The organism is Streptomyces sp. NPDC037410 (assembly GCF_055602235.1).
Genome location: NZ_JBVJWR010000018.1, coordinates 120,822 through 175,965 on the forward strand (window position 1 = coordinate 120,822; position 55,144 = coordinate 175,965).

Genomic DNA, 55,144 nt, shown 5'->3' on the forward strand with positions numbered 1-55,144 from the left:
AAAGAAAGGCGGGCCGGCTCCGCGTGCTGCGGAGCCGGCCCACCACGACGGGGGTACGGAGCGGTCAGCCCAGCGCCAGCCAGGCGGCGACCGCGAGGACGGCGATCACCGCGACGACGCCCACGATCAGGCCGACCCGGGGGCCGCCCGACGCGGCCACGGGCTGCGGCTGCTGCCGCTGCGGGGTGCCCTCGTCGACGAAGGCGCGGAACATCTGCGTGCTGCCGGCGGGGTCGTAACCCTCGGGGCCCTGCGAGGGCTGGCCCTGGCCGTACGGTGCTTGGGGGTTGTGTGCCATGGGCCAGGACCCTAGCGAAGTCGGGGTGAGGGGCCCAAGCCCCGGCTCCGGCGACCCGGCTTTGCCGATTCTTTAGCGCCGTTTGACCGATTTAGTTTGCCTGAAGCAACCATCCATCTCTATGGTTGCCCTAAGCAACAACATCGATGGGGTGCCCGATGGACAGAGGCAATCGGTACGAGAACCTCGCCCGCCAGGTGAGCGCCGTCGGAGCGGTGAAGCGCGGACTCGCGCGGACCCTGCCCGCCGACTGCCCCGGCGGATCCGCGGTCGTCCTCGCCCTGCTCAACCATCACGGTGACGTACGGATGAGCAAGGTGGCGGAACTGATGGCCGTCGACCTCTCGGTCGGCAGCCGTCACGTGGCCCACACCGTGGACCGCGGCTGGGTCGAGCGCCTGCCCGACCCGTCCGACAAGCGCTCCCGCATCCTCCGGCTGACCCCGGCGGGCGCGGACATGCTCGCCACGCTCGACCGACGACTGACCGCCACGCTCGCCCACACGCTCGCGGACTGGTCCGACGAAGACGTCGAACAGCTCACCGCCCTGCTCGCCCGCCTCCGCGAATCCTTCGGGGACTGCCGGGCCCACCACGCTTGAGAACGAAGGAAGTTGATGGCTACGACCACACCCGAGACCGGTGTGCGCGGCGGGAGCGCCAAGGAGGGGGACACCTCCGGCGGCGCGCCCATGACCCACCGGCAGATCATGGAGGCGCTGTCCGGGCTGCTGCTCGGCATGTTCGTCGCCATCCTGTCCTCGACGATCGTCTCCAACGCCCTCCCCCAGATCATCACCGACCTGGACGGCGGCCAGTCCGCCTACACCTGGGTGGTCACCGCCTCCCTCCTGGCGATGACCGCGACCACCCCGCTCTGGGGCAAGCTCGCCGACCTCTTCTCCAAGAAGCTGCTCGTCCAGATAGCCCTGATCGTCTACGTCATGGGCTCGGTCGTCGCCGGTCTGTCGGAGAGCACCGGCATGCTCATCGCCTGCCGTGTCGTCCAGGGCATCGGCGTCGGCGGTCTGACCGCCCTCTCCCAGATCATCCTGGCCGCGATGATCGCCCCGCGTGAGCGCGGCCGCTACAGCGGCTACCTCGGCGCGACCTTCGCCGTCGCCACCGTCGGCGGCCCGCTGCTCGGCGGCGTCATCACCGACACCGAGTGGCTCGGCTGGCGCTGGTGCTTCTACGTCGGCGTGCCCTTCGCGGTCATCGCCCTGATCGTCCTGCAGAAGACCCTGAAGCTCCCCGTCGTGAAGCGGCAGGTCAAGGTCGACTGGGCCGGCGCCTTCTTCATCAGCGCCGCCGTCTCCCTGCTGCTCATCTGGGTCACCTTCGCGGGCGACAAGTACGACTGGATGTCCTGGCAGACGGCCGTCATGGTCCTCGGCGCGGTCGCCCTCGGCGGGATCTTCGTGCTCGTCGAGTCGAAGGCGAGCGAGCCGATCATCCCGCTCCGCCTGTTCCGCAACCGCACGATCACCCTCGCCTCGCTCGCCTCGCTCTTCGTGGGCGTCGCGATGTTCGCCGGCACGGTCTTCTTCAGCCAGTACTTCCAGCTGGCGCGGAACGAGTCGCCGACGATGTCCGGCGTCCTGACCATCCCGATGATCGGCGGCCTGTTCATCTCGTCCACCGTCTCCGGCCTCGTCATCACCAAGACCGGACGCTGGAAGGCCTGGCTGGTCAGCGGCGGCGCCCTGGCGGCCGGCGGCCTCGGCCTGCTCGGCACGATCCGCTACGACACGGCGTACTGGCACATCGCGCTGTTCATGGCGGTCCTCGGCCTCGGCCTCGGCATGATGATGCAGAACCTGGTGCTCTGCACCCAGAACCAGGTGGCCCCCGCCGACCTCGGCGCCACCTCCTCCGTCGTCACCTTCTTCCGCTCCCTGGGCGGTGCGGTCGGTGTCTCGGCGCTCGGCGCGGTCATGGCCCACCGGGTCACGGACTACGTCAAGGAGGGCCTGGCGGAGCTCGGCCCGAAGGCCGCGGCCGCCATGGGCAAGGGCGGCTCGGGCGGTGGCATCCCGGACATGGACAAGCTGCCGGCCCCGATCCGCACGGTCATGGAGGACGCGTACGGGCACGGCGTCGGCGACGTCTTCCTCTACTCGGCGCCGTTCGCGCTGCTCGCCTTCGTGGTGACGCTGTTCATCAAGGAGGTCGCGCTGAAGAGCAACGCGGCGTCCGACAAGGCGGCGGCCAAGGCCGACGAGAAGGCCGAGGCTACGGCCGAGGCGGCAGCGGAGGCCAAGGCCTAGGAAAAGCTCCCGGGCGCGCTTCGAGCGGAGGCGCGGCCGGGTCCGGTACGGAGCGGCGGGCAGGGGACGGCCCGCCGCTCCGTCATTTCTGCTGTCAGGCGCCTTCGGCCTGGCGCGCGACCATGACCTCGATGCCGGCGATCAGGACGTCCAGGGCGTGGTCGAAGTCGCGGTCCCAGATGGCGCTGACGCTGCCGTGCGAGGCGCGTTCGTCGAGGAGCTCCCTCATGCCCTCGATCCGGGGCTCGAACTCCGGGTCGTCCCGGAAGGCCTTCACCGAGTCCACGTAGAACTCGTCCTGCGACATGCCGGCCTCCGCCGCGCGCCGGCCGAACTGGGACTCGATCGTCCCGTAGCCGTACACGAACTGGAAGACGGCCGACATCGCGCCCGGCCGGCGGTCCAGCGAGAGGCCGGTGTCGGCGATCGCCTGCTGGATCTCGTACGCGACGGCGAGCGCGTTCGGGCCGATGTTCAGGTACTGACCGGCGCTCGGCGACATCCACGCGTGGCGGACCAGCATCGTCCGGTACTCCCCGGCGAGGACGCGGATCCGGTCCCGCCAGTCCCCGGCGGCGCCGATCGCCGCCAGGTCGAACTCGCCGTAGACGCTGTCCATGGCGAACTCGATGATGTCGTCCTTGGTGTCCACGTACCAGTAGAGGGACATCGCCGTGACGCCGAGCTCGGTCGCGAGCTTGCGCATCGACAGCTTGGCGAGGCCCTCCTCGTCGAGCATCCGGATCGAGGCGGCGACGATCCGGTCCCGGTCGAGACCGGCCGGGCCGCCGCCGCTGCGGGTGGCCCTCTTCTCCAACCAGACGCTGGACCGCGCCGGGTTCTTGGCCCGATCGGCTGCCTTGACCATCGCGTTCCTCCGTCTGTCAGCGGTCCGTCACCATGCTAGGCAGCGATCGGCTGCTCGGCGGCCAGTGCCTTCTCCGCGCGCTCGGCCCGCTTGAGCAGGGCCGCCGCGAGGAGGCCGCCGGCGAAGACGGCGATCGCGCCGACCAGCTGACTGGTCTGGAGGCCGGTGGCGAAGGCGTCGGAGATCTGCCGCCGCTCGGCCTCGCCGCCCGCGGCGGCCAGCGCGGCCGGGAGCGAGCTCGCGGTCACGGCGACGAGCGCGGCGAAGCGGGCGTTGAGGACGGCGCCGAGGACGGCGACGCCCAGACCGTTGCCGAACTCGGCCAGGGTGCCGTTGACGCCGGCGCCCACGCCCGCCTTCTCCGGCGGGATCGCGCTCATGATCGCGTTGGCCATGGCGGGGTTGGCCACGGCGAGGCCGATGCCCATCAGGACCAGGCCGAGGAGCATGCCCCAGTAGGTGCCGTCCGTGCCGCCGCCGAGCAGGGCGATCGAGGCGAGCCCGGCCGCCACCAGGGTCATGCCGACCGCCACCGTGGGCGAGGTGCCGAGCTTCACCACGATCCGCGGGCCGACACCGGTGAGGTTGAGCGCGACGACGGTCAGCGCGAGCGGCGCCATCCGCAGACCGGCTTCGAGCGGCTCGTAACCGAGGACGAACTGCAGGTGCTGGGTGAGCAGGAAGAGCGAGCCGCCCATGCCGAACATGACCAGGATCGCGCCGGCGACCGCGCCCACGAACTTCTCGTTGCGGAAGAAGTGCATGTCGAGCATCGGGTACGGGGTGTGCAGCTCCCACAGCGCGAAGGCGGCGAGGACGACGGCGCCGATCCCGGCCGGAACGAGCACCTCGGCCGAGGTCCAGCCGTGCGCGGGGCCCGTGATGATCGCGTACACGGCGGAGGTCATGCCGATGGTGGAGAGCAGTGCGCCGAGCAGGTCGGGGCGCTCGCCTTGGGCGTTTTTGGACTCGGGGACGAGCTTGAGGACGGCGACGAGCGCCACGGCCGCGACCGGGAGGTTGACCAGGAAGATCATTCCCCACCAGTAGTGGTTCAGGATCACGCCGCCGATCAGCGGGCCGCAGGCGAAGCCGAGGGAGGCGACGGTGGCCCAGATCGCGATGGCCTTGACCCGCTCCTCGTCGCCGAAGATCTGCATCACGACGGCGAGCGTGGTGGTCATCAGGAGCGCGCCGCCGACGCCCATGCCGGCGCGGGCGGCGATCAGCTGCGCGGTGGAGCCGGCCAGGCCGGCGGCGAGCGAGCCGAGGCCGAAGAGCGCGAGACCGGCGGCGAGCATCTTCTTGCGGCCGTAGCGGTCGGCGGCGTTCCCGGCGGTGAGCAGCAGGCCGGACTGGACGAGCGAGTACGCGTTGATCATCCACTGGATGTCGGTGGTGGACGCGTGGAGCTCGGAGGTCAGCGAGGGGATGGCGACGCTGAGGACGGTGTTGTCGAGCAGGACGGTGAGCTGGGCGAGGCAGATGACGCCGAGGATCAGCCAGCGCTGGGGATGGCTGCCGGTGGTGGTGGTTGTGGTGGTGGTTGCTGCTGTCATGCGCGACTCCTTATACAGCGTACGAGGCCAAGTCTCGTACACCGTACAAGGGCTCTCGTACGCTGTATAGGGATTATGTGGCCTGCGTCAGGTCGTAGAAGGTGGAGCTGCCGACGGTGACCTTCTCGAAGGTTTCCGAGACCCAGGTGGAGATCCCGGAGTTACCACCGCCGGGGCCGCCTTCACCGCCGGCGATGAAGTAGTGGATCTTCCCCTCGGCGACGTACCGCTTGAACTGGTCGAGCGTCGGGGACGGGTCGCTGCCGTTGAAGCCGCCGATCGCCATGACGGGCTTCTCGGTGGCGAGCTGGTAGCTGGCGGCGTTCTGCGCGCCGACGGCCGCCGCGACCCAGGTGTAGTCATCGGCGTCCTTGAGCAGGGCCTCCTTGGCCTGCGTACCGACGCTCGCACCGTTGAGCAGACCGCCGGGGCCGCCGCCGGCGTAGACACCGGCCTGCCTGCCGCCGGGACCGCCACCGACGGGCTGACCGACACCGGGGGGCTGGCCCTGACCGTTGATCGGAGCCTGGCCGTTGCCGGGATTCCGGCCGCCACCCGGATTCTGGCCGCCGCCCGGCATCGGGCCGAAGGTCACCCGGCCGTTCATCGGCCCCCGGCCACCGCCCATCGTGCCGCCCGGGCCCGCCGTCACGATCGAGCCCTGGTGCCCGGCGTTCACCGTCGCCACCGTGTACGCCAGCGGCCCCGCGAGCCCGGCCGCCAGGCCCAGGCCCGCCACCGCGAGCCCGAGCCGCCGGTCGATCCGGCCCGCGAAGAGCAGCCCCAGCGCCGCCACCGCCCCGGCCACCAGGACCGTCCAGCGCAGCCACGGCAGCCAGTCCGGCGTACGGCCGAGCAGCGTCCAGGCCCACCGGGCCGTCACCGCCACCGCCGCCGCGAGCGCCGCCGGGGCGGGCCACCGTGTCCGCTCCTCCCACAGCACCGCCGCGCCCATGCCGATCAGCGCCGCGAGGTAGGGGGCCAGGGCCACCGTGTAGTACTCGTGGAAGATGCCGGCCATGAAGCTGAACACGGCCAGCGTCGTGAGCAGCGAACCGCCCCACACCAGGAACGCGGACCGCGCCGTGTCCGTCCGGGGCGCCCGCCAGGTGACGACGAGTCCGGCGAGCAGCAGGAGCAGCGCGGCCGGCAGCAGCCAGGAGATCTGACCGCCCACCGCCTCGTTGAACATCCGGCCGATCCCGGTCTCGCCCCAGCCACCGCCACCACCGCCGCCGGGGCGACCGGGCAGTTCCAGGCCGGCCGGCAGGTTCTCGGCCATCCCTCCGGGACCGCCGGCACCGCCCCGGCCCCCGCCGCCGACACTGCCGACCTCGTCGCCGTTGATGCGGCCGAGGCCGTTGTAGCCGAAGGTCAGCTCCAGGAAGCTGTTGTGCTGTGAGCCTCCGACGTACGGACGGGAGGACGCCGGCCACAGCTCGACCAGGGCCACCCACCAGCCCGCCGAGACCAGCATCGCGAGCCCGCCGAGGGCGAGCCGGCCGAGCCGCCGCACGAAGCCGCCCGGCGCGCACACCCCGTACACGAGGGCGAGCGGCGGCAGGATCAGGAACGCCTGGAGGGTCTTCGCGAGGAACGCGAAGCCGAGGGCGATCCCCGCCCACACCAGCCACTTCGCACTGCCCGGCTCCCGCTCCAGGGCGCGCAGCACGCAGTACACCGCGACCGTCATGAGCAGCGCGAGCAACGCGTCCGGGTTGTTGAAGCGGAACATCAGCGCGGCGACCGGCGTCAGCGCGAGCACCGCGCCCGCGATCAGACCGGCGCCCGCGCCGAACCGCCGCCGGACGGCCGCGTAGAGCACGGCGACCGTGCCCACGCCCATGAGCACCTCGGGCACGAGGATCTGCCAGGAGCCGAGCCCGAAGAGGCGGACGGAGAGGGCCATCGGCCAGAGCGCGGCCGGCGGCTTGTCGACGGTGATGGCGTTGGCCGCGTCGAGGGATCCGAAGAAGAAGGCCTTCCAGCTCTCGGAGCCCGCCTGGACGGCGGCGGAGTAGAAGGAGTTGGCGTAGCCGGAGGCGCTCAGGTTCCACAGGTAGAGCAGCGCGGTCGCGGCGAGCAGGGCGAGGAAGGCGGGCCGGACCCAGGGGGCGTCCTCGGCGCGTCCGCGCCACAGCCGGGCGGGCCGGCCGGTGCGGGGCGCCGCGTGGACGGCGGTGGGCACAGGGGTCATCGTTCGTTCCTTGCTGAAGCGCGGTCAGGGAAGACCCAGAGCCGGAAGAGGAGGAAGCGCAGGACGGTCGCGGCGAGGTTGGCGACGATCAGGACGGCGAGCTCGGTGGAGTGCGCCGGATCGCCGGTCGCCGCGCCGAGGGCGGCGAGCGAACCGCTGGTCAGGGCGAGGCCGATGGCGAACACCACGAGCCCCTGCGCCTGGTGGCGGACGGCCCGGTCCCGGCCCCGCACGCCGAAGGTGAGGCGCCGGTTGGCGGCCGTGTTGGCGACGGCGGAGACGAGGAGGGCGGCGGCGTTGGCGAGCTGCGGGCCGAGGCCGAGCCGGAAGGCCGAGTACAGCGCGAGGTAGAAGAGCGTCGACAGGACCCCGACGACGCAGAAGCCGACGAGCTGTCGGGTCAGGCCGCCGGGCACCCCGTTCAGGTCGCGGTCCCTGGGGTCGTCGCCGAACGGCCGGGCAAGCCGGTCGAGGGGCAGCGAACCCGTCGCGAGGGCCCGCCCCACCCGCCACACGCCTTTCAGGTCGTCGGTCGCCGTCCGCACGATGTGGACGGTCGAGTCGGGGTCGTCGACCCAGTCGACCGGCACCTCGTGGATGCGCAGACCGGCCCGCTCGGCGAGGACCAGCATCTCGGTGTCGAAGAACCAGCCGGTGTCCTCGACCATCGGCAGGAGCCGCTCGGCGACCTCCCGCCGTATCGCCTTGAAGCCGCACTGCGCGTCGGAGAACCGGGCGGCCAGCGAGGAGCGCAGGATCAGGTTGTAGGCGCGCGAGATGAACTCCCGCTTCGGCCCGCGCACCACCCGCGAGGAGCGGGCGAGCCGGGAGCCGATCGCCAGGTCCGAGTGGCCGGAGATGAGCGGCGCGACCAGCGGGAGCAGGGCGTTGAGGTCGGTGGACAGGTCCACGTCCATATAGGCGAGGACGGGCGCGTCCGAGGCCGACCACACGGTCCGCAGCGCCCGGCCGCGGCCCTTCTGTTCGAGCCGTGCGGAGCGCACCTCGGGCAGCTCGGCCGCGAGGGCGGCGGCGACGGCGGGCGTGGTGTCGGTGGAGGCGTTGTCGGCGACGGTGATGCGGAAGCCGTACGGGAAGGTCCACAGAAGGTGCGCGTGGAGCCGGCGGACGCACGGCTCCAGGTCCTTCTCCTCGTTGTAGACGGGGATCACCACGTCCAGGACGGGCCGTCCGGTGTCGCTCACCGGCAGGTGCTCCCGGGCGGGGAGGGCTTCCCCGAGGGTTTGGGTTGGCATGCTCCGACACTCGCCGGGGCGGCTGTCACGGCTGTGTGATGAGCCTGTGGCCTGCCTGTGAGTCCTGTACGGCGTCCTGATCAGCGGGTAGTCGCACGGTGAAGACGGTCCTGCCGGGGGCGCTCTCGACGCCCACCTCGCCGCCGTGCGCGAGCACGACCGCGCGGACGATGGCGAGACCGAGGCCGGTGGATCCGGCCTGCCGGGAGCGGGAGGCGTCGCCGCGCGCGAAGCGCTCGAAGACGGCGGGGAGCAGCTCGGGCGGGATGCCGGGGCCGTCGTCCTCGATCTCGACGAGGACGGCCGGGACGTCCGTCGTACGGGCCTCTGCGCGGACCTCCGTGCGGACATCCGTGCGGACCCGGGCGGTGACCTTCGTGCCGGGCGGGGTGTGGGTGCGGGCGTTGGCGAGGAGGTTGACCAGGACCTGCTGGAGCCGGGCGCCGTCGGCCCGTACGGCCGCGCCGTCCGTGGGCAGTTCGAGGCGCCAGTGGTGGTCGGGTCCGGCCGCGCGGGCGTCGCTGACGGCGTCCACCACGAGCGGGACGAGGTCGGTGGTCTCGTACGACAGGGGGCGGCCGGCGTCGAGCCGGGCGAGCAGCAGGAGGTCCTCGACCAGGCCCGTCATGCGGGTCGCCTCGGACTCGATCCGCCCGAGGGCGTGCCGGGTGTCGGGGCCGCACTCCTCGCGGCCGCGCCGGGTGAGCTCGGCGTATCCCCGGATGGAGGCGAGCGGGGTGCGCAGTTCGTGACTGGCGTCCGCGACGAACTGCCTGACCCGGGTCTCGCTCCGCTGGCGGGCGTCGAGGGCCGAGTGGACGTGGTCGAGCATCCGGTTGAGGGCCGCGCCGACCTGGCCGACCTCGGTGCGCGGATCGGCCTCCGTCTCCGGGACCCGCTGATGGAGCGCCACCTCCCCGCTGTGCAGCGGGAGCCGGGCGACCTGACGGGCGGTGCCGGCGACCCTCCGCAGCGGGCGCAGGGCGATCCGGACGAGCACCGTCCCGGCGAGCGAGGCCGCGACGAGCCCGGCGCCGGTGACGCTCAGCTCGACGAGGACGAGGGTGGAGAGGGCGTCCTCGACCTCGGCCAGCGAGATGCCGGTGAGGAACTCGCCGTGGAGCCCGGCGGCGTACTCGACCCGGTACGAGCCGAGCCCGCCGGGCAGTTCGACGGTGTGCGGGCGGCCGTCGCGGGGGACGGCGGCGAGCGCGGCCCGCTGGGCCGTGTCGAGTTCGGTGACCCGTATGTTCCGCTCGTACGGCCCGCTGCCCCCGGCCTCCTTCGAGTACCCGGCCGAGGTCACCTCGCCGTCCTCGATGACCGCGCCGAGGGTGCCGAGGGGGGCGCCGGGCCCCGCTACGAACGCGAGGGGCTTCTTCTCCGCGACCGAGTCGAGCGGACCGGGCACGGGGGCCATGGCGACGGGCGGGCCGGCCGCCCGGTCCGCGACGGCGTGGACCTGCTCGTCGGCCTGGTCGTACAGGTACGAGCGGAAGGCGATGGTCGTCACCGTCCCGATCACGGTCGCGACGACCGCGATCAGCGCGACCGCCGAGACGACGAGCCGCGTCCGCAGCGACCAGGGCCGTCCCCTCCGTACGTGCACGGACGCTACTCCCCGGGCTTGATCAGATAGCCCGCCCCGCGCCGGGTGTGGATCATCGGCGAGCGCCCGGCGTCGATCTTGCGGCGCAGGTAGGAGATGTAGAGCTCGACGACGTTGGCCTGGCCGCCGAAGTCGTACGACCAGACCCGGTCGAGGATCTGCGCCTTGCTGAGCACGCGGCGCGGATTGCGCATGAGGTAGCGCAGCAGCTCGAACTCGGTCGCGGTGAGGTGGATGGAGTCGCCGCCCCGGGTGACCTCGTGGCTGTCCTCGTCGAGGGTCAGGTCCCCCACGGCGAGGAGCGACCCGCTGCGCGTCTGCGCGGCCCCGGACCTGCGGATGAGGCCGCGCAGCCGGGCCACGACCTCCTCCAGGCTGAAGGGCTTGGTGACGTAGTCGTCGCCGCCGGCGGTGAGCCCGGCGATGCGGTCCTCGACGGCGTCCTTCGCCGTCAGGAACAGCACGGGCACGTCGGGCAGTTCCCGCCGGATCGAGCCGAGCAGGCTCAGCCCGTCGGCGTCCGGGAGCATGATGTCGAGGATGACGGCATCGGGCCGGAACTCGCGCGCGGAGCGGAGGGCGGCGGCCCCGTCCCCGGCACTGCGGACCTGCCAGCCCTCGTAGCGCAGGGCCATGGACAGCAGCTCGGCGAGCGAGGCCTCGTCGTCGACGACGAGGACACGGACGGCGGTGCCGTCGGCGCGGAGCATGTCGGCGTGGGTGCCGGTGCGGGCGCTGGTGCTTCGGGCGGTCACGGTCATGGCACTCACGGTGGCGGCCGCCGCTGAGAGGTCTCTTTCCCTTTCCTGTGAATTCCCTGAGAAAGGGCCTCGGGCTGGTGAGCGTCTCAGCGCTTCACCGTTTCACGTGAAACATCGCGGCTCCGTTCTCGTACAGGACCCGCCGGAGCCAGTCGTCGCCGAGCCCGAGGCGTTCGAGGGCGTCGAGCTGGTGGACGTACGGATACGGGATGTTCGGGAAGTCCGAGCCGAGGAGGATCCGGTCGCCGAGGTCGAGGAGCCGCTTGCGCTCGGCCTCGGGGAAGGGCGCGAGCCGCTCGCTGAAGTCGGTGAAGGCCATGGTGGTGTCCAGGTGGACGCCCTCGTACCGCTCGGCCAGGTCGAGGAAGTCGCCGTACTCCGGCATCCCCATGTGCGCGACGATCACCCGAAGGCGGGGGTGCCGGGCGAGCAGCCGCCCCATGGGCCCGGGGCCGGTGAAGTTCCCCGGGCTCGGGCCGGAGCCACAGTGCACGACGACGGGGGTGCCGCTGTCGGCCAGGGCGCCCCAGGCGCCGTCGAGCGCGGTGTCGGCCGGGTCGAAGCCGCCGACCTGGAGGTGCACCTTGAAGACCCGGGCGTCGGCGTCGAGCGCCTGGTGGACGTACGCGTCGACGTCCGGCTCGGGGAAGAAGGTCGCCGTGTGGAGGCAGTCGGGGGTGCGGGCCGCGAAGTCGGCGGCCCAGGAGTTCAGCCAGGCGGCCATGCCGGGCTTGTGCGGGTAGAGCATCGCGGTGAAGGCGACCGCGCCGAACCCGCGCAGGAGGGCGAGCCGGCGCTCCTCCTCCTCGCGGTAGGTGATGGGCCACTCGACGCCGGTCAGGGGCCCGACGGCGTCGAAGTAGGCCCAGACCTTGTCGAGGACGTTCTGCGGCATGAAGTGCGTGTGCACGTCGACGAGCCCGGGGATCCCGAGCCGCTCGATCAGCGCGCGGCTCTCGCTGATCTCGCTAGTCACGCGCGTACCCGTAGCTGCGCTCGACCTTCCCGATGTGCACGCTGTAGCTCTCGTACCAGTGCTCACGGCCGTACTCCTTGGCCGCCCGGTGCTCGGGGTGACGCGCCCAGCTCTCCAGCGACTCCAGGTCCCGGAAGTACCCGACGGTGATGCCGATGCCGCCGGGGGTGCGGGCGGACTCGTAGCCGAGGAAGCCGGGGATCTCCCGGACGAGCTCCTGCATGCGGACGGAGGTCTCGGCGTACCCCTCGGGGGACTCGGGACGGACGGACGTGAAGACAGCGGTGTAGTAAGGCGGTTCGATGCCCGCCACGAGCTTCTGGGTCATGTGATCACCCTCGCGGGGCGGGCCGGGGGATGTCCACGGCCCCCGGCCAAAGGGATCCAAGACTTTACGAAGCCCACCACACGGCCTCAGAACAGCCCTTCCTGCGGCGCGGCCGCGTCGGCCACCGTCCGGGGGACGACCGGCACGGTGAAGGCGCTCTCCTCCCCGGCCGGCTCCAGGACCCAGCCGCCCATGAGCCGGGTGTCGAGGGCCAGGCAGCGCCCGTCGGGGGCGAGGAGGTGCAGGTCGGGCCCGGCGGCGGCGAGCAGCCGCCCGGTGACGACGCCGCCGTCGACGAGCTCGGCGACCGTGCCGTCGAGGCGCGGCAGCCCGTCGAGACCGAAGACCTCCGCGTGGTCGCGCGCGGCGAACTCCAGGGGTTCCAGGGTCTCCGTCCAGCCGCCGACCGCCCGCGCGCGCCGGTACAGCTCCTCGACCTCGTGGGCCCGGTCGCCTGCGGGCGGCAGGGCGTGCCGGGCGGCCCGCTTCCGCTCGTACGCGACCCGGTCGGGCACGCCGAGGGCCTGTCGCAGCACCTCCTCGGTGCGCCGGGCGGCCATGAGCGGGCCCCGGCCGAGCCAGCTGAACGTGACGGCGCCCTGCTCCAGGAGCCGGGCCTCGCCGCGGGCCTCGGCGGTGATCCCCACCTTCGTCATCCCGGGCCCGAACCAGGCCAGGTAGACGCGGTACGGCTGCGGGTCGTCGGCGATCGTGTCGGCCGCGACGGAGTGGGCCCGGTCGAGCCGCGCGCACTCGGGGCACCGCCCGCCGGTGGCCCGGCCGGGCACGACGGCCTGCAGGGGGCAGGGGTTCCCGCGGGCCCCCGGGCACCGCCGGACGCCGACGGCCCGAAAGGCGAGCCGCTGCCCGTACGTGAGCGCGCTGACCCGCCCACCCCGCCACCGCAGCCCGGGCACGCCACCAGCCCATCCGATCCCCCGAACCCGCCACTCCACGCCGCCGCGCCTCCCTCAGCTCCCCGGACACCGTCCAGTCTCCGCCACCTCCGCTTCCGTACCCGACGAGGCGGCGGCCCCTCAGGGCAGCACGTAGATGCGGGTGCCGTCCGGGGCCGGGGTGCCGACCTCGCGCATGCAGCCGCGTTCGAGGAGGAGGCGGACGCAGTCGCGGACGCGTTCGCAGGAGAGGCCGGTGCGGCGGGTGACGTCCTGGGGCCGGCAGCGCACCCCGCCCCGTACGAGCGCGGGAGCCAGGCAGGAGGCGACCGTCCGCATGTCCCCGGTGATGGCCCAGGAGTCCACGAGGGCCTGCGGGGTGAGCGTGATCGCACCGCCGGTGCGTTGGCGGGGCACGGCGAGCCGCTCCAGGGATTCGGCGACCCTGGAGAGGCTCCGCCGGGTCTCGCGGAGCAGCTCCGCGTGCCCGGTGTGCCCGGCGTACGCGACGGCCTGCTCGTCGAACCGCCCTTCCAGCCGTACGAGGACGTCGACGAGCTCCGGCGGCAGCAGGAATCCGGCGTGCACCGGCGAGGGTTCGAGCCCGTACCCGCCATATCGCTGGACCGCCGCCACCACCCCGGCCGTCCACGCCCGGAACGGCCCCGCCTCCGGTCTCCGGCACGCCCCGACGAGCTGGACGAGCCCCTCCAGGCTCACCATCCGGGCCGAGGCCCGGATGCCGGAAGCCCGGATCCCGTCCCCGTCCCCGCTCAGGTCCCGCGCCGCCGCCAGGCACTCCTCGGGGAGCGTCACCGTCCGCAGCGCCTCCCGTGTCCCCGCGTACCCCAGCCGTTTCGCCACGTCCACCACCGGGAACCAGTGGGTCCCGTCCGGCGCGGTCAGCCGCCGGAGCCGTGTTCCGGTGGCCGCGTGCACCAGGTCATCGATGTCGATCGCGTCCATCGATCATCACCTCCGCCTCGCAAGCTAGGCCGAGGGCATATTCAACTGACATGCAAATCAGACAGGTTCACCCAAAAGGGGAGGGACCCCCAGGTCGGCCGCCGGTCGCCCACGCGCACCCCGCCCGCACTAAAATCCGGAGCATGGTGCTGACCATGGACGATGTGGACCTGTTCGAGGCTTCCAGGCCCCGCCTGGAGGCGATCGCGTACCGCCTGCTCGGCTCGGCGAGCGAGGCCGAGGACGCCGTGCAGGACACGTTCCTGCGCTGGCAGGCCGCCGACGTCGACCTCATCGAGGTCCCCGAGGCCTGGCTGACCAAGGTCCTCACCAACCTGTGCCTCAACCAGCTCACCTCGGCCCGCGCCCGCCGCGAGACCTACGTGGGCGAGTGGCTGCCCGAGCCGCTGCTCGTCGGCGACCCGATGCTCGGCCCCGCCGACACCGCCGAGCAGCGCGAATCCGTCTCGTACGCCGTCCTCGCCGTCATGGAGCGCCTCTCTCCCAACGAGCGCGCGGTGTACGTGCTGCGGGAGGCCTTCGACTACCCGCACCGCGAGATCGCCGAGATCCTCGACATCACCGAGACCTCAAGCCAGCAGATCTTCCACCGCGCCAAGAAGCACGTCGCCGCCGGCAAGGCCCGCACCGAGATCGACGAGGCCGAGGCCCAGCGGATCGTCGAGGAGTTCCTCGCGGCCGCCACCAGCGGCCGCACCGAGCCGCTCGTACGGCTGCTCACGGGCGACGCCATCGCGATCGGCGACGGCGGCGGCAAGGTCCCGGCGCGCGCCCGCGCGTTCGAGGGCGCGGTGGCGGTCGCGACGTTCATGCGGGGCATGTTCAAGCCCGGCATCGCCAAGCGGAAGGTGATCGGCGGTTCGCCCGACGTCTACGCGACGACCGCCAACGGCGTCCCCGCGCTCGTGGCGGTCCTCGACGGCCGGGTCGTCGGCGTCATGTGCCTGGAGGTCACGGCCGAGGGCATCACGGCCTTCCGCAACCAGGTGAACCCCGACAAGCTCGAACGCGCGACGAGGCACTGGGCGGCGACGGACCACGGCGCCCCGCTGCTGGAAGCAGCCTTCTGAGAAACACGTGACCCAGGTCACACCGCACACCTGTCAGGAATCACGGGGGCTGCCCGGTTCAAGGGGCGAAACCACGCGAGACAGGAGCAGGCGCATGCAGCTGCAGCACCGGATCATCGTCCTCGGGGCCGGCTACACCGGGGCCATCGTCGCCGGACGTCTCGCCAGGCAGCTCCACCGCGAGGACGTCGCCATCACCCTGGTCAACCCCGAGCCCGACTTCGTCGAGCGGGTCAGGCTGCACCAGCTGGCGGTCGGCCAGGAGCTCGCGCACCGGCCCTTCCGCGAGATGTTCGCGGGCACGGGCGTCGAACTGAAGCCGGCGACGGTGACGGCGGTCGACGCCGACCACAGGACGGTCTCCGTCACGACCGGGAACGACACCGAAGACCTGACGTACGACACCCTCGTGTACGCCCTCGGCAGCGGCTGGAACACCCAGGGCGTCCCCGGCACCGCCGAGCACGCCCACGAGATCTCCAGCCGCCCCGGAGCGTTCCGGCTGCGCGAGCGCCTGGCGGCCCTGGAGGCCGGACAGAGCGTGGTCGTCGTCGGCGGCGGCCTCACCGGCCTGGAGGCCGCGACCGAGACCGCCGAAGCCCGCCCGGACCTGGCCGTCACGCTCGCCGCCCGCGGCGAACTCGGCGACTGGCTCTCGGAGAAGGGCCGGCAGCACGTACGGAAGGTCTTCGCGGACCTCGGCATCACCGCACTCGTGAACACCTCGGTCACGACCGTAGAAGCGGACAAGGTCACCACCACTGCGGGCTCCATCCCCTCCGCGGCCACCATCTGGACGACCGGCTTCGCGGTCCACCCGATCGCCCGCGCCACCACCCTCGACGTCACCGAGACCGGCCAGATCATCGTCGACGGCACCATGCGCTCGGTCTCCCACCCCGACGTGTACGCCGTGGGCGACGCGGCCCAGGCCATGGGCCCGGGAGACAAGCCGCTGCGGATGTCGTGCGCCACGGGCACCCCCATGGCCTGGCAGGCGGCCGACGCCATCGCGGCCCGCCTGACCGGCGGAAAGCTCCCGAAGACAGCGCTGCGCTACTTCAACCAGTGCATCTCGCTGGGCCGCAGGGACGGCCTGATCCAGTACGTCACCGCCGACGACCGCTCGGTCAGCGCGGCCCTGACGGGCCGGCTCGCCGCGCGCTACAAGGAACTCATCTGCAAGGGCGCGGCCTGGAGCGTGGCCAACCCGAAGATGGGCCTCCCCACCCGCCGCCGCCACGTCCTCACCCCCCGGCCCACCCCCGCCAAGGCCACAGCCTGACCCCACCCGCGGCCCGGACGCTCCCCCGAGAGCGCCCACCGCGGCGGCCGCCCCAACTCCCACCGCACAACGCAAGAGGCCCGGACTCTCGTCCGGGCCTCTCATCCATGTGCACTCGGCAGGATTCGAACCTGCAACCTTCTGATCCGTAGTCAGATGCTCTATCCGTTAAGCTACGAGTGCTTGTTTTTAGTTCTTGTCTCCGTTTCCCGGCCCTTTCGGCCCGCTGTCCCGGCGACAGGAAGAACATTACATGAGTCCCGCCGTCATGTGAAATCCATTGACCGCACCCCTTCTGACCTGCGGAAACGTCATGTTCGGGCGAGGCGGACGAGTGGGCTCCGGGGCCGAGGGGGAGCGCTTCGCGTGTCGGAAACGAGCGGGAAGAGACCGGGGTCACATCGGGGGCGCGTGGGGTGTGGGTATGCCGAAACGATCGAAGCCCCGGCCGTGGGGCCGGGGCTTCGATCGTGTTGCGGAGGCGGAGGGATTTGAACCCTCGATGGGCTTTAAGACCCAAACCGCATTAGCAGTGCGGCGCCATAGACCGGACTAGGCGACGCCTCCTCGCACCTCGCGCATACGCGGGTGGTGCGTGCAGATGATGACACAGGCGAACCGGCTGTCACCAATCGATTCTCACCGTACCGGTCGTTCGGGGTCCAGGGCAAAGCCCCGCCCCCGCCCGGCGCACCCCGGTTGCGCAACGCCAGGGCGGGCGGAGCGTTAGAGAGGGCGGGCGCGTGTCATGTGTGCGCGCCCGTCTTCCTTCCGCGCTCCTGGAGATCCGCATGCTGCGCAGTCTCGTCCTCGCGTCCCTCGCCTCCGCCGCCGTGGGGGCCGCCGGTCTCGGCCCCCTGCCGCCACTGCCCTCCCTGTTCGCCCCGGCCGACAGCCTGACCGTGACCGTGGAGAAGAGCGGGCACCGCGGCGCCGACGGCACCTGGCGGGTGACCTGTGGCGACCCCGTCGAGGGCGACCACCCGGCCGCCGAGGACGCCTGCAGGCGGCTGGGGCAGTTGGGGAGAGACGGTGGAGATCCGTTTGCGGCCGTTCCCGAGGGACAGATGTGCACCCAGGTGTACGGCGGGCCCGCGCTCGCCCACGTCACCGGCACCTGGCAGGGCCGCCGGGTCGACGCCCGGTTCTCCCGGGCGAACGGGTGCGAAATCGACCGTTGGGAAAATCTGGAGCCTCTCCTTCCGATCGTTCGGGGGTGACGCCCGACGGCTCCCTTAGACTCCCCTCAGTGACAGGCTGCGGCCCGAGGGGCAAGATGGGGCCGGCCGGCCGATAGGGCGAGCACGTGCAGTGCGTCTGGGAGGAAGCGTCGTCGTGAGCAGCAGGCCATCCCGGGGCGCTGCTCGCCTCGCAGCCATACTCGACGCCCTCCCCGACGGCCTCGTGCTCGTCAACTGCAACGGCACGGTCGTCAACGCCAACACGATCGCCCTCGGCATGTTCGAGACGCCCGGCACCGCGCTCGTCGGGCGTGGCCTGCTGGATCTCCTGCCCGAGTTCGACTCGCGCCTCATCCCCGGCTCCATGCGCCGCCCCGACGGCGCCGACGAGCGGGGCCGCACCAAGCCGACCCGGATGATCGCCCGCCGCACGGACGGCTCCGAGTTCCCCGTCGAGGTGTCCAACGCCAGCCTGGAGGACGGCCGCGAGGCCTACGACTCGTACGGCGGCTACACCGGCGACGAGCTGCTCATGCTCGTCGTCCGCGACCTCACCGGCACCCTCGACACCGAGGCCGAACTCGCCCGCTCGCAGCGGCAGACCGAGATGATCCTGCGCGCCGCGGCCGAGGGCGTCGTCGGCACCGACACGGACGGCCGGGTCGTCCTCGTGAACCCCGCCGCCGCGCAGATCCTCGGCTACCGCGCCGGAGAGCTCGGCGGCCAGGAGCTGCACCCGCTGATCCTCGCCAAGCGCGCCGACGGCGAGCCCTTCCCGTACGAGGAGTCGCCGCTCGCCGACACCCTCAAGTCCGGGCGCAAGCACCGGGTCCGCGGGCAGGTCCTGTGGGCGAAGAAGGGCGACCGGGTGCCGGTCGACCTGACGACCGCTCCGGTACGGGACGGGGACCAGCTCGTCGGCGCGGTCATGACCTTCACCGACCGCAGGCCGTACGAGCAGCTCGTCGAGGAGCACGCCACCGAGCTCGCCGACCGCGCCGAGCGGCACGCGGCGGAGCGCGAGGCCCAGGCGGAGCGGTACGCCGCCCTCGCCGCCCGCCACGAGCAGCTGACCGCCGTCCTCGCCGAGTCGCTGCGCGGGCCCCTTGAGGAGCTGCGCACCCAGCTGGGCACCCTCGCCGCCGACGACGCCGGGCAGCTGTGGCCCGAGGCCAACCAGGTCCTGCACCACCTCGCCGCCGGGTACGCCCGGATGACCGCACTCGTCGACAACGTCCTCGGCTTCCAGCGGCTCGACGCCGGTGCCGAGAAGCTCGCCAAGGACGTGGTGCTGCTCGACGGGATCGTGACCGGCGGCATCGACGCCGCCGTCGAGCTGATCGGGCCCGGCCGCGCCCAGTTCGCCGTGCACGCGCCGCCCATCGAGGCCGAGGTGGACGCGGCCCGGCTCACGACCGCCCTCGCGCACCTCGTCGCGGACGTCGCCGGCGTCGACGCGACCGGCAAGAGCAAGGCCGAGCGGACCCCCAGCGACTCCACGATCGTCGTCGCGGCCGCACAGCGCGGTGACGTCGTACGGATCGAGGTCCGCGGCCCGTACGCGGGCGGCGACCCGGTCCACGGGCCCGTCGTCCGCGGGATCGTGGCGGCGCACGGCGGTGTCGTGCAGACCCACGAGGTGCCGGGGACGAGCGGCGGCGCGTACGTGGTCGAGGTGCCGCTCGGGGCCGGTCGGGGCACGGTCCCCGCGCCCGCGCCGGAGCCGGGCGACGCGCCCGCCGGCGCGCGCGGGGCCCTCGCGCTCCCGGCGCAGGCGTCCGGCGCCCCGGTCGCCGAGACGCCGTCCGTCGCGGCTCCCGGCGGGCTCCCCGGCGCCGGCACGACGACCCCGGGCAGGGCGCCCGTCGGGACCCCCGCCGGCATGACGGTCGCGGGATCCGGTGCCCCGGGCGGGACGCCTGACGGGACCCTCGCCGGTGCCCCGGGCGGGACGCCCGGCGGGACTCTCGTCGGCGCCACGGTCGCGGGTCCCGGTGCCCCGGGCGGCACGCTCGGCGGGACCTCGGCCGGTGCCCCCGGCGGGACGCCCGACGGGACCCTCGCCGGCGCCACGGTCGCGGGTTCCGGGGCCCACCCGGTTCCGGCCGCCGACCCCGGCGCCGAGACCTCCGGTGGCGGGCGGCGGCGGGCCCGGCGTGCTTCGACGGACGCCTTCCTGGAGAGCGCCGTCGCGCCCGAGGGCGAGCGCGGTGCCGAGCCGAGCGGGCGCCGCCGTGCCCGTACGGGAGAGCCCGCCGAGCTGATCCCCGCCCAGCTGAACACGGCCGTGGAGTCCCCGGTGCCCTCCGGCGCCCCCGTGGAGCCCACCGGGCGCCGTCGGGGCCGGCCCGCCGAGGGTTCCGTGGTGACCGCCGCCGAGGGCGCGCAGGGGCGTCCCGCGCTCGGTGCGGCCGTGCCGCCGCAGGGCGTCGCGGTCGAGCCGACGGGGGCTCCCGCCCTGGCCCTCGCCCTGCCCGCCGTCGCCTCCGCCCCGGCCTCCGCCCCCGAGGAAGTCCGGCCGAGCGGTCGCCGCCGGCGTGCGCTCGCCGCCGCGCAGGAGCGGGCCGCCGCGGCCGAGGCCGGGCCCCGTACCCCGTTCGCGCTCGGGCCCGCCGAGGCCGACCGTGAGGCCGCTCCCGAGGCCGGGCCGCTGCCGGTCTCCGACGAGGGTCAGCACGAGGCCGTACGGGGTGTCCCGGGTGCCGGCCACACGCCGCCGCAGCCCCACCCGCACGTCCAGCCGCAGGCCGAGGCGCCCGCGGCGGTCGAGCCGACCGGGCGGCGGCGCGCCGTGGCGCTTCCACGGCCGGAGGCCGTGACGGAGCCCGCGACGGAGGCCGCCGTACCGGAGCCCGCGCAGGCCTTGCAGCCCGCACAGCCCGTGCCGAGCAACGGCAACAGCACCGGGACCGGCACCGGCTCCGTACCGCTGCCTCCCGAGCTGCCGATGCCGATGTCCGTGTCGAAGGACTCGACCCAGGGGCGGGCGTTCAGCGTCCGCACCCTCGGGCAGGGCGTCCCCTTCGTCCCGCCCGCCCCGGCGGCCGCTCCCGCCGCACCGTCCAACGGCTCCGGGCGGCGGCGCAGGCTCGCCACCCCGCCCGAGGTCGACCCGCCGGTCCCGGCCGCGCTGCCCGCGCCCGCCGGGGCCAGGCCGCAGCCGACCGCGCCGGCGCCTTCCCCGCACGACACCCCGGCCGAGGGCCGCTCGTACGCCATAGGGGCGCCCGCCGAGGGTTCCGCCGAGGGGCCCGAGCCGCTCGACGGCCCCGGGGGCGCGGTCGAGGTCGCCAACCGGCCCGCCCCGCAGCCCATCGACGACGAGCTGCCCCCGGAGCCCCTGGACAACCCGCGCCGGCTGCTCGTCTGGCCCGCGCCCGACGTCTCCACGCAGCAGGCGCTGAGCGACCGCGGCTACCGGCCGGTGATCGTGCACTCCCGCGAGGAGGTCGACGCGCAGATCGCCGCCTTCCCGGCCGCGCTCTTCGTCGACCCGCTGACCGGGCCCATCACCCGGACGGCACTCCAGTCGCTGCGTCAGGCCGCCGTCGCCGCCGAGGTGCCGGTGCTGCTCGCGGCCGGGCTCGGCCAGGCGACCCGGGAGGCCGCGTACGGCGCGGATCCCGCCGTACTCCTCAAGGCGCTCGCGCCGCGCGACAGCGAGCAGCACCCGTCGCGGGTCCTGCTGATCGAGGAGAACGAGTCCATCGCGGAGGCGCTCGCGACGACCCTGGAGCGGCGCGGGATGCAGGTCGCGCAGGCGGAGACGGACACCGAGGCGGTCATGCTGGCCGCCCAGACCCGGCCGAACCTGGTGGTGATGGACCTGATGCAGGTGCGCCGCCGCCGGGCCGGGATCATCGACTGGCTGCGCGCGAACGGGCAGTTGAACCGCACTCCGCTCGTCGTCTACACCTCGTCCGACCTCGTCGAGGAGGAGCTGCCGAAGCTGGACTCCGGCGAGACGGTCCTGTTCCTCGCCGAGCGGTCGAACAGCGCCGAGGTCCAGGCGCGGATCGTCGACCTGCTCGCGAAGATCGGCACCAACTAGGAAGGGGGAGGGCCGTGGCCCTCCCCCTTCCCAGCGGTTCCCTACAGCTGGGTCACGTCCAGCTCGCCCTCCGCGTACTGCCTGCGGATGACCTTCTTGTCGAACTTGCCGACGCTCGTCTTCGGCACCGCCGCCACGATCGCCCAGCGCTCCGGCAGCTGCCACTTCGCGATGCCGCCCTCGTCGGCGAGGAAGGTCCGCAGCGTCTCGTAGTCGGCCGTCTCGCCCTCCTTGAGGACGACGGTGGCGAGCGGGCGCTCGCCCCACTTCTCGTCCGGCACCGCGACGACGGCGGCCTCGGCGACCGCCGGGTGCGCCATCAGGGCGTTCTCCAGATCGACGCTGGAGATCCACTCGCCGCCCGACTTGATGACGTCCTTGGCGCGGTCGGTGAGGGTGAGGTAGCCGTCCGGGCTGATCACGCCCACGTCGCCGGTCTTGAGCCAGCCGTCCTCGCTGAACTTGTCGGCGGGGCGGATCTCCTCGGCGTCGACGCCGCCGAAGTACGCGCCGGCGATCCAGGTGCCGCGCACCTCCAGCTCGCCCGCCGACTCGCCGTCCCAGGGGAGGTGCTCGCCGCCGGGGCCGACCAGGCGCGCCTCGACACCGGCGGGGAAACGTCCCTGAGTGACGCGGTACGGCCACTCCTCCTCGGCCGTGAGGCCGTGCGGCGGGTGGGCCATCGTGCCCAGCGGGGAGGTCTCCGTCATGCCCCAGGCGTGGCAGAGCCGGACGCCGAGCCGGTCGTACGCCTCCATGAGGGAGGGCGGACAGGCGGCGCCGCCGATGGTGACCTGGGTCATCGAGGAGAGGTCGCGGGGGTGCGCGGTGACCTCGGCGAGCAGGCCCTGCCAGATGGTGGGGACGGCGGCCGCGTGGGTCGGCTTCTCGCGCTCGATCATCTCGGCGAGCGGCGCAGGCTGGAGGAAGCGGTCCGGCATGAGCATGTTGATGCCGGTCATGAAGGTGGCGTGCGGCAGGCCCCAGGCGTTGACGTGGAACTGCGGGACGACGACGAGGCTCGTGTCCTTGGCGGTGAGCCCCATCGACTCGGACATGTTCACCTGCATGGAGTGCAGGTAGATGGAGCGGTGGGAGTAGACGACGCCCTTCGGGTCCCCGGTGGTGCCGGAGGTGTAGCACATCGCGGCGGCCGTGCGCTCGTCCAGCTCCGGCCAGTCGTACGCGGTCGGGCGGCCGGCGATCAGCTCCTCGTAGTCGTGCACGCGCGGGGCCGCGCCGTCCAGGACGGAGCGGTCGCCCGGGCCGGCGACGACGACGTGCTCGACCGTCGGCAGGTGCGGGAGCAGCGGGGCGAGGAGGGGCAGCAGGGAGCCGTTGACGAGGACGACCCGGTCGGCGGCGTGGTTGACGATCCACACCAGCTGCTCGGCGGGCAGCCGGAGGTTGAGGGTGTGGAGCACCGCGCCCATGGAGGGGATCGCGAAGTACGCCTCGACGTGCTCGGCGTTGTTCCACATGAGGGTCGCCACGCGCTGGTCGCCGGTGACGCCGAGTTCGTCGCGCAGGGCGTGGGCCAGCTGGTGCGCGCGCGTTCCGGCCTCCGCGAACGTGCGGCGCTGCGGCTCGGGCTCGCCCGTCCAGGTGGTGATGGTGGACTTCCCGTGGATCGTCATCCCGTGCTGGAGGATGCGGCTCACGGTCAGTTGTACGTCCTGCATGGTGCTGTACACGGGGCGTCCTCCCGGTGGGCGCTACGTGGGCAGAGGGGGTGTGCAGATTCTGCGCACGTACCGCGCGGTATGTCACTACCCGAGAGTACGTAAATTGCCAGTGTTCACTGGCGCGAGCCGCCGAGCGGTGTGTCCTGCCCGTGTCCTGCCGTAGGGCGAGGAGCAGGTCGCCGACCGGCGTGTCCTACCGTACGGGCGTCAGCTCCGGGTCCTCGCGGAGCTTCCCGAGCGCCCGGGACACCGCGCTCTTCACCGTCCCGACCGACACCCCGAGCACCTCGGCCGTCTGGGCCTCGCTGAGGTCCTCGTAGTACCGCAGCACCACCATCTGGCGCTGCCGCTCCGGCAGCTTCAGGACCGCACGCCACATCGCGTCGTGCAGCACCTGCCGCTCAGCCGGGTCCGGCTCCGGGAGACCGGGCGGCTCCGGCAGCTCCTCGCAGACGAACTCGTCGACCTTGCGCTTGCGCCACTGGGACGTGCGGGTGTTGAGCAGCGCGCGGCGGACGTAGCCGTCCAGGGCGCGGTGGTCCTCGATGCGCTCCCAGGCCATGAAGGTCTTGGCCAGCGCGGTCTGGAGGAGGTCCTCCGCGTCCGAGGGGTTGGCGGTCAGGGAGCGCGCGGTGCGCAGGAGCACGGGTCCACGCGCCCGTACGTACGAGGTGAAGGTCGGGAACGACGCGTACTGCGAGGCACCGGCGCAGACGGGGCCAGAGGGTGGCGGAGTCATGACTCCACGCTAGGAGCGGCCCGGCCCCGGCGGATCGGCCCCAGGTCCCGAACCGCCGTCCGCCTCAGGTTGTAGGGGTGGGGACGACTGCACCTCCTCTGGGTGGAGACCCGGGTCACCCGCGTCAGGGTCGGCCCCCCGTCAGCGGCGCTGGGAGTCCACGAACGACAGGGGTACGGGGACGCGGGCCGCGAACGCGGCGGGGGTGGTGACCCGGGCCACGGGCGCGTCCATCGCGTTGCGGTCGATGGCGAGGGTGCGCCCGCCGTACGTCTCCGTCACGTTCCCCACGTACTGGTGGATCCGGGCGTGCGGCGTCCAGGCCTCGGGGTGCAGCACCGACTCGGTGAGCAGCCCCGGCACCCCCCGCCAGCGCGCGAACCACATCACGCCCGGCAGGTCCTTCGTCCCCGCCACCCGCTGCGTCTCCATGTCCCGCACGCCCGTGTCGGCGCTGCTGTAGAAACCGGGCAGGTAGCCGAGGCGCCGCACCTCGCGGTTCCAGGCGCGGACGAAGGCGAGGGTGGTCGCGGCGCAGCTCGTGTCACCCCGCCGGTACGCCTCGATGTCCAGGTAGAGCGGGCTGCTCGTGCCGATCCCGAGGGCCTTCGCCGCCTTCACCGCGTCGCCGCCCTCCTTGGTGCCCTGGCTCGTGGGGTTGCTGCCGATGGCGTACTTCCGCTTGGCGAGGGAGTCCACGCACGGCGCCTGGGAGCCGACGAAGAGGGGCAGCAGCCGCCAGCCCATGGCGTGGGCGGAGGCGACCCAGGTGGGGGTGAGCTCCTTCTGTACGGGGCAGCCGCGGCCCCGCCCGCCGAAGTAGATCCCGACGGCCCCGTACGGGGATCCCCGCCAGGCCTTCATCACCGTGAGGGACGGCGCCTCGCAGGTGTCGAAGGCCTTTCCGGAGAAGGTGACGGGGGTGGTGGCGGCGCCACCGGGAGCACCGGGGGCCCCGGGCCTGGCCATCGCGCGGGTCGTCGTCGCGGCGACCGCCCCCATGGTGGTCACGGGCGGGCGTTCGGCTTCCGTCGACGACAGTGGTGGCGGGGGCGGGGCGTTGAGGAGGACCGTCCCGGCCAGCGCCACCGTCAGGGCGGCGACCACGGCCCGCGCCCGCGCGCCGGGAGACGGCGCGGGGTGCGGGCGGACGGCTGCCGACCGTGGGGGCAGAAGACGCGCGGGTGCGGACGTTCGGCTTCCCTCGACGGCGGGTGCGGGGATGGCTTCGGGTGCGGGAACGGCTTCGGGTGCCGGCGGCGTGCGAGTGCTCATGGCGCGAGTGAAGATCCGCCCGCCCCGCCCGGCCACCGCTCAGGCCGTCGCCTCAGCCGTCCGTGCCCAGGATCAACCCGGACGTGGGAACCCCCGTGCCCGCCGTGACCAAAGTCCGGGCCGCGCCGGGCACCTGATTCACCGACGTGCCGCGGATCTGCCGCACCGCCTCCGCGATGCCGTTCATGCCGTGCAGGTAGGCCTCGCCGAGCTGCCCCCCGTGGGTGTTCAGCGGGAGCGCGTCCGCCGCGACGAAGCCGGCCGCCTCCCCGGGCCCGCAGAAGCCGAACTCCTCCAGCTGCATCAGGACGAACGGGGTGAAGTGGTCGTAGAGGATGCCCACGTCGATGTCGGAGGGCGCGAGTCCTGACGTCCGCCAGAGCTGACGGGCCACCACGCCCATCTCCGGCAGCCCGGTGAGACCGTCCCGGTAGAAGCTGGTCATGGCCTCCTGCTTCCGCCCGGCGCCCTGGGCCGCCGCCAGGATCACGGCGGGCGGGCGCGGCAGGTCGCGGGCGCGCTCGACGGAGGTGACGACGATCGCCTGGCCGCCGTCGGTCTCCTGGCAGCAGTCGAGGAGCCGGAGCGGCTCGGCGATCCAGCGCGAGGCGGCGTGGTCGGCGAGGGTGATCGGCTTCCCGTGGAAGTACGCGGCGGGGTTGGTCGCCGCGTACCGCCGGTCGGTGACGGCGACATGGCCGAAGGCGTCCGGGGTGAGACCGTACGTGTGCAGGTACCGCTGGGCGGCCATGGCGACCCAGGAGGCCGGGGTGAGCAGCCCGAACGGCAGCTGCCAGCCGAGGGCGGCGCCCTCGGCCGAGGGCTCGCGCTGCTGGACGCCGGAACCGAAGCGGCGCCCCGAGCGCTCGTTGAACGCCCGGTAGCAGACGACGACCTCCGCGATCCCGGCGGCGACGGCGAGCGCGGCCTGCTGCACGGTGGCGCAGGCGGCACCGCCCCCGTAGTGCACGCGGGAGAAGAACGACAGCTCGCCCATCCCGGACGCCTGGGCGACGGTGATCTCGGGGTTGGTGTCCATCGTGAAGGTGACCAGGCCGTCGACGTCGGCGGGGCTGAGCCCGGCGTCGTCGAGGGCCGCGCGCACGGCCTCGACGGCGAGGGAGAGTTCGCTGCGGCCGGAGTCCTTGGAGAACGCGGTCGCCCCGATGCCCACGACGGCCGCCCGCCCGCCGAGCGTGTCCCGGCCGCGGACGCTCATCGCGCCACCTCCACGGTGACCGTCCCGGTGACGTGGTGCCCGAGCCCGTTGGCGCCGACGACCTGCACGCTCGCCGTGTCCCCGTCGACGTCCGTGACCGTGCCGGTGAGGACCATGGTGTCTCCGGGGTAGTTGGGGGCGCCGAGGCGGATGGCGACCTTGCGGAGGACGGACCGGGGGCCGAAGTGGTCGGTGACGTACCGGCCGACGAGCCCGTTGGTCGTGAGGATGTTCATGAAGACGTCAGGGGAGCCCTTCTCCCGGGCCAGCTCGGCGTCGTGGTGCACGTCCTGGTAGTCGCGGGAGGCGACGGCCCCGGCGACGATCAGGGTGCGGGTGATCGGGATGCTCAGCGGCGGCAGCTCGTCTCCGGGCTTCATCACAGGTCCCTCTCTGCGAGCAGGTCGCCGAGTCCGGCGAGGAGTTCGGTGCCGCTGCCCAGGTACGCGTCGAGCTGCCGGCCCCAGAGGAAGTGCCGGTGGACGGGGTGGTCGAGGTCCGCGCCCATGCCGCCGTGGAGGTGCTGCCCGGCGTGCACGACCCGCTTGCCCGCCTCGGAGGCCCACCACGCGGCGGTCAGGGCCGCCCCGGCGGCGTCGAGGCCCTCGTCGAAGCGCCAGGCGGCCTCGTAGGCCGTGACCCGGATGGCCTCGGTGTCCATGTGGGCGTCGGCGGCCCGCAGTTGCACCGCCTGACGGGTCGAGAGCGGCCGCCCGAACTGTTCCCGTACGGACGTGTACTCCACGGCCCGCGCGAGCGAACCGGCGCACACCCCCGCCTGCAGTCCGGCGAAGGCGACCCGCGCGGCGGTGAGCACGTCGTCGTGGGCCCCGCCGCCGCCGAGACGCTCGGCCGGCGTCCCGTCGAGGACGAGCCGGGCCGCGGACCAGGGCGCGGTGAGCTCGACCGCCTCGACGGCGGCCGCGTCCTCGGTGCGGACCAGCCACAGGGCGCGCTCCCCGTCCGGTACGAGGACGTGGGTGGCGTCCCTGAGCCAGGGCACCCAGTCCACGGCGCCGCTCAGTCCCCTTGCACCCGCGGTGACCGTGCCCGGCGCCGGGAACGCGCCCGTCGCCACCGTCGTACCGTCGCGCAGACCGGGCAGCAGCCGGGCGCGCTGCTCCTCCGTACCGTGCCGGGCGACGGCGAGGATCCCGTACGCACAGCTCGCGGCGAACGGCACCTGCGCCGTCCTGCGCCCCTGCTCCTCCAGGAGCAGGACCAGGCCGAGCAGACCGGTCTCCTCGACGGCGCCCGGCAGCCCGGCGGCGCAGAGCGCCTTCCAGAGCTCGGCGTCCGTGCCGGTCCCGGCGGCCCGGAGCCGCTCGTGCGTGGAGAGGTCGGCGAAGATCCGCCCGGCGAGCTCCCGGGCGGCCTCCTGCTCCTCGGTGGGGGTGAAGTCCATGTCAGTCCTCCCCTCCCGCACGGAAGACGGGGAGTTCGAGGTCCTCGTCGACCCGCAGGAACTCAAGGCGGACGGGCATCCCGATCCGCACCTTGTCGTACGGCACCCCCACCACGTTGCTGATCATCCGCACGCCCTCGGCCAGCTCGATCAGCCCGACGGCGTAAGGCGGCTCGAAGGCCGGGAAGGACGGGTGGTGCATCACCACGTACGAGAAGACCGTCCCGGCGCCGCTCGCCTCGACCGTGTCCCACTCCCGCGAGCCGCAGTCGGCGCACCCCGGCAGCCAGGGGAAGCGCAGGGCCGCGCAGTCGCCGCACCGCTGGATCAGCAGCCGGTGCGCGGCCACGCCCTCCCAGAATCCGGCGTTGTCGCGGTTGACGACGGGCCGGGGGCGGCGGGGCTCCTCGGCCTGCGGGGAAGGCCGGGCGGGGGAAGGCCGGGCGGCGGGGGCGTACTTGAGGATGCGGAAGCGGTGCGTGCCGGCGAGTTCGCCGTCGGCGCGGACGTCCGTCCGGGTCGTCACGAAGTGGCCGGTGCCGAGCTTGGTGGTCTTGCGCGGCGAGACGGACTCGATGACGGTGTCGAAGCCGATCTCGTCGCCGGGGCGCAGCGGCCGCAGGTACTCCTGCTCGCAGTCGGTGGCGACGACCGAGGTGTAGCCGGCGCCGTCGAGGAGGGCGAACAGCTCCTCGTACGCCGAGGAGCGGTCGGTGTGCCCGGAGAGGCCGCCCATCGTCCACGCCTGGAGCATCGTCGGGGGCGCGACGGCGTCCGGCCCCCGGTAGGCGGGGTGCTCGTCGCCCATGGCCTCGCACCAGTGCCTGATCATGGGCAGGTTGACCGGGTCCTTGCCGGTCCCGGCGGTGGCGGCGGGCCGCCCCTCGAAGGCCACGAGCCGCTCGTACAGCCCGTCGTCCGTGTCGCTCATCGCCGGCTCCTCGCCTTCATGCCGAGCCGCATCCTCGCGACGATCTCGCGCTGCACCTCGCTCACGCCGCCCCCGAAGGTGTTGATCTGCGCGGCCCGGTTCATCCGCTCCAGCTCACCGCCGTCGAAGTCCCCCGGAGAGCCCGTGCGCACCGTCCCCGGACCGCCCGCGATCTCCTGGCAGATGCGGTACACCTCCACCGCCGACTCGGTTCCCGCGAACTTCACGCCGCTCGCGTCCCCCGGGGCCAGCCGGCCGGCCCCCACGTCGCCGACGAGACGCCAGTTGAGGAGGCGGGTCGCGGCCAGCCGGGCGTGCGCCTCGGCGGCCCGGATCCGGACCCACGGCTCGTCGATGCGACGCCGTCCCGTCACCGGATCGGGGGTGCGGGCCCGGTCGAGGACGGCCGCGAAGAAGTCCTCGGCCTGCATGCCGATCGCGGCGAGGGCGACCCGCTCGTGGTTGAGCTGGCTGGTGATGAGGCCCCAGCCGCCGTGCTCGGGCCCGACGAGGTTGCCCGCGGGGACCCGTATCCCGTCGTAGTAGGTGGAGGTCGTCGCCAGTCCGCCCACCGTCTCGATCGGGGTCCAGGAGAAGCCGGGGGAGTCGGTGGGGACGAGGACGATGGAGATCCCGCGGTGCGGCGGCGCGTCCGGGTCCGTGCGGCAGGCGAGCCAGATCCAGTCGGCGTTCTGGGCGTTGGAGGTGAAGATCTTCTGCCCGTCGATCAGCCAGGAGTCCCCGTCGCGCACGGCCCGGGTACGCAGGGAGGCGAGGTCGGTGCCGGCCTCGGGCTCGCTGTAGCCGATGGCGAAGACGGTCTCGCCGCGCAGGATCCGGGGCAGGAAGAACGCCTTCTGCTCCTCGGTCCCGTACGCCATGAGCGTGGGTCCGACGGTGTTGAGGGTGACCATCGAGACGGGGGCGCCCGCGCGGTACGCCTCGTCGAAGAAGACGAACTGCTCGTCGGGCCCGCGGCCCTGCCCCCCGTACTCCTCGGGCCAGCCGAGTCCGAGCAGCCCGTCGGCTCCGATCCGGCGGAGCAGCCGCCGCTGGGCGGCGGGGTCTGTGGTGGGGGACGGACGATCGGGCATCAGCCCCCTGAAGTACGCGCGGAGTTCGGCGCGCAGCCGCAGCTGCCGCTCGGTCGGGGCGAGGTGCACGGCGACGGCCTCCCGTGGGACGACTGAGGTTTCTGACTGTCCGTCAGATTCAGGATCCCTGTCAAGGTCGGCGCCGTGCGGGAAAACGCGACGGCCCGCACGCCGGTACCGAAGTACCGCCGCGCGGGCCGTCGTTCACACCACGGTCACGCCCCCCGTCGGGCCGATCGCCGTGCTGCCCCGGTCACCACCAGGGAAGGAAGTTGACCACGTTGTTGGACTGGTCGATGTGGGTGAAGGCCGAGCCGTTCACGCTCGCGGTGTTGTTCTGGTTGGAGGCACCGGAACCGGTCGCCACCTGCTGCGTCGTGGTCGAGTTGCCGAGGTTGGCCCCGCCGACTCCGCTGCCGATGATCGTGGCGACGCTCGTGTTCGATCCGTCGTCCGCGAAACCGCCGTTGTCGGCCTGGGCCACCCCGGTGAAGAGCGCGGCGGCGAGGGGCAGGGCGGCGGCAGCGGCGAGGATGCGGGCGGTACGGATGCTTGCCATGTCTGTTCCTCCGGGAACTGAATGCTGTTGCTTCTGCACGGAACTGCTCTGAAGTTCGGCTATGTCCAAGGCAGTTGGCCGACCGCCTCGGTCGTTGTGCTCGACGTCGCGAATCCAGAGTTGCCCACCGAATCCCCGGCGAACCACCCCGGAGCGACCGATTCCCCCGCAAGCGTGAGGACAAGCTGATAAACCCCGTCAGTACGAGGAAAGCCGCAGCTCACATGGGAGGAGGGGGGCGGGGGGCCGCACGGCCGGTGCGCCGCAAGGGAGGAAGCGTTCCGGCAGATTTTCCGCCGATCTCCCTCCCGGCGCGCCTCGACGGCGCGTCGCCGGGCCAGGGGGATCGGACGTACGGATGAATCAGGAACGCGTGTTCCCGCACCGGAGACTACGAGGCTTCGCGCACGGCCGCCTCGAAGGCGCCGTACGCCGCCGCGTCGAAGAGGACGAAGCGGACCTCCTCGACCTCGGTACGGGCCGCCCGCACCGTCTCCACCGCGATCCGGGCGCCGTCCGCCATCGGCCAGCCGTAGATCCCGGTGGAGATGGCCGGGAAGGCGACCGTACGGTCCCCCAACTCGTCGGCGACCCGCAGCGATTCGCGGTAGCAGGAGGCGAGGAGCTCCGAGCGGTCCTCGTCCCGCGACCAGACCGGACCGACCGTGTGGATCACGTGCCGGGCCGGCAGCCGCCCCGCCGTGGTCGCCACGGCCCGCCCGGTCGGCAGGCCCTTGCCGTAGTGCGAGCAGCGCAGTTCCTGGCAGGCGGCGAGGATCTCCGGGCCGCCCTTCCGGTGGATGGCCCCGTCGACCCCGCCGCCCCCGAGCAGCGAGGAGTTCGCGGCGTTGACCACGGCGTCCGCGGCCTCGGCGGTGATGTCCCCCTGGACGAGCACGATGCGCACCACGAGAAGAGCCTTCCTTCGGTCGTCCGTCTCCGACCCGATCGCTGAATGTCCCTGAATGCCCTTGGATGTCCCTGGATTGCCTTGGACTTCCCTGGACTTCCCTGGACTTCCCTGGATTCAAGCCGTTCGGGCCGCGCGGGCCAACCGAAATAGGGCTACTGCTGCGGCGGGTTGTCCTGCCCCTGAGCCTGCCCCTGGCCCTGGCCCTCGCCGCCCAGCTGCTGCTTGAGCTTCTCCTGCGCGGTGTCGACGTGCTTCGCGTACTTGCCCTGCGTCTTCTCGTCGACCATGTCGCCGGCCTTGTCGATGCCCTGGGAGACCTGGTCCTCGTGGCCCTTCAGCATTCCCTTGATCTTGTCGAACATAGACATCCTGGCCTCCTAGCCGCTGTTCCAGCCCCTCCAGCATCACGGCGCACCGCCGGAACCGCATCCGCAGAGCACCCGGGCCACGGGAAAAGGGGGGCGCCCTGGAGACGTCAAGGCCGGAGGGAACCCCGATACCGGGCTCACACCGAGTCCGCGCGCCGGCGCAGCTGCTCGTTGAGGCGGCGCAGCAGGCGGCGGGCGGGCCCTGTTCGAACTGCTCACCCTGGAAGGCGCCCAGGCCGGTCTGAGCTGGTCCACCGTGCCGGCCCGCCGGGACGGCTTCCGCCGGGCGTTCGCCGCCTTCGACCCCGAGGCGATCGCCGCGTGGTCCGACGACCGGGTGGACCGGCTCCTGCGCGATCCGGGCATCATCCGCCACCGCGGAAAGATCTCCTCGGTCCTCGGCAACGCCCGCGCCGTACTGGAGCTGCGCCACTCCGAAGGCGGCCTGGACGACTACGTCTGGTCGTTCAAGGACCATCAGCCGCTGCGCCCCCGGCACGCCACGGCGGAGGCCGTCCCCGCCACCATGGAGACGGCCCGGGCCCTCAGCCGCGGGCTCAGGCGCCACGGGTTCCGGTTCGTCGGCCCCACGACGGCCTACGCGTTTCATGCAGGCCGCCGGGCTGACCAACGACCACACGACCGACTGCTTCCGCCACCGGGTGCTCGGGGGCTGAGACAGACCGACACCCCTGCGACAGCCGGTCCGGCCCGTGCCCCCGTGCCGACTGCCGGACTGGTCCGTGCCCCGTGCCGACTGCCGGACTGGTCCGTGAGACAAGCCCCATGACGAAGGGGCGCCCCTCGGTCGGGACACCCCTTCTGATCAGCACGTTCTCTGACCTGGCGGTGGGTGTGGGATTTGAACCCACGGTGACATCGCTGCCACGACGGTTTTCAAGAGGGTGCTGCGGGAAGCCTCTCGCACATGGCTGACCTGCTCGTTCCCCGCCTTCCGAAACCCTCACCGCCTCCGGCGGTCCACACCTGGTCCACTGGGTCGGCTCAGTCGCCGGAGAAGCCCCAGAAGTAGATCTCCTGCGGGTCCCCCCGGTCGTCATGGAGCACGGCGCACCGCCCGTACCAACGCCAGTGGTCGAACTCCTCGAACCTCGGCACGTGCGCCCGGGTGAGCTTCCGCGTGCCCAGGACAAGCAGCGCCTCCTCCTCGGTCACCTGCTTCATCGTGGAGTAATCCGGCTCCTCGTCCGGTCCGATGATCTGGAAGATGTCGAGGATCGAATGCGTCCCATCGTGCTGCACGAGCTCGTGCTCCCACAGCTCCTCCTCGGTCTCGGGCCACGGCAGCCGTTCCTCCTCCGGCCTCCAGTCGCCGCCTGGACCCCAGTAGTACTCCCGCTCCTCGAAGACCTTCCGCCTCAGCGCATCAAACGCCCCGACGAGATCTTCCTGATACGGCACTGAGTAGTCCCACCCCGACGCGCCCATACGGCCCTCCCACCCAGCTCAACCAGAACGGACCGGACGCTAACAGCGGCCACTGACATCCCCCTGGCTCATGGGTGGCCACTCCCGCGCCAGGTGGCGAACCGGTTGGTGCAGACGTGGCGCTATTCGTCAGCCTGACATGAATCCTGGTCGAACCTCGCCTTAGTTAGCCGCTGCTCTGCGATGCTGGAAGCCGATCGAGAGGGGCCGCAGCGATGCAGTGGAAGATCCACGGTGAACGTCCGATCTACGAGAACAGCTGGGTGAACCTGTGGCTCACCGACGTCGAGACGCCCGACGGGAACCGCTGGGAGCACCACGTCGTCAAGCTCCGGCACCTGGCCGTGGCCGCCGTGGTCAACGAGCGGCGCGAGGTCCTGATGATGTGGCGGCACCGCTTCATCACGGATGCCTGGGCGTGGGAGCTACCCATGGGCCTGGTGGAGGAGGGTGAGACGCCGGCCGATGCGGCGGCCCGTGAGGTGCTGGAGGAGACCGGCTGGCGCCCTGGCCCGGTCAAGCCGCTGATCTACGCCGAGCCGGCCAACGGCATCACCGACTCCCAGCACCACGTCTTCCGGGCCAACGGGGCGACGTACGAAGGACCGCCGACCGAGAAGAACGAGTCGGACCGGATCGAGTGGATCCCTCTGGCCGACGTGCGGGGCATGATCGACCGTCGCGAGATCGTCAGCAGCGGCTCCCTCGTCGGGCTGCTCTACGTCCTCATGGACGAGGCGATCCGCTGACCTGGCGGGGCAGTACCTCCCGGAGCCGGGCCTCGAATGCCACCGCGGCCGGTTCCCGGCGGAAGGGCTCCAGCTGCTCGTAGAACTCCCGCAAGTGGCCGGCGACTCGTTGCGAGCTGACGGCCGCTGCCGGGGCCAGGGCATCCATGGCCGTGTGGCACGCCTCGTCGAGTTTGCCGCGCTGGAGCTGGGTGCGGGCGAGCCAGAAGGCGTGGAAGGCGCGGCCCCGGTGGTTCGACTGGTGTTCTCGGCGGAGAGCATCCGCGATGAGGGGTTCGGCGAGGGCGGCTTCGCCCAAACGGCCGTGCGCGATGCCGGTGTCCACAATCAGCTTCGGTTCGTCGAAGTAGGCGACCCAGGCCGGGTCCGGATCACCCGTGCTGATCCGCCCGAACTGGGTGTGGGCTTCCGAGATCGCGGTGTGGGTGGCGCCGTGGTTGCCGAGGGTGGCGTGGGCGAAGGCTTCGCGCATCGCGAGCATGGCCAGCACGCGCGGTGTCGTCCCCGCGGCCGTTCGGGCTTGGTCCTGGGCGGCCGTAACGAGTGCGAGGGCGTCACCAGGCTTGTCCTGGTAGGTGGCCTGGAGGCTCATACAGGCGAGGACGTTGGCCATGAACTGCCGGTCGTCGATGGCCTTGGCCAGGCCGAGGGACTCGGTGAAGTAGGCGCGTGCCTGGTTGTACTGGCGGGCGTCGAAGTAGGTCCATCCGGTGAGCCGGGCCAGCTCGGCCGCGATGCTGTGCAGGCCGTCCCGCAGAGGAGCCGGACGCTGTTCCTTGAGGAGATCGACGACGTAGCGGAGCTGGCCGACGACCGCCGGCCGTAAGGTCTCGCCGCCGTGCTCGTCGTCCCGGCGCCAGTAGTCCGCGATCGACGAATGCAGCGCGTCCAGCGTCGAGGCGCTGAGATCCCGCTCGGCCGCCAGGGCGAGGATGCTGTCGACGTCCGCCCCCGGTAGTCCGGCGGCCAGTGGTTCGACGGCTGAGGCCGGTACTTCGGCCGGTTCGCGGGGCGTGACCGTCAGGCTGGGCGGCGTCTCCCAGGAGCGTCGGGCAAGGCCGAGCATGTGTCCGGGGATGCGCAGGCCATCCGAGATCCGTTCGATCACGTCCATGTGCAGCAGCTGCCGCCGTCCGGCGATCACCTCGCCCACGCGGCTCGGGGTCAGGTCACAGCGACGTGCGACCATCGACGGATAGATGCCTGCTCGTGCCTTGACCAGCTGAAAGATGCGGCCGAAGTCTCTGGCCTGGCATGCATCGATCATCACTGGGTCCGTGAGCAGGCTGACCGGGAGTTCCTTCGAGCGAGATGGCTCGGGCATCGGGCACGCTCCGGCATGAGGACTACGGATCGCTGCACTTGGTCAACCGAGGGTGATGTTACCCAAGTTGGGTAATCCGCTTGGCCTTTCTGGCCGGTCCCGCGGATCGCGATGCTCCTGGCATGGCGAACGGACAGGACGACGTACGGATGACGTTGCGGGTCTCCCGCGACTCCGGCCAGACGTGGGGACCTCTCACGGAGGTACGCGTGGGCGAGGACCCGGTGGTCCCGGAGAACCCGGGCCGCTACCCGCCGTGCGCCTGCCCCCGGTGCTCGCAGCAGGCCCGGAATGCCATCGCGTCCTTCCGGATGGTGTCGTGATGCGTTGCGCGCACTGGCGCTGGGTGCCCCTCGCCCTGGCACGGGATGCACGGGAGAAGTCGGCCGCGAAGCACATCGACAGGGCGGTGCAGTGCCAGCTGTCCGCGCACGACGAAGGTGAGCACTTCGGTCTCCTCACCGACGCCGGCGCGTACGGGACCGCGCTGTGGCTCCGCTGGCACGGGTGGACGAGGCGGAACTTGTCGTACTGCCGGACTGCCCGGTGGCTGCCCCGGGGCTCTGACGGTGAGGGCTGCTGTCTGTTCGCCGACCACGCCAAGCAGCACACCTGGGAAGACGACCTGGAGGAGGTCTCGTGCACCAGCTGATCGCGAGCCCGCACAAGACCCGGCGCCCTCGCTCGCCTCGCAACGAACAGTGCGGTGACTGCGGTGGCAGCGGCGCCAACTCGTCCGGCAGGACCTGCGGCACCTGCAACGGGCTGGGCGAGATCCACTGCCGCGTCGGTCGTCAGGAGTTCCACTCGCTGTCCCGCTCCGTGATCCGGAAGGAGGGCCACCGATGGCCCACGCTCTGATCGCCTCCCCGTTCCTCGACGGACACCTTCTCCTCAAGCCGGGAGCACGGGCCGGCGCCCGCATCTCGGTCGACCACTTCGAGGGTCTGCGCCAGGCCGCCACCGACGGTGAGTCGCTTCCCGCCTGGGCGGTGCAGACCGCCTCCGACGTGTGGGGCCTGGACCTGGGTGGCCAGACCGCGCAGGGCACCGTGCTGGTACGCGAGCCGTCCCCGTACGGCTACTGCCGGGCCTCGTGGGAGATCAACCTCGGCTGCAACTTCGGCTGCAAGCACTGCTACCTCGGCGAGCGGCCGTTCTCCGGCCTCGCCTGGGAGGAGAAGGCGCGGCTGCTGGACATCATGCGCGAGGCCGGCGTCCTCTGGCTCCAGATCACCGGCGGCGAGCCCACCATGGACCCCCACTTCCAAGGCGCCTACCGGTACGCCTGGCAGGCCGGGATGATGCTCACCATCTCCACCAACGGCTCGCTGCTCTGGCGGCCGGACCTCCTCAAGCTCTTCCGGGACTGCCCGCCGTACCGCCTGGTGGTCAGCATGTACGGGGCGAGCGAGGAGTCCTTCGACACACTCACCCAGCGCCGCGGGGCGTGGAAGGCGTTCCGGCGCGGCATGGACGCCGCACGCGAGGCGGGGCTGCCGCTACGCATCAACGTCGTGGTGACCGAGGACAACGCCTCCGAGGCCGACGAGATGGCCGCCCTCGCCGACCAGTGGAACGTCGAGAACCACGCGTACACGAACATGACGCCCACGATCTACGGCGGCGGAGAGCCGCTGCTCGCCCAGTCCGCCGCCCACCTGCGCCAGCGCAAGCCGTTCGCCGGCTGCAACGCGGGCCACACCTTCTTCCACGCCGACCCCCACGCCAAGGTCTCGATCTGCAAGGTCGGCCGCGACGACCAGATCGACCTGATGGCCGAAGGCATCGACGGCCTCACCCGGCTCGGCGCCATCGCCGACCGCCTCATGCTTCGCACCGGTGGGTGCGAGGGCTGCGCCCTGTCCGGCACCTGCCGGGTCTGCCGTCCCCTGGCCAAGCACTACCAGGAGGCCAAGGCGTCGCTGCACAGCTACTGCCAGCACGGAGACAAGGAGAACGCCTCATGACCCCACCCGTACCGGTGACCATCCTCCCCGGCCCGCCGGCCTCGGCCCGCCGCGCCGCCCCGCCCGTCGCAACCGCGTCGATCACCGCCGTCCAGGACCTCGACGTGATCGTGGAGAGCGCGGAGTGCTCCTGCGACGCCGGGGACGACAACCCCCACTGACCGACACGATCCGGTCAACTCCGTTCAGGCCCCGGCGTACTCGCGTCGGGGCCTGAGCCCTGCCCGGCTCACCGCTAGGGTGCCGCTCATGTTCTTCCGCTGGGACTGGCTCCGGCCCGTACTGACCGCGCCGATCGTGCCGACTCTCGGTCCCGTCCACCCCAACGCCCTGACCGTCGACACTTTCGAGGACATCCTGCGAGCGGCCGACACGGGCGACTTCCTGCCCTACGACAAGGACCGGCGCTGGGGCGGCGAGAAGCACGAGAAAGTCCTCCCCGAGGACGTGGTGCACCAGCCCGAGCACACCCTCATCCCCACCCTGACCCGACGCGGACGCGGCACTGTGAAGGTCTTCGCCTACGGACTCCCTGACAGCGTCGTGGAGGAGGCCGCCGAGCTGGCCGCCAAACTCGCCGCCGCGCACAACGTGGTCAACGCCCGGGTCGTACGCCCCCTCGGGCCCGAGACCACACACCCTCACGGCACCCGCATCCAGTTGAAGGACTTCACCACCGCACTCTGCCCCGCCCCTGATGGCCCGGTCCGACCCTCCACCACCTGGCCAATCGATGTGCAGGACACCTTCGCCCCATTCGCCGAGGCCATGGCAGGTGATGGGCTGACCTTCCTCCACACGCAGATGCTGGCCGGCCAGTGCGGCCCGGTCCTCGCCGTCGCCATCGAGGACCGCATCGTGGGCGCGATCGGCCCCATGGAAGTACGCCCCGACGCAATCGGGCGCCCCCAGCTCATGCCCCAGTACTTCGCTGTTCTGCCCGAGGCCCGAGGCCAGGGCCTCGGCCGCGTCCTGTGGCGGGCCGCGATGCACTGGGGCCAGACCCACGGCGCTGCCTACCAACTCCTCCAGACCGAGGTCGACGGCCCCTCTGACCGACTGTGCCAGGCCGAAGGACTGACCTCCCTCGGCTTCACCCACACCACGTCCGCGTAGCTCCTGACCGCGCCGCCTTCCCTGGTCAGCTACCCCGTGTCATTGGCGACCTCAGTCACAGAAAGTCAGCCGCGACGGGTGCGCCGACCGACCACCCGCCACGTGTGTCTCCAGCCCCCCACCGGCCTCGGCCACGCTTCCCCGATCCGAGCGGTATGGGGTGGCGGACGACGGCCGGCTTCCGGGCCGCCGAGGGCGGACGCGTCGGCTCCACGGAGTACTGCGTGCGCTGGGACGCGGCCCGCCTCAAAGCCCTCTCGGCGAAGGAGGTGAAGACTCCCCTCGCGGACGTCCCGTACTCGCTCCGCCACGTGGAGGTGTCCCTGTGGATCAACTCCGGGTATACCCAGTGGAGGTCGCCCGGCGGGCCGACCACAGCCTCACGGTCCTCTTCCGGTCCTACGCCAAGATCCTCCGGGGCCAGCAGAACCGCGCGAATGCCCTCATCGAGCAGCCGCTCAACGGCAAGTAGCAGATCTCCACTGGCAAACCATCGGCATCCTCGCAGCCTCATCGACAGGATGTGCGCATGGATAGATCACTCGACATGATCAAGAACAATCCCGAGGTCTTCGCTGCGCTCGTCGCGGCTCTCGGGATTGCCGGAGGCATCCTGGGTAACTGGATCTCGGCCAAGGTGCAGGCATCTAGCGGCCGGGCACAGGCGGCGGCTGCTGTGGATGCGGCGCGGATCGCCACTGAGGCACAGCGTATGGCCGCCTTGCGAGAAGACCGAAAAGTGCAGTTGGCAGCGTTTGTGCGTTTGGCCAGGGAAACCCTCAAGCACACCGAGTTCGCGTTCCTGAAGGAAGGGCACCTCGAGCCAGCAAAGGCTGGTTGGGAAGAGCTGATGCAGCTGGAGGGTCAACTTGAGCTCGTAGCCCCAGACCTCGTACTCGACAAGGTCCGTCGGGTTGTGGAAGCAGTCGACAAGAGCATGGAGTTGACAATCCTCCGGGCTCCGGCTGCCCGCGCACGACGCAAACTGTCCCGGGTACGCCCTGGGGACAGTGCGTATGAAGCGGGCCATCGAGCGTGGAGTTGCCTTGAGGAGCTTCGGACCGCCTACGCGGCAGGTGACGGGAATGTGGTCGAGCAGAACGCCTTTCACTCGGCGGCCGTCTCCGCGCTGGCTGATATCGAAACGCTCACCGATGCAGAGCGACAGACGCTGATCTTCGATGCGAGACTTCCCCCCGCGGACGAAGCACAGGACGAGATCGCCGCACTGCGGAACACTGCAGTGAGGAACCTCGTCGCCTACGCACGCGTCGCTCTGGGAGCGGACGAGAGCTAGCACTGTCACGCAAGCCACGGGGGACCACTGCTTGGCCCACACATGGCCCATACGCACTGGTCAGAACCGGGATACGGGCGAAACAAGGTGAGACAGGGTGAACGCAGAGGGCGGGCCCCGGGATTCGGGGCCCGCCCTCTGACCTGCTACTTCGCTGACCTGCAAGCGGTGGGTGTGGGATTTGAACCCACGGTGACTCGCGCCACGACGGTTTTCAAGACCGTTCCCTTAGGCCGCTCGGGCAACCCACCTTCGCCCCGGCCCACCTGGGGCGGAGCGGGCTACAGCGTACCGGCTGAGGAGGTGGGGCCGCGATGAGCGGCCTTGCGGAGCCCTGAGGCCCGGGGCTCCGCCGCTCCGGTCAGCTGTCGCCGGTGCGTTCGCCGAGGGTCACCGTGGCCGTGGCGGTCTTGCCGTCGCGCTCGTAGGTGATCTTCACCGCGTCGCCCGGCTTGTACGTCCAGATCTCGCTGATCAAGGTCGGGCCGCTGTCGATCGGGTGGTCGCCGAAGGCCGTGATCACGTCGCCGGGCTTCAGACCCGCCTTCGCCGCCGGGCCGTTGGGCGTGACCGAGGGCGTGCCGCCGGAGCCCTGGCCGGCGATCGTCGCCCCCTGGCCCTTCTCGTTCATGTTCACGGTCGCGCCGATCACCGGGTACACCGGCTTGCCCGTCTTGATCAGCTGCTGGGCCACGTTCTTCGCCTGGTTGACCGGGATCGCGAAGCCGAGGCCGATCGAGCCCGCCTGCGACTGGCCGAACCCGCCGCCGTTGGTCGACTGGATGGCCGAGTTGATGCCGATCACCGCGCCGCTCGCGTCGAGCAGCGGGCCACCGGAGTTGCCCGGGTTGATCGAGGCGTCCGTCTGCAGCGCGCTCATGTACGAGTTGCTGCCGCCGGAGCCGTCGCCCGAGGCGACCGGGCGGTTCTTGGCGCTGACGATGCCGGTCGTCACCGTGTTGGACAGGCCGAAGGGGGCGCCGATCGCGATCGTCGAGTCGCCGACCGCCACCTTGTCGGAGTCCCCGAGCGGCAGCGGCGTCAGGCCCTTCGGGGCGTCCTTCAGCTTGATGACCGCCACGTCGTAGCCCTGGGCCCGGCCGACGACCTCCGCGTCGTACGTCTTGCCGTCCGGGAACGTCACGGACAGCGTGCCGCCGTCCGCCGCCGACGCCACCACGTGGTTGTTGGTGACGATGTGGCCTTCCTGGTCGTAGACGAAGCCCGTGCCCGTACCGCCCTCGCCGTCCTGGCCGCCGGACTTCGCCTGGATGGTGACCACGCTCGGCAGGGCCTTCGCCGCGACCGCCGCGACCGTCCCCGGGTCCCGCTTGAACGAGGCCGGGGCCTGGCCCGAGGAGACCGTCGTCGAGCTGAAGCCGTTGTCGCCTCGCTCGGCCGCCCAGTAGCCGATGCCGCCGCCGATGCCGCCCGCGACGAGCGACGCGACGAGCACCGCCGCGACGAGGCCGCCGATCCGCCGGCGCGGGGCCTCGGGAGCGGGGGGTACGGGCGGGTGCGGGGCGCCCCAGGCCGGGACGGCCGGCGGGGGCGGCGGCCAGCCGCCGGCGGGCGCGGCAGCCGCGGGGGCCGCGGGTGCGGCGGCCGGGGTCTGGTCCGGGGCGGGCGCGGCGGCGGGGGCAGGCGTGGGGGTCTGGTCCGGGGAGGGGGACGGGACCGGGGCCTGGACCAGCGTCGGCTCGTCTCCCTGCGGAGCGCCGGCCTGCGGGGCCGTCTCCGCCGTGGGCTTCTCCAGCGGCGTCGGAGGGGTGGCCGGCGCAGCCGGGTCCGCCGGAACCGGCGTGCCCTCGTTCTCGGTGCTCACAGCTCGCTCTCCTCGTCGACTGCGCGGGGTCTGGGTACCTGCTCGTACGGGCTCCAGGGTGCTGCACCAGCTTTTCCCACAGGGCGTCAGGCCGCTGTAAGGCGGAGCTGTGCGTTCGCACCCCATCCTTTATATACGGACAGAACGGACAGCCGCCGAGGTGCCCGCGCCGCCCCGCCAATGGCACCATGACGCCGTGACTCACGCACGGCAGCACCCGAACCGCGTCCCCCTCCAGGTCGTCGCCCACCGAGGCGCGTCCGAGGAGGAACCGGAACACACCCTGGCCGCCTATGTGAAGGCCATCGAGTACGGCGCCGACGCCCTGGAATGCGACGTCCGGCTCACCGCCGACGGCCATCTCGTCTGCGTCCACGACCGGCGCGTCGACCGCACCTCGAACGGCCGCGGCGCCGTGTCCGCGCTCGAACTCGCCGACCTCGCGGCCCTCGACTTCGGGACCTGGAAGGGCCGGGACGACTCCGGGGAGAGCCCCGACTGGCGGGACCCCGGACTGACCTCCGTCCTCACCCTGGAGCGGCTCCTCGAGCTGGTCTCCGACGCGGGGCGCCGGATCGAGCTGGCCATCGAGACCAAGCACCCCACCCGCTGGGCCGGGCAGGTGGAGGAGCGGCTGCTCCAGCTCCTCAAGCGCTTCGGCCTGGACGCGCCCGCGTCCCCCGCCGAGTCCCCCGTACGCGTCATGAGCTTCTCGGCCCGGTCCCTGCACCGGATCGCGGCCGCGGCGCCGACGCTGCCGACCGTCTCGCTCGCCCAGTTCGTCTCGCCGCGCCTGCGCGACGGGCGGCTTCCCGCGGGCGCGGGCATCGCGGGTCCGTCGATCCGGATCGTCCGGCACCATCCCGCCGTGATCCTGCGGCTGCAGAAGGCCGGGCACCAGGTCCATGTGTGGACGGTGGACGAGGCGGAGGACGTCGAGCTCTGCGAGCGGCTCGGCGTGGACGCGATCATCACCAACCGCCCGAAGCAGGTGCTGGCGCAGCTGGGCCGCGGCTGAGCGCCTCTGGTTTCCCGTCCGTCACAGGGGACAACACGCCTGAGGGGGTGTGCACCGGCGCGTTCCGTGCGTACGCGATCGTCACGAGTGCCTCATCCCACACGGATTGGCCGGTTTCCGGTCCAGGCCATTGGGGCATCCACACCGTGGCGTGGGGCAAAGGAGGTCTCGGGGGTGGCGTTTGTGGTGGCACAGGAGGTGCCCACGTCGTCGAGCATGGCCGTACCCCATGGCCCTGCGGGCGTGGGTGAGGCGCGGCACCGGATGCGGGACGAGCTGTACCGCAGCGGGGTGGCCGAATCGGTCGTCGACGACGCGGTACTGATCCTTTCCGAACTGCTCAGCAATGCCTGTCGGTACGGCAGGCCGCTGGGGCACGCGGAGCGGGGCGAAGGCGATGTGCGGGCGGCCTGGCGGGTCGACCCGGCGGGCGGCCTGCGGGTCGAGGTGACCGACGGCGGCGGCCCGACGAGGCCCGTCCCGTCGACGCCCTCGGTCACGGCGCGGGGCGGCCGCGGGCTGAACATCATCGGCGCGCTGGCCCAGGACTGGGGCGTACGGGACAGCGCGACCGGCGAGGTCACGGTCTGGGTGGTGGTCACCGAAGGCCACCGCCGCGAGGACTTCGCGGCCCGCGTCGGCGGCGGCCCGAGCCTCGACTTCCTGGACGCGTACGACGATCTGGACTGAGCGGGGGGCGCGGGGGCGCCTGGACAGGGAGGCGGCGGATGCGCGGGGGCGCCTGGACAGGGAAGCGGCGGCGAGCGCGGGGGCGCCTGGACAGGGAGGCGGCGGCGAGCGCGGCCGCGGGCCGCACGGCACCGCCCGCCCGCGCCGGTACCGCGCCGGTACTGCGGGTCCGCCCGTGCGGCGCCCGCACCGCCTGCGCGGCCACCCTCCGGCTCCCGCCCGCACCCCGGCAGCCGTACCGCCGGCGCAGTCTCGCGGCGCTCGTGCGCAGCACTGCCGCCGCCCCGCCTGAGCGGCGGCGGCCGTCGGGGCGGCTAGGCTCGCGCCCGATACAGCAGCCGCGATCGGGAGAAAGCCACACCATGGCCAAGAAGCGCCCCCAGACGAAGGCCGGCAAGGCCGGCCAGGCACAGGTCACGAGCGGGGAGATCCCGGTCGTCGGCGCGCGCGAGCCGTGCCCGTGCGGTTCGGGCCGCCGCTACAAGGCGTGTCACGGACGTGCCGCCGCGCACGCCGTGACCGAGCTCGTCCAGCGCCCCTTCGAGGGCCTGCCCGGCGAGTGCGACTGGGTCGCGCTGCGCGAGCTGGTGCCGGCCGCGACCGTGCCGCTCACCCTGAAGGGCGGGCTGCCGGAGGGCGTGCCGTCGGTGACGCTCGCGACCGTGCTGCCGATGGCGTGGCCCGCGCTCCGCCGCGACGACGGCTCCGTCCTGCTCGCCCTGCAGAACGACTCCACCTCCGGCGACCTGGCCCGCGACCTCGCCGACACCCTCCAGCGCGCCCTGGAGGCGGAGCCGGGCAGCCCGGTCCCCGCGCGCCGCGTGCCCGCCGAGGGCCCGCGCCTGCAGGAGCTGCTCGACGCCGACGCCCCGTTCGTCCCGGAGGTCCACTCGGGCTTCGAGTTCTGGATCCCGCAGTCCACGGACGGCGCGGACCCGGAGGTCGCGGCCTCGCTGGAGCGGGCCAACGCGGCCGCGATCCCGACCGTGAAGCTCGCGAGCGTCGACTCCGCGTACTGGTGCGAGGTTCCGGACAAGAACCACCTGCGCTGGGTCATGCCGCACGAGGAGGAGAAGCTCCTCGACGCGCTGGCCCGCCTCCACGCCGGCGAGGGCACCTCGCTCGGCGCCGACACCCGGCTCGTCGGCTCCTTCCGGGCCCACGGTCTGATGGTGCCGGTGTGGGACCTGCCGTCCTCCATGACCGCCGAGGACTGCGAGAAGCCGGCGGCCGAGTTCGCCGAGCGGCTCGCGGCGGCGCTCGCCTCGGACGCCCCGCTGACGGCGGAGGAGCGCCGGGCGCGCGGCGGCCTCACGAACCGTCAGGTGACTCTCAGCTGATACCCCAGGTGGTATCGGTGACTGACAGACCGACCGGTCGGTGACTTCTGCCACAAAGGGGGTCCTCGGTCGGACAATTACCTGTCCGAATAACCGAGATCGAATTTGCGAACGGCAGATCTCTTGTTACCGTTCTTGAAGCCCGGTCGCTGGTGCATCCCCCGTCGCCAGCGACCGGGCCTTTCCATGTCCGCTTCCGGCAGGCCCGGGGCGTCCGACGTTCAACTTCCCTCGCCGTCCGCCGTGTTGCTTCCGGCGCGGAGCAGCAGCGGAGTGGCGTCACCCTCACCAGCTCCCGCGAATTCCGCGACCGCCGTATACGCCGTCGCCGCGCCCCGACCGCGATCCCTCGGTGTTTCGCAGGTTCCCGGTTCGTCCTGCGCCGGGACGGGACAGTCCACTTCTACGGTGCGCCCGCCGGGGCCCATGAGGGTAAGAAACGCGTCGAGCTGTCGGCCGGTGGCGTTCCGGTAGTACGTCCGCGCCCAGACGTCGGGTCCCTCGCTCAGGACGCAGGTCTGCGCCTCGGCTCCTTCGGGGGAGGCGAGCTCCGGTCCGCAGCGCGTGACGCGCTCGGGAGAGACGGGAGGCGCAGGGGCCGGAGGGGCGGAGGCGGGGGTACGGGGTCCCAGGCCGAGCCCGCTCAGCAGGTCCCCGGCCTTCGCGTCGCCCCCGGCACTCGCTCCGGACGGCCGTACGGGCTCACCCGCCGGGCCCGCCATGGCGACGAGGGGCAGCAGGACGGCGACCGTGACGGCGGTCCCGAGTCCGACCACGCGGGGGTTCACCGGGCTCATGGGGGTGAACATAGCCGCGGGATCCGGGCGCCCGGCGGGCCGCGCGCCCGTTTCCCTGACAAGTCGGACCGGGACACACCCGTTCGGGTGAAGCGGAGCGACCGGCCGGCCTCAGTACTTCGACGGAGCGTCCGGCCGGCCTCAGTACTTCGACGGAGCGACCGCCCGACCTCAGTACTTCAGCCTGCTCCCGCCGCCCGGCGTGCTCGTGCTCGCCTCGACCAGGGCGTCGACCACCGCCTCGACGTCGGGCAGCCAGGGCCGGGCCGAGCCGGCAATGGGGCCTCCCCTGCTCGAACGAAGTTGAGAGCTCGGGGAAGGCGCCCGCTCCCAGCGGACCTGTCCGGTCCCCGCGACGGACGGCGGCAGAAGCAGGTAGCCGCCCTCGCCGTGGAACCGCAGCGAGCTGGGCACGCTGTCCTTCGCGTACAACAGCTCGCCGAGCCGTTCGAGGCCGTACGGGGCGACGAGGATCGACCACCGGGTCGGGGTCGCCACCACCGGGCCGAGCCGCATGCCCGCCGCGTCGAGCGCCGCGAGCGCCCGCGCGCCCGCCACCGCGGGGAGGCTGACCGCGCAGGGCGCGCGGCCGCCGGTGGCGAGGACCACCGGGGCGTCCGGGCGCCGGGTCCACCACCAGCGGACCATGCGCTCGTCCGTGGTGGCCGCGAGCAGCCCGGGGTCGTAGGGGTGCGCGCCGGGCACCACGCAGTCGGGGTCGGGACAGGAGCAGTCCGCTCCCGTGGCCGTGGGGCTCGCCCCCGTGCCCGCAGGGGTCGCCCCTGCCGGGCCCGCGCCCGGGGCCGTACGGGTCGTCGTCGCTCTCAGGCTCGCGCCCGGCAGGACGGGCCAGTTCCACTCGACCGCGAAGGTGACCGCCGCGTCGAGCCGGGCCGTCCTCTCCTTGCGCCGGAACCGGAGCCTGCGTCGCCTTCCGAGGATCTCGCGCATGAGCGCTCGTTCCTTTCCGTTGAACGCCGAATCCACATCACACCATGTACAGAACAGTTCACCGTGCGTATCAGCGCGCGCCGGGTCGGCGGGGTGCCGGACCGCCGAGGAGCGGGGCGGACCGGGCCGGTGCCGGGTGGATCCCGGGGGCACCGGGTGGAGCCAGGTCAGAGCCGGAGCGGGTCAGAACACGTTCCCCGCCACTCGGTGACGGGTTGCGGCCTGCGGCGGGAAAGACGCCGGGGTTCCGCGTCACGTTCCGGGGCGGTGTCAACTACCCCTGCCTGTCACCGATTACGTACCCAGCACGCTTGGAATGACGCGCTTTCAAACGACGCCAGTCGACCGCAAAAGGTGCACACCGGGGGCAATTTTCAGCCAACTTCCCGCACACTTCAACCCTCTCGCACGACCTCACGGACACCACAAGTCCCGTGGGGACAATGCTGGACATCGTTCCTCTTGTGCGTGTACATGTGGATGCATCGAGCGGCTCAGATTGACATGGGGGTTTGCGATGCTATGGCGTCAAACGCACCGGTCGGAAAGCCGACCGTCATGAGCGCCCCACACATGCCGAATGTGGCCGGAATCGATTCCACGGTCCCCGGGCCCCCGCACACTACGTCGCCCCTCCCCGGGGTACCCGCGGCGGCCGGGCCCGCCGACGCGGCCCTCCCGCCGGGAGCCCTGATCCAGGACCGGCTGGCCTCCTGGGTCTCCGACCTCACCACCCTCCACGAACTCACCGAGCGCCTCATCAAGGCCGCCTCCCTCGACGAGGCCCTCCGCGAGGTGCTCGGCGCCGGCGCCGCGCTCGTCGGCGCCCGCCGCGGCATGGCCGTCCTCGAACCCGCCGACGGCCGCGGCCCCACCAGCACCATCGGCCTCGGTCTCGCCCACTCCGACCTCGGCACCATCGAGACCGTCCCGCGCAGCGCCACCAGCTTCGGCCGCCTCCTCGACGGCCTCCCCGATCCCGGGCGCTCCGATCCCGGGCACTCCGATCCCGGGCACCCCGAGCGCGTCCCCGACCCGATCGCCATCCGTGACGTCCGTACGGAGGAGGGCCTCGACCCCCGCCACCGCGAGGTCGCCGCCCGCCTCGGCTACGCCGCCAGCTACGCCCTGCCCCTCGCCACCGAGGACGCCGGCCGGCTCGGCGCGCTCGTCTGGCTCTACGACGAGCCCGCCGAACCCACCGACCGGCAGCGCCACCTCATCGGGCTCTACGGCCGCTTCGCCACCGAGCACCTCGCACGGCTCCTCCAGGTCGAGCGCGCCCGCGTCCAGGTCGCCACCGTCGCCGAGGAGCTGCTCCCCAGCCGTCTGCCCCGCGTCCCCGGCGTCCAGCTCGCCGCCCGTCACCGCACCGGACCGCTGGGCGGCGGCGACTGGTACGACGCGCTGCCGCTGCCGGACGGCGCCCTCGGCCTGGCCGTCGGCTCCGTCTCCGGCACCGGACCCAGCGCGCTCGCCGCCATGGGCCGGCTGCGCGCCTCCCTCCGGGCGTACGCGGTGATGGAGGGCGAGGACCCCGTCGCCGTCCTCTCCGACCTGGAGCTGCTGCTGCGGATCACCGAGCCCGCGCGTTCGGCGACCGCCCTCTTCGCGTACGCCGAGCCCGCGCAGCGCCGGATCGTCCTCGCCGGCGCCGGGCACTGCCCGCCGCTGGTCGTCGGCGACCGCCGCACCGAGTTCGTCGAGACCTCGCTGTCGGCCCCGCTCGGGATGCTCTCCTGCTGGGAGGCGCCGAGCGTGGAGCTGTCCCCCGCACCCGGAGAAACGGTGCTTCTCTACACGGACGGGTTGCTGCGGCGTACCGGCGACGCCATGGACCGGGCCTTCGCGCGGCTCCACGCGGCCGCCGCGAGCGTGCCGAGGGCGGACCGGGGCGACCCGGGCGCCGTCGCCGACCACGTCCTGCGGATCCTGCTCCCCGAGGGCCTGGACCCGGCCGTGGACGGGGAGGACGTGGTCCTGCTCGCGGCGCGCTTCGAGTGAGTCCGGCCCCGCGCTTCGAGTGAGTTGCGTGTAACCGGAACACAACTCTCCGGTAATGGGTCTTCCGGCCCTGGGCCCCCTTCCGTACGACCGTACGATGGTGGGGGTTCAGTGTCGTACCAAGAGGAGGCAGACCCGTGGCCGAGGAGCTCACCCCGGAGACCCCGGAAGAGACCGAGACCGAAGAGCAGGCGATCAAGCAGCGGAAGAACGGCCTCTACCCGGGCGTGTCCGACGAGCTCGCCGAGAACATGAAGTCCGGCTGGGCCGACACCGAGCTGCACGGCCTGGAGCCGATCGCCCAGGCCGGCCACACCGCCGCCCGCCGCGCCGCGCTCTCCGCCCGCTTCCCGGGCGAGCGCCTCGTGATCCCCGCCGGGAACCTGAAGACCCGGTCGAACGACACCGAGTACGCCTTCCGCGCCTCCACCGAGTACGCGTACCTCACCGGCGACCAGACTCAGGACGGCGTCCTCGTCCTGGAGCCCACCGCCGGCGGCCACGAGGCCACCATCTACCTGCTGCCGCGCTCCAACCGCGAGAACGGCGAGTTCTGGCTCGACGGCCAGGGCGAGCTGTGGGTCGGCCGCCGCCACTCCCTCACCGAGGCCGAGCAGCTCCTCGGCGTCCCGGCGAAGGACGTCCGCGAGCTCGCCGCCGCCCTCAAGGAGGCCACCGGTCCCGTCCGCGCCGTCCGAGGCCACGACGCCTCCATCGAGGCCGTGCTGACCGACAAGGTCACCGCCGAGCGCGACGAGGAACTGCGGATCTTCCTCTCCGAGGCCCGCCTCGTGAAGGACGCTTTCGAGGTCGCCGAGCTGGAGAAGGCCTGCGCCTCCACCGCACGCGGCTTCGAGGACGTCGTCAAGGTCCTCGACAAGGCCGAGGCCACCAGCGAGCGCTACATCGAGGGCACGTTCTTCCTGCGCGCCCGCGTCGAGGGCAACGACATCGGCTACGGCTCCATCTGCGCCGCCGGCCCGCACGCCACCACCCTGCACTGGGTCCGCAACGACGGCGACGTCCGCTCCGGCGACCTGCTGCTGCTCGACGCCGGCGTGGAGACCACCGAGCTCTACACCGCCGACATCACCCGCACCCTGCCGATCAACGGCCGGTACACCGAGCTCCAGCGCAAGATCTACGACGCCGTGTACGAGGCGCAGGAGGCCGGCATCGCCGCGGTGAAGCCCGGCGCCGCCTACCGCGACTTCCACGACGCCGCCCAGCGCGTGCTCGCCGAGAAGCTCGTCGAGTGGGGCCTCGTCGAGGGCCCGGTCGAGCGCGTCCTGGAGCTCGGCCTCCAGCGCCGCTGGACCCTGCACGGCACCGGCCACATGCTCGGCATGGACGTCCACGACTGCGCCGCCGCGCGCACCGAGATGTACGTGGACACCACGCTGGAGCCGGGCATGTGCCTGACCGTCGAGCCCGGTCTGTACTTCCAGGCCGACGACCTGACCGTGCCGGAGGAGTACCGCGGCATCGGCGTCCGGATCGAGGACGACATCCTCGTCACCGAGGACGGCAACCGGAACCTCTCGGACGCGCTGCCGCGACGCGCCGACGAGGTCGAGGCGTGGATGGCCGCGCTCAAGGGCTGATCCCCGCGTACGTTGGAACCGAAGGGCCCCCGCCGACCGACCGGCGGGGGCCCTTCCCTCATGCATGCGTTCTTATGCGAGGAGCAGCGACGGGCTGTCCCGCCACTTCAGGATCTTGTCGAAGCTGACCACGGCGCCGCCGCGGCCCGAGCGGTTGCCGAACTGGACGTGATCGGCCAGCTCCTCGATCAGGCGCAGCCCCCGGCCGTGCTCGGCCTCGTCCGACGGGACGGCGGCCCGTGCGGCGCTTCCCGGGAAGCCCGGGCCCGAGTCGGCCACCTCGATACGGCAGGTCTCGCCGTCCAGGTACGCCGTCACCCGGTACGCCCCGCCGCCCGGCTCGCGGGTGCCGGGACCGCCGGACCCGCCGCCCCCGCCGCCGTGCTCGACGGCGTTGGCACACGCCTCGGTCAGCGCGACCGACAACTCGTACGACACGTCGGGATCGACACCCGCCGTCTCCATCGTGCCCAGCAGAAGCCTCCGTGCGAGCGGCACGCTCGCGGCCTCGCGCCGCAGATGCAGTGACCACCAGATGCTCATGCTCCAGCCTCCCGGCAGCGGCTCGACATACCGTTACCTATTGCCGGGGCGGACGCTCCGTAAGCGCCCGGAGGCGTCAAGAGCGCTCGTTCGGCGGATGCACCGGGGGCGTGCGCCGGTGTATGTCACCCCAAGGTTCTCAAGGACGACCTTCCGGACCTGCCGCATGACGGTGCCGCGCGTGGTGCGATGATGGGCCCGCCATGACTGCCCCCGCGCTCGCTCCACGGCTGCTGAGGGCCGCGGTGTTCACCGCGGTCTGCGTCGTGCTGTCCGCGCTAGGACACGCCCTCGCCGCCTGCGCGGGCATCGCCCTGTGGACCCTCGTCGCCGGATTCCTCGGCGTCTTCGGGGTCGCCGTGCTCCTCGCCGGGCGCGAGCGCTCCCTCGGCCTCGTCGTCGGCGCCCTCGCCGGCGGGCAGCTCGGCCTGCACGCGCTCTTCGGGCTCGGACAGCGGCAGTTCGCGCTGAGCGACCAGGCCGACGACGCCCTGATCCGGATGGCCGCCCGGCTGGTCTGCGGAGCGGGCGCCGCCTCGCTCACCCCCGCCGACGCCACCCGGATCATCACCGACGCCGGGCTCGACCCGGCCGACGCGCACGCCCACATGGGACACATGGCCGGCGCGGCCGCCCTGCCCGCCGGTGAGCTGCTGCCCGGTCTGCCCATGCTCCTCGGCCACCTCCTGGCCGCCCTGGCCACGGGCTGGCTGCTGCGCCGCGGCGACCGCGCCCTCGGCCGGCTCGTGGAGCTCTCCGAGCAGGGCGCGACGGAGCTCGCCGAATGCGCCGTCGTGCGCTCCCTGCGGGCCGCGCTCTCCTTCGTACGGGCCCTGCTCGCCGGGCTGCCGGCCGCGCCCGGCACGGGACCGCGGCAGGGCCTCCGTACCGCCTTCGCCTCCTCGCCGCCGCCGGTGGCCGAGGCACTCCAGCACACGGTGATCAGGCGCGGCCCCCCGGCCGCCGACTGCGTCCTCGCAGCCTGACGCGGACCGCTCGACGCTCGTCGTTCAACGCTCGTCGTTCGTCGTTCGTCGTTCGTCGTTCGACGCTCGTCGTTCGTCGTTCGACGCTCGACGTGAGCGGGTCCGCGCCCGTCCGCACGCCCGCGCGGGACTCCCGTCCCCGGGCGCGCCGGACTCCCGCATCCGTCTTTCAAACCTTCGAGCTGGAGTGTCTTCTGCCATGAACGTTTCCCGTACCGTCCTCGCCGGCGGCATCGCCCTCTCCTCCGTCGTGCTGCTCTCCGGCACCGCCTTCGCGCACGTCAGCGTGCAGCCGCAGGGCGAGGCGGCCAAGGGCGGCTACGCGACCGTCAACCTCAAGGTCCCGAACGAGCGCGACAACGCCTCCACCGTGAAGGTCGAGGTCAACTTCCCGCTCGACCACCCGCTGGCCTCCGTCATGCCGCAGCCCGTCCCCGGCTGGAAGGCCGTGGTGACCAAGAGCAAGCTCACCAAGCCGCTCGAGCTGCACGGCAAGAAGATCAACGAGGCCGTCTCCAAGGTCACCTGGACCGCCGACGGCTCGAAGATCGGCCCCGGCGAGTTCCAGCAGTTCCCGCTCTCCCTCGGGCGGCTGCCGGAGGACGCCGACCAGCTGGTCCTCAAGGCGATCCAGACGTACGACAACAAGGAGGTCGTCCGCTGGATCGAGGAGCAGAAGGAGGGCGCGGAGGAGCCGCAGAACCCGGCGCCCGTCCTGAAGCTCTCCGCCGCCTCCGCCGACGAGGACCACCACGGCGGCGCCGCTCCGTCCGCCTCCGCCGGGTCCGACGAGAAGGCCGGTCACGAGGCCGGTCACGAGGAGACCGCCACCGCGTCCGACTCTTCCTCCTCCGACACCACGGCCCGCGTCCTCGGCGTCATCGGCATCCTCGCCGGTGTCGCCGGCGTCGCCTTCGGCCTCCTCGCCGGCCGCCGCCGCTCGGCCTGACGGCCGCACCCTCACCTCGCTCGTCATCCGAAAGAAGCACCATGTCTGAAGAGAAGACGCCCGGGGCGGCAACGGCCCGTCCCGGGCGGCGCACGCCGCTGGTCATCGCGGCCGTCGCGATCGTCGCCGCGCTCGGCATCACCGCCGCCGTCGGCCTCGGCGGCAACGACGACAAGCCCGCCGGCTCCGGCTCCTCGGTCGCCGTCGTCTCCGGCGGCTCCGACTCCACGAAGGCCGCCACCGTCCTCGACCGGCCGTTCACCAAGCCCGCGCTCGTCCTCACCGACACCAAGGGCCAGAAGTACGACCTGCGGGAGCGCACCAAGGGCAAGCCGACGCTCATCTACTTCGGCTACACGCACTGCCCCGACGTCTGCCCCCTGACGATGAGCAACATCGCCATCGCCAAGAAGAAGCTCCCCAAGGCCGACCAGGACAAGCTCCAGGTCGTCTTCGTCACCACCGACCCCGAGCGGGACACCTCCGCCGAGCTCGCGAAGTGGCTGCCCGCCGCCGGCGACCCCTCCTTCACCGGCCTCACCGGCGACTTCTCCGCCATCCAGGCGGGCGCCCGGCAGATCGGCATCGGCATCGACCCGCCGAAGAAGGAGAAGGACGGCACGGTCGTCTCCATGCACGGCGCCCAGGTGATCGCCTTCTCGCCCACCACCGACCAGGGCTACGTCCTGTACGGCGAGGACGCGAGCGTCGACGACTACGCCAACGACCTGCCGAAGATCATCAAGGGGGAGAACCCGTGACCCTGACCCGCACCACCCGCTCGACGCGCACCACCGCCCTGTCCGCCGCCGTGGCGCTCGCCGCCGCGCTCGCGCTGACCGGGTGCTCGTCCTCCGAGAGCAAGCCCGACCTGCAGGTCAGCGGCGCGTACATGCCCCAGCCGGTGATGGACATGGCCGGCGGCTTCCTCACGATCAAGAACGGCGGCGACACGGCGGACAAGCTGACCTCCGTCACCAGCCCGCTCTCGGACGACGTCACCATCCACGAGTCGAAGAACCAGAAGATGCAGGAGGTGAAGTCCTTCGACATCCCCGCGAACGGCGAGCTGAAGCTCGAACGCGGTGGCAGCCACATCATGTTCATGGAGCTGAAGAAGACGCCCAAGCAGGGCGACACGGTCAGCATCGAGCTGCACTTCGAGAAGTCCGACCCGATCAAGGTCGACGTCCCCGTCGAAGCAGCCAACCACAACCCGCAGCAGCACTGAGCTCGTTGACGGAGTGACACAGAGATGACAACCACCGCCCCGCGCCTCGGCAACGCCCTGGCCCGGCTGCTGATCCTCGCGGCCGCGCTGCTCGGCACGCTGCTCGCCGGCGCCGCGCCCGCCTCCGCGCACGCGGCGCTCACCGGCAGCGACCCGAAGGACGGGGCGGTGGTCGCCACCGCCCCCAAGGAGGTCAACCTGACCTTCTCCGAACAGGTCGCCATGAGCGCCGACTCCATCCGGGTCCTCGACCCGGCGGGCCGCCGGGCCGACACCGGCGAGATCCGCGACCTGTGCAGCGGCTCCGTCGTCCGGTACGGGGTGGGGCTCCGCGCCGGACTGCCCGACGGCACGTACACCGTGGCCTGGCAGACCGTCTCGGCCGACAGCCACCCCATCGCCGGCGCCTTCACCTTCTCCATCGGAGCCCCCTCCACGACCTCCGTCGCCCTGCCCGACCAGGCGGTCGGCGGCGGCCTCGTCGGCGCCCTCTACGGCATCGCCCGCTACCTCTCGTACGCCGGGTTCGCCGTCCTCGTCGGCGGCGGCGCCTTCGTCCTGGCCTGCTGGCCGCGCGGCGCGAGCGTCCGCCCCGTCCAGCAGACGGTGGTCCGGGGCTGGCTGACCCTCACCGGCGCCACGCTCGCGATGCTGCTCCTGCGCAGCCCCTACACCGGCTCCGGGAAGCTGGCCGACGCCTTCGACCTGGCGGGCCTGCGGGCCGTCCTGGAGACGAAGACCGGCGCCGCGCTCACCTCCCGGCTGCTGCTGCTCGGCGCGGCCGCGCTCTTCGTGGCCGTCCTCTTCGGCGCCTACGCCCGCCGCACGGACCCCAAGGAGAAGAAGGACCTCGCCTTCGGGCTCGGTATCGGCGGCACCGTCGTCGCCGCCGGCATCGCCGGGACCTGGGCCCTCGCCGAGCACGCCTCGACCGGTCTCCAGCCCGGCATCGCGATGCCCGTCGACATCCTGCACCTCCTCGCCGTCGCCGCCTGGCTCGGCGGCCTCACCGTGCTCCTCGTCGCCCTCTACCGGGCGCCGTCCGTCGCACGCTCCGCCGTCGAGCGCTTCTCCAAGGTGGCCTTCGGCTCCGTCGCCGTCCTCGCGGCCACCGGGCTCTACCAGGCCTGGCGCCAGGTCGGCTCCTGGTCCGCGCTGACCGGCACCCGGTACGGCCAGCTGCTCCTGGTCAAGATCGGCCTCATGGCGGTCCTCATCGGCATCGCCTGGATCTCCCGCCGCTGGACCCAACGCCTGGCGGACCCGGCCGTGGAGGCGGCGGGTGACGCGGCCGGTGCCACGGCTGGCGACTCGGCCGGTGACGCGGCTGGCGGCACAGCTGGTGACACGGCTGGTGACTCGGCTGGAGACGCGGCTGGTGACACGGAAGCCGAGGAGCCCGAGGACGGGCCCGAGGCCGCGGACGAGGCGACTGGTGCCGCCGGTCCCGACGACGAGCCCGAGGCCGCCGACGGACCGACCGGTGCCGCCGATCCCGAGCGGGCCGCGCAGCTCGCCCGG

General features: G+C 72.4%; 54 protein-coding genes and 3 tRNA genes (1 of these 57 running past the window's edge). 26 read left to right on the forward strand and 31 right to left on the reverse strand.

The features are described from left to right. Positions 1-64 precede the first annotated feature (64 nt). On the reverse strand, positions 65-298 hold the full coding sequence (locus ACZ7HT_RS27440) for a hypothetical protein (RefSeq protein ID WP_471170830.1): 234 nt from the start codon (positions 296-298) through the stop codon (positions 65-67). Between the two features lie 158 nt (positions 299-456). On the opposite strand from ACZ7HT_RS27440, the gene ACZ7HT_RS27445 reads away from it, so the two are divergent. After that, positions 457-900, forward strand: a complete 444-nt coding sequence (locus tag ACZ7HT_RS27445; RefSeq protein ID WP_471170832.1) for a MarR family winged helix-turn-helix transcriptional regulator — start codon at positions 457-459, stop codon at positions 898-900. A gap of 90 nt (positions 901-990) precedes the next feature. After that, complete coding sequence (locus ACZ7HT_RS27450; protein ID WP_471170932.1) at positions 991-2,568, forward strand: MDR family MFS transporter; 1,578 nt, start codon at positions 991-993, stop codon at positions 2,566-2,568. 94 nt (positions 2,569-2,662) lie between these two features. On the opposite strand, the gene ACZ7HT_RS27455 is transcribed toward ACZ7HT_RS27450, so the two are convergent. The 10 genes from ACZ7HT_RS27455 to ACZ7HT_RS27500 all read right to left on the reverse strand — a co-directional run bounded on the left by ACZ7HT_RS27455 (position 2,663) and on the right by ACZ7HT_RS27500 (position 13,984). Then, positions 2,663-3,436, reverse strand: coding sequence for a TetR/AcrR family transcriptional regulator C-terminal domain-containing protein (locus tag ACZ7HT_RS27455; RefSeq protein ID WP_471170834.1), 774 nt, complete (start codon positions 3,434-3,436; stop codon positions 2,663-2,665). A 35-nt stretch (positions 3,437-3,471) separates the two neighbouring features. Continuing rightward, a complete protein-coding gene (locus tag ACZ7HT_RS27460; RefSeq protein ID WP_471170836.1) occupies positions 3,472-4,995 on the reverse strand; it encodes an MFS transporter in 1,524 nt (507 codons plus the stop codon). A 73-nt stretch (positions 4,996-5,068) separates the two neighbouring features. Further along, positions 5,069-7,192, reverse strand: a complete 2,124-nt coding sequence (locus tag ACZ7HT_RS27465) for an ArnT family glycosyltransferase (protein ID WP_471170838.1) — start codon at positions 7,190-7,192, stop codon at positions 5,069-5,071. Beyond that, on the reverse strand, positions 7,189-8,448 hold the full coding sequence (locus ACZ7HT_RS27470) for a bifunctional glycosyltransferase family 2/GtrA family protein (protein ID WP_471170840.1): 1,260 nt from the start codon (positions 8,446-8,448) through the stop codon (positions 7,189-7,191). Before ACZ7HT_RS27470 ends, ACZ7HT_RS27465 begins: the two co-directional genes overlap by 4 nt. A gap of 25 nt (positions 8,449-8,473) precedes the next feature. Then, on the reverse strand, positions 8,474-10,057 hold the full coding sequence (locus ACZ7HT_RS27475) for a sensor histidine kinase (RefSeq protein WP_471170842.1): 1,584 nt from the start codon (positions 10,055-10,057) through the stop codon (positions 8,474-8,476). A 5-nt stretch (positions 10,058-10,062) separates the two neighbouring features. After that, positions 10,063-10,818 carry a response regulator transcription factor gene (locus ACZ7HT_RS27480; RefSeq protein ID WP_471170844.1) on the reverse strand — a complete coding sequence of 252 codons (756 nt, stop codon included), beginning with the start codon at positions 10,816-10,818 and terminating at the stop codon, positions 10,063-10,065. Positions 10,819-10,912: 94 nt separating this feature from the next. Continuing rightward, complete coding sequence (locus tag ACZ7HT_RS27485) at positions 10,913-11,794, reverse strand: amidohydrolase family protein (protein WP_471170846.1); 882 nt, start codon at positions 11,792-11,794, stop codon at positions 10,913-10,915. After that, positions 11,787-12,122 carry an antibiotic biosynthesis monooxygenase family protein gene (locus ACZ7HT_RS27490; RefSeq protein ID WP_116159872.1) on the reverse strand — a complete coding sequence of 112 codons (336 nt, stop codon included), beginning with the start codon at positions 12,120-12,122 and terminating at the stop codon, positions 11,787-11,789. Before ACZ7HT_RS27490 ends, ACZ7HT_RS27485 begins: the two co-directional genes overlap by 8 nt. An 86-nt stretch (positions 12,123-12,208) precedes the next feature. Beyond that, positions 12,209-13,039 carry a DUF2797 domain-containing protein gene (locus ACZ7HT_RS27495; RefSeq protein ID WP_471170848.1) on the reverse strand — a complete coding sequence of 277 codons (831 nt, stop codon included), beginning with the start codon at positions 13,037-13,039 and terminating at the stop codon, positions 12,209-12,211. A gap of 120 nt (positions 13,040-13,159) precedes the next feature. Beyond that, positions 13,160-13,984, reverse strand: a complete 825-nt coding sequence (locus ACZ7HT_RS27500) for a BRO family protein (protein ID WP_471170850.1) — start codon at positions 13,982-13,984, stop codon at positions 13,160-13,162. 143 nt (positions 13,985-14,127) lie between these two features. Between ACZ7HT_RS27500 and sigJ the strand changes: the two genes are divergently transcribed. Further along, a complete protein-coding gene (sigJ, locus tag ACZ7HT_RS27505) occupies positions 14,128-15,075 on the forward strand; it encodes an RNA polymerase sigma factor SigJ (protein WP_471170852.1) in 948 nt (315 codons plus the stop codon). A gap of 100 nt (positions 15,076-15,175) precedes the next feature. Continuing rightward, a complete protein-coding gene (locus ACZ7HT_RS27510; protein WP_471170934.1) occupies positions 15,176-16,360 on the forward strand; it encodes an NAD(P)/FAD-dependent oxidoreductase in 1,185 nt (394 codons plus the stop codon). A 110-nt stretch (positions 16,361-16,470) separates the two neighbouring features. Here the strand turns inward: ACZ7HT_RS27510 and ACZ7HT_RS27515 are convergent. Further along, positions 16,471-16,543, reverse strand: a tRNA-Arg gene (locus tag ACZ7HT_RS27515). A 293-nt stretch (positions 16,544-16,836) separates the two neighbouring features. Next, positions 16,837-16,927 (reverse strand) — tRNA-Ser (locus tag ACZ7HT_RS27520). Between the two features lie 224 nt (positions 16,928-17,151). Here ACZ7HT_RS27520 and ACZ7HT_RS27525 point away from each other — a divergent pair. Together ACZ7HT_RS27525 and ACZ7HT_RS27530 are read left to right on the forward strand one after the other, a co-directional pair. Then, positions 17,152-17,580 carry an SSI family serine proteinase inhibitor gene (locus ACZ7HT_RS27525; protein ID WP_471170854.1) on the forward strand — a complete coding sequence of 143 codons (429 nt, stop codon included), beginning with the start codon at positions 17,152-17,154 and terminating at the stop codon, positions 17,578-17,580. Between the two features lie 115 nt (positions 17,581-17,695). Beyond that, positions 17,696-21,592 (forward strand): PAS domain-containing protein, encoded by a 3,897-nt coding sequence (locus ACZ7HT_RS27530; RefSeq protein ID WP_471170856.1) that lies wholly within the window; start codon positions 17,696-17,698, stop codon positions 21,590-21,592. Positions 21,593-21,633: 41 nt separating this feature from the next. Here the strand turns inward: ACZ7HT_RS27530 and ACZ7HT_RS27535 are convergent, their stop codons facing one another. The 11 genes from ACZ7HT_RS27535 to ACZ7HT_RS27585 form a co-directional block, all read right to left on the reverse strand. Continuing rightward, positions 21,634-23,286, reverse strand: coding sequence for a long-chain fatty acid--CoA ligase (locus ACZ7HT_RS27535; protein ID WP_471170858.1), 1,653 nt, complete (start codon positions 23,284-23,286; stop codon positions 21,634-21,636). Between the two features lie 184 nt (positions 23,287-23,470). After that, positions 23,471-24,016: a SigE family RNA polymerase sigma factor gene (locus ACZ7HT_RS27540; RefSeq protein ID WP_471170860.1), complete on the reverse strand. Its 546-nt coding sequence runs from the start codon at positions 24,014-24,016 to the stop codon at positions 23,471-23,473. 141 nt (positions 24,017-24,157) lie between these two features. Next, positions 24,158-25,291 carry a DUF1906 domain-containing protein gene (locus tag ACZ7HT_RS27545; RefSeq protein WP_471170862.1) on the reverse strand — a complete coding sequence of 378 codons (1,134 nt, stop codon included), beginning with the start codon at positions 25,289-25,291 and terminating at the stop codon, positions 24,158-24,160. Positions 25,292-25,343: 52 nt separating this feature from the next. After that, positions 25,344-26,510 (reverse strand): lipid-transfer protein, encoded by a 1,167-nt coding sequence (locus ACZ7HT_RS27550; RefSeq protein ID WP_471170864.1) that lies wholly within the window; start codon positions 26,508-26,510, stop codon positions 25,344-25,346. Next, the gene (locus ACZ7HT_RS27555) at positions 26,507-26,890 is read right to left on the reverse strand and encodes a MaoC family dehydratase (RefSeq protein ID WP_471170866.1); all 384 of its coding nucleotides are present in this window, start codon (positions 26,888-26,890) and stop codon (positions 26,507-26,509) included. The genes ACZ7HT_RS27550 and ACZ7HT_RS27555 overlap by 4 nt, the downstream gene beginning before the upstream one ends. Next, a complete protein-coding gene (locus ACZ7HT_RS27560; protein ID WP_471170868.1) occupies positions 26,890-27,915 on the reverse strand; it encodes an acyl-CoA dehydrogenase family protein in 1,026 nt (341 codons plus the stop codon). Before ACZ7HT_RS27560 ends, ACZ7HT_RS27555 begins: the two co-directional genes overlap by 1 nt. A gap of 1 nt (position 27,916) precedes the next feature. Beyond that, positions 27,917-28,846, reverse strand: coding sequence for a bifunctional MaoC family dehydratase N-terminal/OB-fold nucleic acid binding domain-containing protein (locus tag ACZ7HT_RS27565; RefSeq protein ID WP_471170870.1), 930 nt, complete (start codon positions 28,844-28,846; stop codon positions 27,917-27,919). After that, complete coding sequence (locus tag ACZ7HT_RS27570) at positions 28,843-30,009, reverse strand: acyl-CoA dehydrogenase family protein (RefSeq protein ID WP_471170872.1); 1,167 nt, start codon at positions 30,007-30,009, stop codon at positions 28,843-28,845. Before ACZ7HT_RS27570 ends, ACZ7HT_RS27565 begins: the two co-directional genes overlap by 4 nt. A 184-nt stretch (positions 30,010-30,193) precedes the next feature. Further along, complete coding sequence (locus ACZ7HT_RS27575) at positions 30,194-30,499, reverse strand: hypothetical protein (protein ID WP_471170874.1); 306 nt, start codon at positions 30,497-30,499, stop codon at positions 30,194-30,196. Positions 30,500-30,890: 391 nt separating this feature from the next. Further along, positions 30,891-31,409: an O-acetyl-ADP-ribose deacetylase gene (locus tag ACZ7HT_RS27580; protein WP_471170876.1), complete on the reverse strand. Its 519-nt coding sequence runs from the start codon at positions 31,407-31,409 to the stop codon at positions 30,891-30,893. Positions 31,410-31,564: 155 nt separating this feature from the next. Then, entirely contained in the window at positions 31,565-31,780 is a 216-nt protein-coding gene (locus ACZ7HT_RS27585) for an antitoxin (RefSeq protein ID WP_471170878.1), read from the reverse strand. Positions 31,781-31,982: 202 nt separating this feature from the next. On the opposite strand from ACZ7HT_RS27585, the gene ACZ7HT_RS27590 reads away from it, so the two are divergent. Continuing rightward, a complete protein-coding gene (locus tag ACZ7HT_RS27590; RefSeq protein ID WP_471170936.1) occupies positions 31,983-32,570 on the forward strand; it encodes a DNA-3-methyladenine glycosylase I in 588 nt (195 codons plus the stop codon). Positions 32,571-32,785: 215 nt separating this feature from the next. Here the strand turns inward: ACZ7HT_RS27590 and ACZ7HT_RS27595 are convergent, their stop codons facing one another. Beyond that, a complete protein-coding gene (locus ACZ7HT_RS27595) occupies positions 32,786-33,229 on the reverse strand; it encodes a hypothetical protein (protein WP_471170880.1) in 444 nt (147 codons plus the stop codon). Between the two features lie 215 nt (positions 33,230-33,444). Here ACZ7HT_RS27595 and ACZ7HT_RS27600 point away from each other — a divergent pair, with 215 nt between their 5' ends. After that, positions 33,445-33,978: an NUDIX hydrolase gene (locus ACZ7HT_RS27600; protein ID WP_471170882.1), complete on the forward strand. Its 534-nt coding sequence runs from the start codon at positions 33,445-33,447 to the stop codon at positions 33,976-33,978. Here the strand turns inward: ACZ7HT_RS27600 and ACZ7HT_RS27605 are convergent. Further along, positions 33,956-35,302, reverse strand: coding sequence for a hypothetical protein (locus tag ACZ7HT_RS27605; RefSeq protein ID WP_471170884.1), 1,347 nt, complete (start codon positions 35,300-35,302; stop codon positions 33,956-33,958). The two genes, ACZ7HT_RS27600 and ACZ7HT_RS27605, sit on opposite strands and share 23 nt — an antisense overlap. Before the next feature lie 122 nt (positions 35,303-35,424). On the opposite strand from ACZ7HT_RS27605, the gene ACZ7HT_RS27610 reads away from it, so the two are divergent. From ACZ7HT_RS27610 to ACZ7HT_RS27645, 8 genes are all read left to right on the forward strand, one after another. Beyond that, on the forward strand, positions 35,425-35,625 hold the full coding sequence (locus ACZ7HT_RS27610; protein ID WP_471170886.1) for a hypothetical protein: 201 nt from the start codon (positions 35,425-35,427) through the stop codon (positions 35,623-35,625). Continuing rightward, positions 35,625-35,954, forward strand: a complete 330-nt coding sequence (locus tag ACZ7HT_RS27615; protein WP_471170888.1) for a hypothetical protein — start codon at positions 35,625-35,627, stop codon at positions 35,952-35,954. The genes ACZ7HT_RS27610 and ACZ7HT_RS27615 overlap by 1 nt, the downstream gene beginning before the upstream one ends. Beyond that, positions 35,942-36,163: a hypothetical protein gene (locus ACZ7HT_RS27620; protein WP_466533010.1), complete on the forward strand. Its 222-nt coding sequence runs from the start codon at positions 35,942-35,944 to the stop codon at positions 36,161-36,163. Before ACZ7HT_RS27615 ends, ACZ7HT_RS27620 begins: the two co-directional genes overlap by 13 nt. Beyond that, the gene (locus tag ACZ7HT_RS27625; RefSeq protein ID WP_471170890.1) at positions 36,148-37,272 is read left to right on the forward strand and encodes a radical SAM protein; all 1,125 of its coding nucleotides are present in this window, start codon (positions 36,148-36,150) and stop codon (positions 37,270-37,272) included. Before ACZ7HT_RS27620 ends, ACZ7HT_RS27625 begins: the two co-directional genes overlap by 16 nt. Further along, positions 37,269-37,433 carry a hypothetical protein gene (locus ACZ7HT_RS27630; protein ID WP_162952559.1) on the forward strand — a complete coding sequence of 55 codons (165 nt, stop codon included), beginning with the start codon at positions 37,269-37,271 and terminating at the stop codon, positions 37,431-37,433. The genes ACZ7HT_RS27625 and ACZ7HT_RS27630 overlap by 4 nt, the downstream gene beginning before the upstream one ends. 88 nt (positions 37,434-37,521) lie before the next feature. Beyond that, positions 37,522-38,388 (forward strand): GNAT family N-acetyltransferase, encoded by an 867-nt coding sequence (locus ACZ7HT_RS27635; protein WP_471170892.1) that lies wholly within the window; start codon positions 37,522-37,524, stop codon positions 38,386-38,388. A gap of 325 nt (positions 38,389-38,713) precedes the next feature. Next, positions 38,714-38,860 carry a hypothetical protein gene (locus ACZ7HT_RS27640; protein ID WP_471170894.1) on the forward strand — a complete coding sequence of 49 codons (147 nt, stop codon included), beginning with the start codon at positions 38,714-38,716 and terminating at the stop codon, positions 38,858-38,860. Positions 38,861-38,935: 75 nt separating this feature from the next. After that, positions 38,936-39,685: a hypothetical protein gene (locus ACZ7HT_RS27645; RefSeq protein ID WP_471170896.1), complete on the forward strand. Its 750-nt coding sequence runs from the start codon at positions 38,936-38,938 to the stop codon at positions 39,683-39,685. 166 nt (positions 39,686-39,851) lie between these two features. Here the strand turns inward: ACZ7HT_RS27645 and ACZ7HT_RS27650 are convergent. Continuing rightward, a tRNA-Ser gene (locus ACZ7HT_RS27650) sits at positions 39,852-39,936 on the reverse strand. A gap of 110 nt (positions 39,937-40,046) precedes the next feature. After that, positions 40,047-41,510 (reverse strand): S1C family serine protease, encoded by a 1,464-nt coding sequence (locus tag ACZ7HT_RS27655; RefSeq protein WP_471170897.1) that lies wholly within the window; start codon positions 41,508-41,510, stop codon positions 40,047-40,049. 196 nt (positions 41,511-41,706) lie between these two features. Here ACZ7HT_RS27655 and ACZ7HT_RS27660 point away from each other — a divergent pair, with 196 nt between their 5' ends. The 3 genes from ACZ7HT_RS27660 (at position 41,707) to ACZ7HT_RS27670 (ending at position 44,558) form a co-directional block, all read left to right on the forward strand. Continuing rightward, a complete protein-coding gene (locus tag ACZ7HT_RS27660) occupies positions 41,707-42,528 on the forward strand; it encodes a glycerophosphodiester phosphodiesterase (RefSeq protein ID WP_471170898.1) in 822 nt (273 codons plus the stop codon). Between the two features lie 87 nt (positions 42,529-42,615). Then, the gene (locus ACZ7HT_RS27665; RefSeq protein WP_471170900.1) at positions 42,616-43,218 is read left to right on the forward strand and encodes an ATP-binding protein; all 603 of its coding nucleotides are present in this window, start codon (positions 42,616-42,618) and stop codon (positions 43,216-43,218) included. A 362-nt stretch (positions 43,219-43,580) separates the two neighbouring features. Continuing rightward, entirely contained in the window at positions 43,581-44,558 is a 978-nt protein-coding gene (locus ACZ7HT_RS27670; protein WP_471170902.1) for a DUF5926 family protein, read from the forward strand. 221 nt (positions 44,559-44,779) lie between these two features. Here the strand turns inward: ACZ7HT_RS27670 and ACZ7HT_RS27675 are convergent, their stop codons facing one another. Together ACZ7HT_RS27675 and ACZ7HT_RS27680 are read right to left on the reverse strand one after the other, a co-directional pair. Beyond that, on the reverse strand, positions 44,780-45,355 hold the full coding sequence (locus ACZ7HT_RS27675; protein WP_471170904.1) for a hypothetical protein: 576 nt from the start codon (positions 45,353-45,355) through the stop codon (positions 44,780-44,782). 171 nt (positions 45,356-45,526) lie between these two features. Then, complete coding sequence (locus tag ACZ7HT_RS27680) at positions 45,527-46,306, reverse strand: bifunctional DNA primase/polymerase (RefSeq protein WP_471170906.1); 780 nt, start codon at positions 46,304-46,306, stop codon at positions 45,527-45,529. 522 nt (positions 46,307-46,828) lie between these two features. On the opposite strand from ACZ7HT_RS27680, the gene ACZ7HT_RS27685 reads away from it, so the two are divergent. Next, a complete protein-coding gene (locus ACZ7HT_RS27685) occupies positions 46,829-48,310 on the forward strand; it encodes a PP2C family protein-serine/threonine phosphatase (protein WP_471170907.1) in 1,482 nt (493 codons plus the stop codon). A gap of 137 nt (positions 48,311-48,447) precedes the next feature. Then, the gene (locus ACZ7HT_RS27690; RefSeq protein WP_471170908.1) at positions 48,448-49,914 is read left to right on the forward strand and encodes an aminopeptidase P family protein; all 1,467 of its coding nucleotides are present in this window, start codon (positions 48,448-48,450) and stop codon (positions 49,912-49,914) included. 72 nt (positions 49,915-49,986) lie between these two features. On the opposite strand, the gene ACZ7HT_RS27695 is transcribed toward ACZ7HT_RS27690, so the two are convergent. After that, positions 49,987-50,457 carry an ATP-binding protein gene (locus ACZ7HT_RS27695; RefSeq protein WP_471170910.1) on the reverse strand — a complete coding sequence of 157 codons (471 nt, stop codon included), beginning with the start codon at positions 50,455-50,457 and terminating at the stop codon, positions 49,987-49,989. A gap of 203 nt (positions 50,458-50,660) precedes the next feature. Between ACZ7HT_RS27695 and ACZ7HT_RS27700 the strand changes: the two genes are divergently transcribed. From ACZ7HT_RS27700 to ACZ7HT_RS27720, 5 genes are all read left to right on the forward strand, one after another. Then, entirely contained in the window at positions 50,661-51,443 is a 783-nt protein-coding gene (locus ACZ7HT_RS27700; protein WP_471170911.1) for a hypothetical protein, read from the forward strand. A 199-nt stretch (positions 51,444-51,642) separates the two neighbouring features. After that, positions 51,643-52,392, forward strand: coding sequence for a YcnI family copper-binding membrane protein (locus ACZ7HT_RS27705; RefSeq protein ID WP_471170913.1), 750 nt, complete (start codon positions 51,643-51,645; stop codon positions 52,390-52,392). Positions 52,393-52,433: 41 nt separating this feature from the next. After that, the gene (locus ACZ7HT_RS27710) at positions 52,434-53,153 is read left to right on the forward strand and encodes an SCO family protein (protein ID WP_471170914.1); all 720 of its coding nucleotides are present in this window, start codon (positions 52,434-52,436) and stop codon (positions 53,151-53,153) included. Between the two features lie 2 nt (positions 53,154-53,155). Beyond that, positions 53,156-53,623 carry a copper chaperone PCu(A)C gene (locus tag ACZ7HT_RS27715; RefSeq protein WP_471170937.1) on the forward strand — a complete coding sequence of 156 codons (468 nt, stop codon included), beginning with the start codon at positions 53,156-53,158 and terminating at the stop codon, positions 53,621-53,623. A gap of 24 nt (positions 53,624-53,647) precedes the next feature. Beyond that, positions 53,648-55,144 carry the 5' portion of a copper resistance CopC/CopD family protein gene (locus tag ACZ7HT_RS27720; RefSeq protein WP_471170916.1) on the forward strand. Its footprint extends 552 nt past the window's final position, so 1,497 of the gene's 2,049 nt are visible here — the first part of the coding sequence; it begins with the start codon at positions 53,648-53,650; its stop codon lies off the right edge, out of view.

Excerpts from the sequence above, each read along its gene's own strand:
- ACZ7HT_RS27540 (WP_471170860.1), bottom strand. The coding sequence starts at position 24,016 with ATGACTCCGCCACCCTCTGGCCCCGTCTGCGCCGGTGCCTCGCAGTAC.
- ACZ7HT_RS27545 (WP_471170862.1), bottom strand. The coding sequence starts at position 25,291 with ATGAGCACTCGCACGCCGCCGGCACCCGAAGCCGTTCCCGCACCCGAA.
- ACZ7HT_RS27585 (WP_471170878.1), bottom strand. The coding sequence starts at position 31,780 with ATGTCTATGTTCGACAAGATCAAGGGAATGCTGAAGGGCCACGAGGAC.
- ACZ7HT_RS27630 (WP_162952559.1), top strand. The coding sequence starts at position 37,269 with ATGACCCCACCCGTACCGGTGACCATCCTCCCCGGCCCGCCGGCCTCG.
- ACZ7HT_RS27455 (WP_471170834.1), bottom strand. The coding sequence starts at position 3,436 with ATGGTCAAGGCAGCCGATCGGGCCAAGAACCCGGCGCGGTCCAGCGTC.
- ACZ7HT_RS27685 (WP_471170907.1), top strand. The coding sequence starts at position 46,829 with ATGGCGTCAAACGCACCGGTCGGAAAGCCGACCGTCATGAGCGCCCCA.
- ACZ7HT_RS27605 (WP_471170884.1), bottom strand. The coding sequence starts at position 35,302 with ATGCCCGAGCCATCTCGCTCGAAGGAACTCCCGGTCAGCCTGCTCACG.
- ACZ7HT_RS27490 (WP_116159872.1), bottom strand. The coding sequence starts at position 12,122 with ATGACCCAGAAGCTCGTGGCGGGCATCGAACCGCCTTACTACACCGCT.
- ACZ7HT_RS27480 (WP_471170844.1), bottom strand. The coding sequence starts at position 10,818 with ATGACCGTGACCGCCCGAAGCACCAGCGCCCGCACCGGCACCCACGCC.
- ACZ7HT_RS27440 (WP_471170830.1), bottom strand. The coding sequence starts at position 298 with ATGGCACACAACCCCCAAGCACCGTACGGCCAGGGCCAGCCCTCGCAG.
- sigJ (WP_471170852.1), top strand. The coding sequence starts at position 14,128 with ATGGTGCTGACCATGGACGATGTGGACCTGTTCGAGGCTTCCAGGCCC.
- ACZ7HT_RS27450 (WP_471170932.1), top strand. The coding sequence starts at position 991 with ATGACCCACCGGCAGATCATGGAGGCGCTGTCCGGGCTGCTGCTCGGC.
- ACZ7HT_RS27500 (WP_471170850.1), bottom strand. The coding sequence starts at position 13,984 with ATGGACGCGATCGACATCGATGACCTGGTGCACGCGGCCACCGGAACA.
- ACZ7HT_RS27680 (WP_471170906.1), bottom strand. The coding sequence starts at position 46,306 with ATGCGCGAGATCCTCGGAAGGCGACGCAGGCTCCGGTTCCGGCGCAAG.
- ACZ7HT_RS27705 (WP_471170913.1), top strand. The coding sequence starts at position 51,643 with ATGAACGTTTCCCGTACCGTCCTCGCCGGCGGCATCGCCCTCTCCTCC.
- ACZ7HT_RS27710 (WP_471170914.1), top strand. The coding sequence starts at position 52,434 with ATGTCTGAAGAGAAGACGCCCGGGGCGGCAACGGCCCGTCCCGGGCGG.
- ACZ7HT_RS27615 (WP_471170888.1), top strand. The coding sequence starts at position 35,625 with ATGCGTTGCGCGCACTGGCGCTGGGTGCCCCTCGCCCTGGCACGGGAT.
- ACZ7HT_RS27695 (WP_471170910.1), bottom strand. The coding sequence starts at position 50,457 with ATGAGCATCTGGTGGTCACTGCATCTGCGGCGCGAGGCCGCGAGCGTG.
- ACZ7HT_RS27625 (WP_471170890.1), top strand. The coding sequence starts at position 36,148 with ATGGCCCACGCTCTGATCGCCTCCCCGTTCCTCGACGGACACCTTCTC.
- ACZ7HT_RS27600 (WP_471170882.1), top strand. The coding sequence starts at position 33,445 with ATGCAGTGGAAGATCCACGGTGAACGTCCGATCTACGAGAACAGCTGG.
- ACZ7HT_RS27595 (WP_471170880.1), bottom strand. The coding sequence starts at position 33,229 with ATGGGCGCGTCGGGGTGGGACTACTCAGTGCCGTATCAGGAAGATCTC.
- ACZ7HT_RS27635 (WP_471170892.1), top strand. The coding sequence starts at position 37,522 with ATGTTCTTCCGCTGGGACTGGCTCCGGCCCGTACTGACCGCGCCGATC.
- ACZ7HT_RS27700 (WP_471170911.1), top strand. The coding sequence starts at position 50,661 with ATGACTGCCCCCGCGCTCGCTCCACGGCTGCTGAGGGCCGCGGTGTTC.
- ACZ7HT_RS27460 (WP_471170836.1), bottom strand. The coding sequence starts at position 4,995 with ATGACAGCAGCAACCACCACCACAACCACCACCACCGGCAGCCATCCC.
- ACZ7HT_RS27560 (WP_471170868.1), bottom strand. The coding sequence starts at position 27,915 with ATGGACTTCACCCCCACCGAGGAGCAGGAGGCCGCCCGGGAGCTCGCC.
- ACZ7HT_RS27470 (WP_471170840.1), bottom strand. The coding sequence starts at position 8,448 with ATGCCAACCCAAACCCTCGGGGAAGCCCTCCCCGCCCGGGAGCACCTG.
- ACZ7HT_RS27675 (WP_471170904.1), bottom strand. The coding sequence starts at position 45,355 with ATGAGCCCGGTGAACCCCCGCGTGGTCGGACTCGGGACCGCCGTCACG.
- ACZ7HT_RS27445 (WP_471170832.1), top strand. The coding sequence starts at position 457 with ATGGACAGAGGCAATCGGTACGAGAACCTCGCCCGCCAGGTGAGCGCC.
- ACZ7HT_RS27670 (WP_471170902.1), top strand. The coding sequence starts at position 43,581 with ATGGCCAAGAAGCGCCCCCAGACGAAGGCCGGCAAGGCCGGCCAGGCA.
- ACZ7HT_RS27465 (WP_471170838.1), bottom strand. The coding sequence starts at position 7,192 with ATGACCCCTGTGCCCACCGCCGTCCACGCGGCGCCCCGCACCGGCCGG.
- ACZ7HT_RS27645 (WP_471170896.1), top strand. The coding sequence starts at position 38,936 with ATGATCAAGAACAATCCCGAGGTCTTCGCTGCGCTCGTCGCGGCTCTC.
- ACZ7HT_RS27555 (WP_471170866.1), bottom strand. The coding sequence starts at position 26,890 with ATGAAGCCCGGAGACGAGCTGCCGCCGCTGAGCATCCCGATCACCCGC.
- ACZ7HT_RS27610 (WP_471170886.1), top strand. The coding sequence starts at position 35,425 with ATGGCGAACGGACAGGACGACGTACGGATGACGTTGCGGGTCTCCCGC.
- ACZ7HT_RS27525 (WP_471170854.1), top strand. The coding sequence starts at position 17,152 with ATGCTGCGCAGTCTCGTCCTCGCGTCCCTCGCCTCCGCCGCCGTGGGG.
- ACZ7HT_RS27575 (WP_471170874.1), bottom strand. The coding sequence starts at position 30,499 with ATGGCAAGCATCCGTACCGCCCGCATCCTCGCCGCTGCCGCCGCCCTG.
- ACZ7HT_RS27565 (WP_471170870.1), bottom strand. The coding sequence starts at position 28,846 with ATGAGCGACACGGACGACGGGCTGTACGAGCGGCTCGTGGCCTTCGAG.
- ACZ7HT_RS27550 (WP_471170864.1), bottom strand. The coding sequence starts at position 26,510 with ATGAGCGTCCGCGGCCGGGACACGCTCGGCGGGCGGGCGGCCGTCGTG.